This is a genomic window from Pedobacter hiemivivus (assembly GCF_005144565.1).
Lineage (GTDB): Bacteria > Bacteroidota > Bacteroidia > Sphingobacteriales > Sphingobacteriaceae > Pedobacter > Pedobacter hiemivivus.
The window spans coordinates 288,358-346,028 of sequence record NZ_SWDX01000006.1 but is presented as its reverse complement, the minus strand read 5'-3'; the positions used below and the strand labels follow the sequence as shown (position 1 = coordinate 346,028).

Below are 57,671 nucleotides of genomic sequence, written 5' to 3'. Positions count from 1 at the left end.
GAAAGCTCTATGTATGTAAGTCAGCTGTTTGAATACAATCCTGCACCTGGACAATTTATCAATAAAGCACCTGGAAATTTGGTAAGTGCTGAAGGTATCCTTGGAAAAAAAGGGATGGTTACATTAGGTTCATGGGGCGGTTATATCGTATTGGGATTTGATCATACTGTGTTGAATGTCGATAAGGATGATATTATTGTTTATGGTAACCCAATGGCAAACTTTGCTGAACCAGGAATTGTATGGGTAATGCAGGATGAAAATAATAATGGAAAACCTGATGATACCTGGTACGAAGTATCAGGAAGTGAGTTTGGTAAAGCCGGATATAAAAGGAATTACTCAGTTACCTATACTCGACCTACACCAGATACCGCTCCAATTCCATGGAAAGATAGCGATGGTAATACAGGTTTTGTAGCTACAAATACTTTTCATAAGCAGAGTTATTTCCCTCTTTGGGTAACTGGAAATGAATATACTTTAACAGGCTCAATATTACCATCTGCTAATATCAATATGACAAACCCTAGTTATATCACAAGCGCTCCGTTTGAATGGGGATATGCTGATAATATTGCTGGTGGAGATAAGATTGATATCAGCAATGCGGTGGATAAAGATGGTAAAAAAGTATCATTGGCAGGTGTCGATTTTATTAAAATTCAGACAGGTATACAGGCTAATATGGGTTGGTTAGGCGAATTATCTACAGAAGTACTTGGTGTTGCAGATCTGAGTTTAGTAAAGTAGAAAATAATTCTTTTTTACCAAAATAAAGCGCTCTTAAATACAAGTTCAAGATTATTTAACAAACAAATGAAGATTAGAAATTTAAAAATTGCAGGACTTGCCTTAGTAATGGCAAGTGCTTTAGTTGCGTGTAAAAAAGACAATAATGCTATAGCCGAATTGCCTGCTCCAGGTAAATATGAAAATGGTTTTTTTGTAATTAATGAAGGTTGGATGGGGCATGGTACAGGTTCTGTAAGTTTTTTCGATTATGAATCGGGAAGTTTAAAGGACAGTGTATTTCAAAAGGAGAACCCAAATAGTCTAGGGTTTACGCCAGCGAGCTCCACTGTGCAGTTTGCTGCGGAGTTTAACGATAATTTATATGTAGTAAGTAAGGTTAGGGGGCCAGTCGTTATAGCAGATGCTAAAACGTTAAAGGAGGTTGGTCGCATTCCCGGATCAAGTGATTACGATTGGCGTGCTTTTGTTGGTTTAGACGAAAATAGAGGATTATTAAGTGCTAGTGATGGTGTTTATATGATTAATCTTAAAACTTATAAGCCTTCATTTAAACTATTGGGCGCTACAGGGCAGACTGGGGATATGCTAAAAGCTGGTAAATATATTTATGTACTTAATCAGTCGGCTGGTGCCATTATTTACAATGCGGATGACCTTAGTGTTGTAAAGAAAATTAAGGGTGTTACTTTAGGTTTTGCTCAAACACCTAATCAAAAGGTATGGTATACTGCTGGAAAGTATTTGTATAATTCTAATCCGCAAACGTTGGAAACGGATAGTGTTGAACTACCGTTTACGCCTGCAACAACATGGTTTACCTGGTTCTCTTCGCCAATTGTAGCATCTACTAAGGATAATACGGTGTTTTTATTAAAATCGCCAAGTTTTGGTGGGGGTAAAGAGCTGTATAAATATACGGAAGGTAACAAAGCGACCTTGGATAAGCCATTTATTACTACACCTGATAGACAATCCTTTTATAAAAAGAACTTAGGTTATAATCCGCAAACTAATCAAATCGTTACGACTACGGTGCAGGATGGTTATACTGTAAATTACGCGGTCAATAATATCTATTTTCATGATGCTGGGACAGGACAACTGGTTAAACAGATTCCTTATAGCGGTTATTATTTCCCTGCAATGTTTGTATTCCATTAAAATTCCATATAAATAATATAACTTTGTGTTATAAATTAAATGAACATGTCTGGATCTAAATTTAATCCAAGTGCAGTAATTCTATTGTCAATAGTTGTACTTGTTAGCATTTTCCGCGTAGCGGCACCTTACTCTGACAATTTTAAAGATATTGCTAATTTTTCGGCAGTAGGAGCTATCGCCTTGTTTGGCGGTGCATACTTTAATAGTTCTGCCAAGGCATTTGGTTTCCCTTTATTGGTACTATTGATCAGCGATATTTTTATTGCCCAAACATCTGGATTTGGTTTCTTTTACCCAGGATGGTATTGGACATATATTGCTTTTATCGCAATGGTTTTTGCTAGTAAGCTATTGCTTAACAAAGTAAATGTTCAGAATTTAGTATTGTCAACAATTGTGATAGTGCTGATTCACTGGATTGTTTCTGATATTAGTGCAATGTATGTACCTGGATTGTATCCACCTACATTGGCTGGTTTTGGTGCGTGTTTAATAGCTGCAATTCCTTTCGAATTGAAGTTTTTATATGGTACAGTGATTTATGGAACGGTGATGTTCGGTGTAATGGCTACGTATCCTAGCTTGAGTTTTAAAAAGAGTGTAAAAGCTTAAATTGATATAACAAATTTTAGTTTAAAGAAGGCAGCCCAAAAGGCTGCCTTTTTTCTTTTAGAGGCCTTATCTTGCCTTTTAGATAGTTGAGATTTCATTTGGAACGCCAATAGATCCCTACTCCAATTATTTCCAATTGTTTCTAGTATATAAAAATAAGCTTCCTCTATGCTATTTGATTTGCTGAAGATTAATATATTATGCCCCCATTGTATTTGGACAACAGGATGTTGAATAGTTTCATCATTTTGAATTATAGACGGTTGCAATTGTCCAACAGCTTGTTGGACAATTGAAGATTGGTAAAATTCATAGAACTGTCTCACATAGAAGAGACTATGTTTCTGTAGATAATGTTAAAGATTTTCCTTGCCTAATAATATTTTGTAAGCGATTGCATAATCTGTGCGTTGCGATATATTATATTGCTTAGTGTCGATTTTTTGGATGATTCCGCGGAATTTGAGATAAGCAAGGTTTTTTATTTGTAAGCTTATTACGTTTGTATTCAATTAATTATATAAAACAGCAATGGGAGAATTTTTACAAACTAGGCTTATTACAACTTTAAGTGTTTCTAAGGACAATTTGGAAAAAATAGAATCTTTTGTTTAAATCAGGTAATTAAGCCAGTTGGTCATGTAAACTTTTTCCAGAAGTGTATGCGGAAAGTATATGGTCATAACCCTTTGGGAGGTGCTTTGTGCATTGATATAAATTAAGACCTTTTTCTTGTCTTAAGGAGAGACCTGGAAAAGATTGCTTTCGCTTTCTGATCTAGGATTCTCCTAATTAATATTCTGATACTTTATCTATCAAAACCTGATATTATGGAAACTCAAAGTCTTGAACTAAAAAAAGAGTAACTACAAAGATTCAATTTGCTCAATAGTGAGTCCAGTAGTCTCAGAGATTAAATTAAAGGCAGCATTTACGGCTTTTAATTTAAGAGCCATTTCTTTACGTTCCTCTTCTCTCACGTTCTCCATCGCGCTAAAGTAATCACGCTCTATTTTTAATCCTTGATTGTATTCGCACATTTCTTCTCGCGTTAAATTGCCCATTTCAGCAAGCTCAAATACTTTTTCGTATTCTGTATTGCCTACCAAAGATAGCGGTATTTCAGATAATTTTTTCAGGTTATTTAAGATGCAAAGCCACTCATCCAGTTTACTTTCCAACTCTGTTTCCAGTTTTTTAAATTTAGGCATTTCTATAAAAGTATACGACAACTTTGAATAAAATTCCTGGTGCGTATTGTTGTCCATTAGCCTAATATCATGGATAAAATGATCTGGATGGCTATCATCGAAATTAAAATTCATGATTCCTATAAAGAATATTTCAGGCATCTTATAATCCCAATTTGCAGCTACGCCGATGCCCTGCTCCTGAATCAGATTTGCTGTATAAAAAATACTTCGGTCTTTAAAATTTATAGCTTTTGCTTTCTGCATTTCGACCATAAATTTCTCCCCCTTGTCGCCAGTACAGTGTAAGTCCAATACAGTCTTCCTATAATCGACACCGGAACCTTTAAACTCGATATTGTTATACTGAATATCAACAATTACTTTCCTTCCTTTTAGCACCTGATTGATGAAGCTGATTAGCAGATTCTTATTGGGCGTTTTACCAAAAATATGTTTAAATCCAAAGTCAGAATAAGGATCAATAAAGCGTGCAACTTCTTTTTTGTTTACTGGATCGGTGTTGTGGCCTGTTTCTTCGCTCATTTCCCCTGGTTATTTAAGCAAACCTCCCGAGATAATTCATGATAAATCTTATCGAGCTGGAATTTGATTGAAAACGCAGTCTGATCGTGCTTTGTCAAAATAAAATCGCGAAAAGCGGCAGAGAAATGAGTCTAGGCCAAATTAAATAATCCCGTTGTGTTTCGCTCTGGTTTATATCCACGTTCGTCGATTTAAATCAACGAGCCTAGGTATAACAACTAAACCTGTCTTGTACTGAATTAGAAAAACCTTTGCTAGTTTATTTTGTTATTTCAATGTTAGTGTTGCTCAGCATCTCTTTATAGCTCCGTATGATTAAAACTTTCCCTATTAATCTTAAAGTAAAAAAACGAGGTAATCTTTTGGCTTACTTATTATTTTGCTGCTTACCCTTCTTTTGTTTGAATTTGAATGCGCAATCAACAAGTTTGCAGGATTGTTTCAATTTGGCTGTTCAGCATAACATGACCATCAGGCAAGCCCGCTCTGCTTTGTTATCTGGTCAGTATAATTTGCAGGCTGAGAAAAAGAGCTACTTACCTAAAGTTGATTTACTATCCAGTTACACCTATTTGAGTAGTCCACTTACGATCAATCTGCAGACCGTTAAAGATGGTGTTGTTAATGGATCATCGGCACAAAGTGTAAATGCGGCAAATGAGGTGTTTAAGGAGATTACAGGCAACAACCTTTCTCAGGCTGCTCAGGATAGAATTTTGAATACTTCAAAGAATATTATTGGCGCTATCTATCCTGATTATAATCCTGAATTGAGTAAGCAATCCTATTTTGTTGCGGGCTTAGGGGTAAGGCAGCCCATTTTTTTAGGCAATAAGCTTGATGCGGCTACTAATCTGGCCCAGTCTTTAGTAAACACGGCAAGTATCAATGTAAATCTGGTAAGCAAGGAAGTTGATTTTTTAATTTCTCTGCAATACATGCGTATTTTATATCTGAATGCGGTTTTAAACAACCAGCAGCTTATCGTTAGTGCCTTAGAAAAGAATAAGAACTATGCAGAAGAGCTGGTTAAGAATCAAATATTACCTCCTTATCAAAAGAGTTGGACCAGTGTAGTGCTGATGCAAGCAAACGCAAGGTTTAATAGTATCAAATTAGATAAACAAAATGCCCATGTTGAGCTGAATAAGCTGCTTGGAGTTGGTTTGGACTCTAATGTGGTGATTACAGATACTTTAAAATATGTAACGGTTGATCCGGTTTTGCCCCAGGGAGATTTTTGGACTGATAACCCAATTTATCAGCTTGCCGGAAGTAAAATTTCTTATGCTAAAACTGCAGAAAAGATCAGTAAATCATTTGCGCTCCCTAATGTTTTTGCTATCGGTAATTACAATTTATATCAGCGAGATCTGCCGGTAACGATACCCGATTGGTTTGTTGGTGTGGAGTTACAGTGGAGCTTGTTTAACGGGCAAACCCGCAAGCGTACATTGGCTGCAAGGCAATTGGTAGATGAGGCGAAATTGGGTGAAGAGAATGCTGGACAGACACTGCAGGTGTTATCGAAGGTTTCGAGGAATAAAATGATTTCTCTTCAGAATGAGGTCATGGTACTGGACAATGCCAGGAAAGAGGCACATACGACCACGAGCTTAATCACTAAACGGATGGAGAATCAGCTTTCATCTCCAAAGGATGTAAATGATGCGGTGTTGATAGAGGAAGAAATAGATAAGGCCTATCAGGCAGCAGTTTTGGGCTATTACCTGGCACTCGCAGAATATTTTAACAGTCTGGGAAATCCTAAACAAATCTCTCAATTTATTAAGTAAAAGGGGGTGAAGATGCGGGGCAAAAAGAATATAAAAGATACAAAAATGAAGAAAATTATACAAAATTACTGGGCACTACTTATACCAATTTTGGTGGTTATAATTGCTTTGTTTTTCTTTCTCGCAGGTAATAAAGACGAAGAAAACATGATAGGGATGGTTGACGCTTCGAGCGTGGATGTGGCGGCAGAGTTTCCGGGAAGATTGGACTCTTTATTAGTTGAGCAGGGGGATACTGTTAAAGCAGGGCAGCTGTTGGCTATTTTGCGATCTAATGAGATTGATGCGATTAAATCACAAGCGTTAGCGGCGATAGATGCGGCTAAAGGTCAACAAGAGTTGCTAACCCAGGGAGCCAGACCAGAACTGATTGAAGCGACATCAAAGCTGTACCAGATCTCTGAGGAGCAGTATAAACTGTTTAACACGACTTACCAGCGTATGGAGCGCTTATACAATGCTGATGTAATTTCGGGACAGGAGAAGGATGTGTTTTATTTCAGATATCAGGCTGCAAAGAAAGAGATGGAGACTGCTCAATTGAATTTGCAGATGCTTAAAAATGGTACGCGACCAGAGATTCTTAAAACAGCGAATGCAATTGTGAAACAAGCTGAGCAGGCTTATGAGCTCACTAAAGCATTAGGCGATAATACTAAGGTGCATGCACCCGCCGAAGGCGTTATATCCAGTCTGGTTACGCATCAAGGGGAGATTGTATCTATTGGCTACCCTATGATGACCATAGAAAAGAAAAACTCCTCGTTTTTAAAATTCAATATCCGTCAGGATAAAGCAAAGGATTTGAAAGTAGGATCGCTAGCAAAGGTTACTGTGCCTGGTTGTGAGCCAGAGACTTTTGCCGTAAAGGTATCATCTATTTCGCCTACATTGGAGTTTGCCAATTGGGTGCCTGCTAAGGATAAGGGGCAATTTGAATTAAGAACATTCACAATAGAGTTTAAACCAGAGCATCTTTCGGCTATTAAGGGATTACGTTCGGGCATGACAGCGTCATTAATTCTGCCCTAATGCAGGTAATCGGTCATATCATTTTAAGGGAGTGGAAGCGGATACTAAGATTACCCGTTTTTTACCTGGTTATGCTGGTTATTCCCGGCTTGCTGTTTTCGTTTTATGCCTTGATTTATGAGAAAAAAGATGCAAAGCATTTGGCTTTTGCCATTTGGGATGACGATAAATCGGCTATAAGCAGGCAGCTTATTTTCTTGCTGGAGCAACGCGAAACCCTTCAGATTACTCGGAGCGTAAGCAGCGAGGCAGAAGTGAAAGACTTGATTCAAAAAGGAGAAATATTGGGTGCGGTGCACTTTCCTGTAAATATGCAGAAGGATATTTACAGCAGGCATAAGACTAATGTAACACTTTATACAAATGCTGCATCATTAGTACCAGCCAAGCTTGTATATAAAGCTGTTGCGGAAGTGATTATAACAGGAAGTTCGGGGGCAGTATTGAAAAAATTGGTAAAAACAGGGATGAAGCCTGATCGGGCAATGGCATTGGCTAATCCAATTAAGCTTAATTCTTATCAGTTGTACAATTCGAACTACAATTACCAGGAGTATCTTGTTCCGGGCTTAATTACTGTAGGTATGCAGATGATTCTCATCATCAGTAGTATGTTGGCGCTCAATTACGAGTGGAAAACGAATACCATGCAGGAATTGTTCGAGCTCAGCAATGGGTCGGCGTTGTTGGTTATTACAGGCAAAACGATTGCTCATCTTGTGGTGAGTTGGTTTAATTTCTTTTTAATAGCTTTTGTCATTTTTCCCTTCTTTGGGATTGGTGTGTGGGAGGCTACAGCTAAATTCTTTTTGATGTATACCTTATTGTCTCTGGCTTGTTTGGGTATAGGGATGTTTATTTCCGCTTTGTTTAAGGATGTGATGTTATCGGGGGATGTGGCTTTGTTTTATACTTCTCCTGCATTCGTTTTTAGCGGCTTTACCTTCCCTAGATGGGCGATGCCATGGTATGATCAGTATTATGCTACGATAATGCCTTACACACCTTTTCTGGATGCCTTTTTTAAGGTTTACTATATGAATTTACCCATGCGCTATGCACAGGCGGATATTTATAAGCTGCTTTTGTTTTGTATAGTTATGTTTCCAACAGCTTTAATATTATTTCAGCGTCAATTTAATACGAGTAAAAATGAGCAAGAAGTCCAGGCCGTCGCTAATTAAGCTTTTTTTAAGGGAAGCATTGCTGGTAGCAAAGGACCATAGTTTGTTGCTTACGTTGCTTATTGCTCCATTGCTGTATGCTTTTTTTTATGGGAGTATTTACATCAATAAAGAAGAGGAGAATGTAAAGCTAGCGGTAGTGGATGATGACCAGTCGCGATTGTCACGTTTGTTACAGCAAAATATTGATAATTCGCCGATGGTTGAACTGATTCATTTTCCTAATTTGGAAGCGGCAAAGGAGTATATGTATCAGGGCGATTGTCAGGGTTATTTCTATATCCCCAAGGGCACCCAAACTAATTTACTCAGTCTTAAACAAAGTAATGTACTACTTGCAGTAAATGCAGCAAGGTTTCTGCCTTCTAGTGATTTATTAGCTAGTGTTCAGCAAATATGTCTCACTATTGGGGCGGGAGTAAGGCTACAGTATTTTGAAAAAACTGAGGGTTTAAGCACAGCTATGGCTATGCAAAATGTGATGCCCATTAATTTAGATTACAGATCATTGTTTAATGAAAGATCGAGTTATGGTGCTTTTTTACTGCCGGCATTGTTGGCGCTAATTTTACAGCAAACTTTGTTGATTGGTTTGTCTGAAAGTGTGGCCGGCGAGCGGCAACATGGTACCTTTAAGGAATGGCTAGGTGGGGGCGTTTCGACTGCAATATGGGGTAAGGGCTTGTTTTATCTTTTTGTTTTTGGCGCTTATGGTTTCTTTTTTCTGAACGTAAATTTTAAACTGCTCGATTTGCCGATGCGGGGTAGCGGTTTTCAATTAGGGGTATTGTTGTTTGTGTTGCTGCTTACGCTTATTCCAATGGCACAATTTATTGGCTCATTGTTTAAAAGCCAGCTCCTGTGTTTGCAGATCATGGCTTTTTCGACTTATCCTATTTTCTTAATTACAGGCTATACCTGGCCATTTGAATCGTTACCCTTAGTTGTGCAGTGGGTGTCGATGTTATTGCCTACAACGCCGTTTATTAAAGTGTACACGGCTATTGTACAATCGGGAGCTAGTTTGACTAGTATGATGGGGCCTATGTTGCATTTATTACTGTTGTGGTTGTTTTATAGTAGTATCTGCTATATGAGGTTTAGAAAATTAAGATTCTCTTAATACGGCTGTGATCTCTTCTCCGATATGGAACACAGTATCTTCACATAAAACGATGTCTAGCCGATCGGCTTCTAAATCAGGTTGATATAGTGGTAAGTCGCCGGGAATGATGTCTTCGTCAGGTACTTGCTCCCAAAGTTCACCATCAGGATCCATTCTAACAGCGCCAATGATTCCACCAAAGTAAATTACTAAATAATATTTTTGGATGGTGGGCAATATGGCTAACGTTACTTCCTGTTCACCAAAACCAATTCTTATATTGAACATTTTCATAATTAGACAACATCCATTCTAAGGTTTTGTTTTTCTGGAGGTTACATTATGGTGATGCCAGCATTGAAGCCCAGCCATCCTTTTGTGGAGCCGCCTAAATTGGTATGGTGGCTAGGGACTATATTTTGTTTATAGCCTGGGGCGCTGGGATTTAGGTGCTGATTGCCGGTGTAAATGGCATAAGTAGGTCCGCCGAATACCGTTAAGCCCTTAAACAACTGAAATTGGATGTTACTTTGAAAGCGATTAAGTAAGTTGTCTGCGTTCCAATCGCCCAGGTATAGGTATTGTCCGGTCATTTCCAGTCCAATAGCTATGCGTTTGTTAAGGATGAAATCATGACCAACACCAATACCTGCGGTATATATTTTTTCCTGATTTGAAAGGTTTAAGCCTGCAAACAATATGGTATATAGCTTGGCATTACCGGTTTTTAAGGAAACATTGACATTGGTGATTTCGTTTGTGTATAGGCTGATTTTGTGATATCCATTTTTTATAAAGTTGATTAAACCTAAGCTGTAGCCGGATGAGGTATCGGCAACATTGATTAAGCCAAATTGAAAACCGTCCATTTTTTTAGCATAATTAAAGATGCCAGCAATTTGTACACCTTTTACGTGCTTTGCACCTATATTGCCTATGCCTGCGAGTTGGAAGCCATCAAAATCTTTACTAACCAGGTTAAGGATGCCAGCTGATTGCGTCCCCTTCATGTTTTTAGCGGCTAGATTAAGTATGCCTGCCAGCTGGAAACCAGCTGCGTCGGCTTTTACATTGTTGACCAGCCCGGCTGCCTGCAATCCTTTTGTTTTTCCCCGTACGTCATTTACCAAGCCTGCCATCTGAATTCCGGTAACTGAGCCGCCAACTTGATTGAAAAGTCCTGCGAACTGTAATTTCTTTACATCGCCCTTGGTAATGTTGAATAATCCCGCCATTTCGAAACCATTTGTACCCGCGGTGTAACCGCCTAAAACATTTATCGATAGTTTATTAATCACTTGTGAACTCATGATGCCATGAGAACTTAATCCGGGTGTTAGGGAGGCTTGAAAAGGGGTGTTTGCAAAGAAATTGGGGATGTTTAGACTCTGGATCTTTTGACGTGAAGTAATGAAGAACCTACCCAATCCGGAGTTTTCAATATCACCGAATCGGCCATTTGCTTTGTTTGCGTCAGGATCATTGTATCCTTCGGGCTTTATTTTGATATCAGATAGAAAAATGAGGGTAGTATCGCGGTAGCTTTCCTTACTGGCGGTTAGTATCACCTCTTGGTGTTCGCCTTTGAATTTTAACCTAAAATACCCCTCATTGTCTGTGAGAGTTGATTGTAATAGCCGTTTTTCGTAAACACTGGCTTGTTTAACCTTGTGGCCTGTTTCTATGTCTATCACATAGCCGCTGATCAGGTATAGTTTCTCTGCTGTGGTAATATTTTCGGGTTCGATAGTGAGGTGGTTGGCAGCATAGCGTAAAATAATGTATTCCCCATTTTCTGTGTAATCCACTTTGTGGTTAAACAGCTTGTCTAATACTTCTCTTACTGCTGCGTTTTTGACGCTTAGGTTAACTAGGCTGTCTCGCTTAAATAATGAGCCACTGTAGGAGAAATAGAAGTTCCCTGCCTTGCTGATCTTATTGAGCACTTCGGATAGCTGTTGGTCTTTGGCTTCGATGCTTACTCTTTTTTCTAAATTGTATTTAGATGGGGGAATGGGCATTTGCGCTTTTACATATCCTACAAGCAGCAATAGGGCAAGGGTGATTTTAAGTTTCATTATTGATGGTTGGACAATAGAATTTGGTTTTGCTTACGCTGCATGGTTATCCCTAAGGTTTCACAAATCACATCTAAATTACGATCTAAGCTTGCAGCGGTTTTTAATGTGGTGTTGAGCGGTAGGTTTTTTATAGCCGGATCATTAATGATAATGTTTGCGCTGTATTGTTCATTCAGCACTTCTACCATTCGCCATAGTGGGGTATTGTTGGCTATAAACTCTTGGCTGCGGTAATAGTTATACAATTGATCTGTATTTTGTTCTTTTATCAATTTGTCTGTGCTGTTGTTGATCACTATTTTTTCTCCTTTTTGGAGATTTATTTGATCTCTACCTAGGGTTACTTTTACGATTCCTGTCTCAACAATTACTTCAGTTTGGTTGGCTAAATGCTTTATGTTAAATGAGGTTCCGACAACCAGAACTGATACTTTGTCTATGTCAATTACAAAGGGCTTAGCTTTATCATGTGCAACATTAAAAAACACATCACCTTGTTGCAGGTGGATGCTTCTGTTTTTTTTAAAGTTGTTGGCATAACTAATCCGGGCATTTTTGTTCAGCGTAAGTTTAGATCCATCGGGAAGGATTTTTGTAATTACGGTATTGCCTGCTCTGAGGTTGATATAGGAAACAGGTTTTACGATATTGTATAATGACCATCCGGCAGCAATAAGGACAAATACAGCAGCAATTTTAAGCCAATTGTACCTAGGCTTTAATTGACGTGTTATGGTGCTGTTGGTTGTTTTTTGTTTAAACCTTAGCCAGGCATCATTTTCATTTATTTTGCTTTGGCTGGAAAGTGTTTTGCTACTGTTCCATATCTTTTCGAATTGTAAAAAATAGGTCGTATTATTTGGACTGGCATCTAGCCAGTTTTGCACTGTGATGCTTTCGGCTTCGGTTGTTTCTTTTAAAAGAAACTTTATCAATAATTCATCAGTCATGCTGTTTCTTAATTAAAAAAATCCTTGTAATACATTAAGCCTATTAAAATGAGGGAGAGGTAGTCCGCCAGTTCTAAACGCATAATTCTAAGCGCTTTTCCCATTTGGTTTTCAATTGTTTTTACAGATAAGCCCAGTCGATCTGCAATTTCTTTATATTTTAATTCTTCAAATCTGCTCATCTGAAATATGGTACGGCATTGCTCCGGTAACTTGTTTAATGCCAGTCCTATATTGAATGTTAGTTCTGTCATTTCTACTTTTGAAGATGCAGGTTCATTTTTTGTGTTCATGGTATAACTTGCAAAGTCCTGGTACTTGGTCTTGATCTTTTGGTGTTTTAAAAAGTTAAGACTGTCGTGGTATATGCATTTATAGAGGTATGCTTTTAAAGAAGTTTGCACATTTAATAAATCCCTTTTTTCCCAAAATTTTAAGAACATGTTTTGAACAATTTCTTCGGCATCATCTTCATCCTTTAAAATAGCATTGGCATAAGCATGTAATGCTTTAAAATGAGCCTTGAACAGTTGTTCAAAAGCCTGGTCATCATATTGCTGATGCTTGTTCTCGGGAGTGCTGTAAGTCAGTTTCAATGTATGGGTCTTATTCAAGAGTAATCAAATCTATGTACTGTAATTTTGGAAACCAAAAAGTGCCGCGGTTAAGCTTTATAAATACTCTTTTTAGCAATACATTTTTGTCTTCATCTTTAATGAATAAACGATAATTGTTGTCGACTGCCGACCTTTTAAGATACAAAGGCATTTTTTTATATGCTTGCAGTCTGATTTCATATTCATCATTTCCTATTGCTTTGCTTTGGATACCGTATTCATGTTTTTTTTCTCTGGCACTAAGTGGTTTAAGTTTTTGACTTTCGTTGTTTTTGAACCAGAAGCCTTTAATTGGGTCGTTAGGGTATAAAGTCCCATTGCTATTATAGTTGAGTTCATAAATGATAGTTTTTGTCTCCGGTGAATGTTGTATATAGAACAGGCTGCTTTTTGGTATTTGAAATGCAACCTGTTCTTGTGCATTGGAAAATTGACTTAACAAAAGGATTATGGTAATGAGGATTAGTACCGTTCTCATTAATCGTTTAGTTATGTTTTTAGGTGAATCAGCTAGTTGTAAAGCTTTGCCTGGCTTATGTTTATAGGTTTTTGATGGACTGGCACATATAAAGAACAAGAGTTCTTTTAGTCCGTCATTGTGCTTTACGTCCTGCAGCATGTTCCTATAATCATTAAAGCTCAACATTACATTGGTTTTGTTATGTGTTTGAATGGATAGTATTTAAGATTTAGAATATAAATTGGATTCCGCCACCGTAACCAATGTAAAGTGCTTGAATGTTATTATTCTTTTTGTTCTCCCAGGTGGTGATATAGTCTTTGTGCAATTTTAAGCCTTCGCTACTATTTGTATTCAGATAGTTTAATGAAGGGCCACCGAAGATTTCAAGATTACGTGTGATTTTAATTGCAGGAAGTAGTTTTAATGATGTTTTGAAATAATCTCCTTTTTTAAAGCTTTCTAATCCAATCCCGACAATTTCTGTGTTTAACCTAAATGATTTGGATTGGAAAAGGTGTGCACCTAAGCCAGCTTCAAATGCGTAGACTTCATCAGAATTTTTGAAATTGTAGCCGAGGCCGATGATTCCATAAAGAACTTTTCCACCAGATCTAAAGGAAAGCATAGTAGTAAGCGTCTCGTCGGTGGTTAAGCTGATGCTTTTCTCTCCGTTTTTAACGAGGTTTATGATTCCAATAGGGTAGTCGCTACTGTCGGCCACATTGATGAATCCAGCGACCTGAGCGCCTTTAACCTTTCCTGCAATATTGATGAAGCCTGCTATTTGTGATCCTTTGACATCCTTGGCTTTATTGATGAAGCCACCAACCTGGGTACCGTTGATATGAGCCGCCTTATTGATAAACCCTGCTACCTGCAAACCTTTTACATCCTTTGTTAGATTAGCAAAGCCTGCAATTGCAGCTACATCTCCGCCACCATAGGTATTTAAAAAGCCAGCAAATAGAGCTCCATTGGATTGTTTGGCGACATGGTTGGAAACGCCGGCAATTTGAAAGCCTTTGGTATCGTTGCGGACGATATTGGAAATGCCCGCGAAAGAGGCGCCTCGCTCTGCAGCCGAAACGCCAGCCAGCAAGTGGATAGATAAAGTGTTTGTATCTAGCGGTGCATGTGTACCATTGGTACTAAGCGGATAAATGATACCAAAATGCATTTTAGGCTTATGCTGAGCAAATGATTTTGTTGCTGCCATGCATAGAATCGCACATAGGATAGTCTTGAACGCGGGTACTTGAATGTTTGTTCTGTAAAGTGTAAAGTTCATTTTCGTCTTATTTTAAAATAGGACAACCAAATGAATGTTTACCCCTACGTGGGTTGCAAATATTTTTTCGAGTTTAGGATTGGTTGCTCATCTTCTTCTTTCCTAAATACAAAACAGTAAGGGCTAGTACTGAGCTTAGCACCATAACGCTTACGGTAGGCACTGCTGATTTGACAGCAAAAAGGCTAACGCCAACTGAAGCTAAGGCACCTACTCCCATTTGAATAGCTCCCATTAGGGCTGATGCACTACCTGCATTTTTTGTAAAAGGCAATAAGGATAGCGCTGAGGTGTTTGGACTTACGAAGCCCAGGCAACATAAAAATACAAAGAGCAATGCAGTTGTTTCGGTAAGTCCGAACCAACCGTAGATGCTTCCGATAAGAAAAACTATTGCGGTAATGGACTGTGTAATTAATGCTCCAGAGATCAATTGTTCGCTGGTGTAGCGTCTGAGCATTAATGTATTGACTTGGCTTGATCCGATAAAACCTAATGCAAGGAGAGCGAAAATCCATCCGTAGGTTTCTTCGCTAACCTGAAATATCTCCATAAACAAAAGTGGAGATCCTGATATGTAAGCAAATAACCCAGAAAAGGCCAGTGCACCGGTTAAGGCATAGGTGTAAAACTGTGGGGTTTTAAATACGATCCAAAAATTATTAATGATAGGTTTTGGTTTTAGGGAAAGATTGGTGTCGGGTTTATAACTTTCCGGCAACCAAAGCCAACTGGCTATTAGGTTAAAAGTACCTAAACCGAGTAAGATTAAGAATATGGTATGCCAACCGAAAGCTACGGTTACATACCCACCTAATGTTGGGGCAACCATTGGTGAAACACCTAAAACAAGCATCAGCAGTGCGAATACTTTGGCGTTATCCTTAACTGGGAATAAATCACGCACCATTGCAACGGAGGCTACTGTGGCGGCGCAGCTTCCTAGTGCTTGAATGAATCTTAAGCCGATTAGCGTGTCAATTGTGGTTACAAAGGCGCATCCTGCTGATGCAAGGATGTAGACTAATAGGCCAAGGTATAGCGGTCTTTTTCTCCCAAATCTGTCTAACAATGGACCATAGAGTAATTGTCCGGCTGAGATGCCGATAAAAAAGCTAGATAGGGATAAAGATACTCTTGATGTATTGGTTTGAAGATCTGCTGCAATTGCAGGAAATCCGGGAAGGTACATATCAATCGAAAAAGGGCCAAGAGCCGTAAGTGAGCCTAGTATTAAAATTAGGCTATAATATCTTTTTTGAGTCATTGCTTTTTATTGGGTTAACACAATCTTATGCTGTGAGCGGGGAGCAAGATTTTGTGAAGGTTTGCAAATATAATAAATGTGGAGTTAGGGAGTTTGTTTTGCTTAGGTTAGATTAGTGTAACGATAACGTGAAAGGCCTAAATAGATTAATTATTGCTTTATATTTGTGAATGGGGCTATTTGCTCTTTAAAATAGTAATTGATTGCCTATGTTGTTGTATGTTAAGAATATGGTTTGCGACCGTTGTATCATGATTGTGAAACAGCAGTTAGAGAATTTTGGTTTAAAGGTGAATGATATCTCTTTAGGCAAGATTGACGTTGAGCCAGCTCCCGATGCGAATAAGTTACAAGATATAGCTTCTGCAATGCAGGTTTTAGGATTTGAATTGATCGATAAAGAAAAGGATCAATTGGTTGAACAGATTAAAAATCAGGTTATTGAATTGATTCATTATTCGGATTTGAGTACTATAGATCAAAGTTTAACTCAGGTTATTGCTGAAAGATTGAATAAGGACTATGCTTATTTGAGCAGGCAGTTTTCGGAAGTAGAGGGTTTGACGATTGAAAAATACATTATTCAACAGAAAATCGAGAAAGTGAAAGAGCTGATGGAGTATGGGGAGCTGAATTTAAACGAAATTGCTTATAAAATGGGATATAGTAGTAGCGCTCATTTGTCTACTCAATTTAAAACGGTTACAGGGCTTACTCCGAGTAAATATAAATCAACGGAATTGAACAATAGAAAGCCCCTGGATAAGATAATTTAATAAAGATTTAATTGTGGACTCTAGGTCTTAATTTGTAACATTAGGGTTTGAACTGAGTCGAACCCTGTAAAATATACTTTGAAGATGCCTTTTTATAAACATTATTCCTTTGACCTTTGGTTGACTTTGATTAAATCCAATCCGGCTTTTAAGTTGGAGCGGACAAGATATTTTTATGATAATTTTAATGCTGCTAAAAAGACGATAGAAGAGGTTGCTTATATATTTAGACAAGTAGACCTGATGGTGAATGCCATCAATGAAAAAACCGGTAAAAATATTGATGCAGAAGAGATGTATCTTATGGTGATTAGCATCATTAATGATTTTTCTACTGAATTTCAGGATATTGATGTAGATAAACTGTATGATGACATGGAGGTGTTATTATTTAATAACATGCCTTTGCTATACGGTTCTGAATCTATCGACGTTTTGTATAAACTGAAAGAGGCTAATCAAAGTACGATTAGTATTTTAAGTAACACAGGATTTATAAAGGGAAAAACTTTAAGAAAGGTGTTGAAACATTTGGAATTGGATAGTTTTATTGATTTTCAACTGTATTCGGACGAAGTACGAATGTCTAAACCCAATTTAAGCTTTTTCCAGCTTATGCTGGACACTATTGACAGAAACAAGCACGCTGATATCAGTTTAAGCGAGATTATACATGTAGGCGATAATCCTGTGGCGGATATCCGTGGTGCCGAAGCTGTAGGAATAAATAGCTTATTGATCAATTCAAATCATTTATCCATTTCAAATTTACTCTCATGATCCCATATACTTATTCTCTACACAAAATTCACAATGCCAGTAATTTTGATTTTCATCCTGATAATTACAGCAAGTTTAAATTTGGTGATGATCTTGTCGCTAAAGCATTTGGGGAAGCGCTTGCTGATGGATTTATAAAGGATATTTTGGTTGATAATCCCATTACAGATCAAATTGTGGTAATTTCGAGTCCATATTGCTTTATTCCTACTGCAACTTTTGCGATGAAAAACTATTTCGTTTATCAGTTGAATCATTGGTTGGCAGAAAATGGGATGTTAGTAGCTCAGGAAGCAAAAGTACACCGCACAATTACTTATAAGGAGGATTATGGGGAATTGAGTGCGGAGGATAGAATGAAGTTAATAGGGAATGATTCGTTTCATATTGACAAGGATTTTTTAGCTGGTAAGATTTTAGTTTTTTTAGATGATATTAAAATAACCGGGAGTCATGAAAGGATGATTTTGAAAATGGTTAAAGATTATTCCTTGAAAAACGAAATACATATGTTGTATTTTGCTGAGCTGGTAAATCATGATATTCATCCGAATATAGAAAACCATTTAAATTACCACAGTGTAAAGTCAATCTTTGATTTGGAAGAAATTATTAAAAGCGGTAATTTTTGTTTTAACACCAGGATTGTTAAATATATCTTAAATTGCGATTTTAATAGCTTCTCTATTTTCCTGGAACGGCAGAGTAATGATTTCATTAGAAATCTTTATAACCTTGCATTAGGGAATAGCTACCATACTATAGAAAGCTATTCTAGAAATTTAAACTTTATAAAGAACTACTTAAATAATAAAAAATATAAATTGATTTAACTATGGCCATTAATCTTCAAAAAGGACAAAGAGAAAATATTGATGCTCCTAAATTCACTATTGGTTTAGGATGGGATACGAATAGTTCTACAACTGGAACTGCTTTTGACTTAGACGCTTCTGTTTTTATGCTGGATGCAAACAAAAAGTTAGTTTCGGATGAACACTTGGTATTTTATAATAATTTAAAGTCGCCAGATGGTGCTGTTGAGCATACTGGTGATAATTTAACTGGTGATGGCGATGGCGATGATGAGCAAATTAAAGTTGATTTGACCAAAGCAGGTGCGAATGTATCTGAGATATGCGTTGTAGTTACAATTCATGATGCGGAGAATAGAAGACAGAATTTTGGTCAAGTGAGAAATTCATTTGTACGTATTTTTGATGCTGTTACTAATGAGGTGTTACTTAAGTATGAGTTGGAGGAAGATTTTTCTATTGAAACTGCTGTTGAATTCGGTAGAATTTACAAGCGTGATGATAAATGGAAATTTGAAGCGGTTGGAATGGGAATGAAAGGTGGTTTACAGGATTATTTAAATAAATATCAATAAGAAATTATGGCAATTAATCTGCAAAAAGGACAAAGAATTAGTCTTGAGAAAAGCAATGGCAGCAAACTTCAAAGTGTTTGTGTGGGTATTAACTGGGGCGCGATAGAGAAAAAAGGAATGTTTGGCTTTGGTAAAACCAAAGAAGCAGTTGATTTGGATGCTAGTTGTGCTTTGTATAATGAAAATAAAGAGCTTGTTGATGTAGTTTATTTCGGTAGCCTGGCCTCAAAGGATGGATCTGTAAAGCATAGCGGAGATGATTTGACTGGCGATATGGGGGGTGATGATGGCTTGGATAATGAGGTGATTACACTTGATTTTTCTAGGTTAAATGCCAATGTGAATTATGTTGCTTTTGTATTGAACAGCTTTAGAGGGCATGATTTTGGTACTATTCCTTTTGCATCGATTCGTATTTATGAAGGAACACCTAAACGTGTGAATGAAGTATTTGCAAATTATGATATCGCAAATGGTTCTAATTTTGCCGGTCATGTTTCTATGGTAATGGGCGTGTTTTACAAGAAAAACGGTGAATGGAAATTCAATGCAATAGGCGAACCTACTAAAGATAAGAAACTGGAAGAAACAGTTAAAACGGTAACTCAAAGTTATTTATAAGGGTTAACCTTGATTATATAAAACTATGGAAACAAACCAAAATACTACTCAGTCGCTTACTCCGACAAAGATTGATAAGGAAGGTAATGTTGATCTGACTGTCCTTTCTGTTGAGGATGAGCAAAAGTACAGAGAGATGAGCAAGTCTTTGGAGCCATCTGATGTTAATTCTATTTTGAATTATGGGGTAGAGGCACAAAACTCTATGGAGAAGTACAGTAATGATTTTTTATCATCTGTGCGGACTTATAATAGTGGCGAAGTTGGTGGTTTAATCAATGAATTGCTTACGGAACTCAATTATATTGATGTTGCTGAGTTAGAGCAAAGCGGTTTTAAATCTTTTATTTCTAAAATTCCGTTTTTAAAGAATTTGGTGGTTGATGTTAAAAAGCTATTTCAGAAATATGATGTAGTGGTAAATAACATTGATAAGATTACCAATAAGGTTAAGGCAGGGCGTTTAAACTCTATTAAAGACAACAGTTCTCTGCAAACCATGTTTGATAGTAATGTAGGTTACATTCATGATATGGAGGAATTGATCATTTCGGGTCAGTTTAAGTACAATGAATTAAGTGCTAAACTAGCTGAAATGGAGGGTAGGCCTGCTGATTATCAGGATTACGAAATTGCCGATCTTAGGGATTTTATCAGCAGACTTGACAAAAGGCTGGCGGATATGAAGATAGTAAGGTTTATTATGTTGCAGTCTCTTGCTCAAATAAGGGTGGTACAGAACAACAATACTTCTATCGCTGAAAAAGCGCAGTCTATTGTGTCTACGACCATTCCTGTTTGGAAAAACCAGCTGACTATTGCTGTCGCTTTACAAAGGCAAAAGGCTAATGTAGAGATGCAGAAAAAGATTTCGGATACGACGAATACTATTTTGCAGAAAAATGCAGAGATGCTGAAACAAAATAGTATTGATGTGGCTAAAGAAAACGAAAAAACAGTAGTTTCATTAGATACATTAAAAAGAACGACACAATCATTAATTGAAACCTTGAATGAGGTTAAGAAAATTCATGAGGATGGCGCTCAAAGCAGAAGGGTATTGGATGGGGAATTGAAAACTTTAGAAACTGAACTGAAGAAGAATGTTACCCGCGTTAATTAGTTTTAACAAATGGATGAACGCCATGTAAATATTTTAAGAGAATCACGTACAGAGATCAGCCGTTTACAGCTGCTCTCTGTATTTTTCGAGGAGGAAGCTGTATATAAAATTTATTTACGGAGCCAGGTAATTCATCAATTGTTTGAAAATAATGATGAACTCGATATTGATAAACTTGAATTGTTTCATGTTCAGTTTACTAGTAGTTTGATCGAACTTTTAAGGAAGATCAAAAAGAGTAACGAAAAGAATGTTACCCTTATTTATGATGAAATTCAGCTGAATAAGGAGATGATCGCTAATATGGGCGATTCGGTCTTTACTGAAAAGAATTTTAACCTGGACAAGCAAAAACAGGCACTCAAGATCAATTTATCTTTAAGAAAGCTGTTTCAGTCGCTGTCTGACTTTACTGAAGAATTTCCGTTTGCCAAGCACATTAATACTTTTAGCTCCAGATACTCAAAGGATTTTTACTATGATATTTCTGCCGAGCAACTGGGGGTATTGATTGATTATGATGCGAAGGATGTGTATGCGGATACACATGCAACTATCCATAAAAAACTAATGGGGTTATTGTGTAAGCATGATTTCAGGACTGAGTTTTTTAGTGGGTTGAAAGCTGGACAATTGATCATTGAACTCTATAAGTTTATTGATGTTGATCGGTATTTTATTTTTTTTCCAAGCAGGAATTTGTTTTTGTTTTGTGATCTGGCAAAACTGAAAGGGATTGATTGGACGAACAACTTATCTGAAAAGGGGAGGATTATTCAGGAGTTGTCTTATAAGAATGATAAGCTGGAGGGGGAGGCGGTTGCACTGAAGACCTATATTCCAAAGGAGATTATAACACTGCTTGAAGAAAATTATGTGAAGATTTCGGATATTAACTTCCTTGATCATTTGAATAATTATGATGTTCAGGCCAATATTTTAAAATCAATGCTGAAAACAGATCTTTTTTAGCATTTTTATTACTAGTGTCACACAAAAAAGAAATATAAATAAAAGATGGATAGTATGATTAATCACCCCGGCGTTATTATCGGGTTTGCAGTTGTAGTAGTAGTAATGCTGCTCTTAGATTTAGGTGTTTTTAATAAGAAGGTGCATGCCGTAACCAGTAAGGAGGCTGCGATATGGTCTGTTGTTTGGATTTCGTTATCAATGCTGTTTAGTGGTGTAATTTATTTGACCTCTGGTTTTGAGAAATTCACACAGTTTCAATCGGCATATTGGATAGAAAAAGCCTTGTCAGTTGATAACCTATTTGTTTTTATATTGGTTTTTGGCTTTTTTAATGTACCTAAAGAATTACATCATAAAGTGTTGTTTTGGGGTATTATTGGCGCATTGCTATTCCGAGCCATTTTTATTTTTGCAGGTGTTGGGTTAATTAACCTTACTTATTTGCCTGAAATGACTTTATTTGGTCACATAGTTAAGATCAATGCGGTACTGCTGCTTTTTGGTTTGTTTCTTATTTATGCGGGTATTAAATCCTGGGTTTCGACTGATGACGATGATGAGGAAAAGGATTTTAGTAAAAGTCCGGGCGCTAGAGTGATTTATAAGCTTTTTAAAGTGAGTAAGGAATTTGATGGTGCTAAGTTTTTCACTGTTGAAAATGGAATTAAAATGGCTACGCCTTTATTGGTTGTGGTAGCGGTAATTGAGTTTACAGATTTATTGTTTGCGGTAGATTCTATCCCTGCAATTTTTGCTATTGCCCCAGATGATCCTTTGATTTTATATACTTCTAATATATTTGCCATATTGGGTTTGAGAGCTCTTTATTTCCTTTTGGCTAACTTTATTCACATGTTCAGTTTATTGAAATATGGTTTGGCAATTATTCTAGCATTTATTGGTGTTAAAATGGTGATAGCTCCATTTTATCACATTTCATCTCCATCGTCATTGTTGATTGTAGGGGGGGTATTGGTTCTTTCTGTTATTGCATCGCTTATTTTTGTGCCTAAGGAAGCTGAGGGGGTTAAAAAGATTGATTAAGTATTTCTTAATATAAAAAAGGGCGGCTGTATCATACGATACAGCCGCCCTTTTCAATTTGATGAATTTATAGATTAATACAATGTAAACTCAACACGACGGTTTTTCTGACGACCTTCGGCTGTTTTGTTTGATGCTATTGGTTGGTTTGGACCGTAACCAGTTGCTTCTACACGTGATGCATTTGCTCCTTGTGATACTAAGTAAGCTTTGATTGCTTCTGCTCTTTCTTTAGATAAACGTAAGTTTAATGCCATTGAACCAGTGTTATCTGTATGGCCAGCTAATTTTAAGCTAAAGTTTTTGGCAACTAATAGTTCTGCTACTTTATTTAATGTTGCATATGAGGTAGGACGGATGGTTGCTTTACCTAAATCAAACTCTAAGTTTTTGATGGCTTCATCTACAACTCTACGATCTGCTTCTGTCACTACAACTTTGGTTTCTTTAATAATTTCACGTTGAACTTTGATTGGGCAACCTGAACCATCTACAACTGTACCAGATTTTGTACCTGGACATTTATCGAATTTATTTGCAACACCATCGTTGTCTTCATCGCCCATGTCTTTAGCATATTGTGCTCTGTCTCTTTCTGCATTTTGCTCAGCAGTAGATAATGCTCTTCTTAGTTCAGCACTTTCTGCAGCAGTTTCGTTGCGTAAGTTAGCCAATGAACTGTAGTTTTGTAATTGTGGTTTTTCTTTGCTACCCAATGCAAACTCTAAACCAGCATGTCCGTATGAGAACTTATCGAATTTACCAGTGTTATAGCCATCGAAATCACCTCTTTTAACGAAGTTAACGTCATAACCAAAGTCTAAATTGATGCCTTTAGCAATACCTAATTTAAAACCAGCTCCTACAGGAATGAAATACCCGTCTTTGTATGGTTGTGCATTAACAGTACTTCCGGTTGTAACATCAGCACTTGCTGACAAATAACCTGCTCCTGCTTTTAAGTAAGGAGTAAGTATTGCATTTTCTTTGTTGATGCTAATGTTGGCAAGATTGTAAACTGCTGTTAAAGCTGCAGACCATTCTAGCTTTGTTTCAAAGCTTGTATTGTTAGCATAAGTAGGGTTTCCACCTACCAAACCGCTGAAAGCTCTTAAGCCTTCTACTTTACCAGCTAAAAAATCAGCTTGTATGCCTAAAGCAGGGAAGATTTGTTTTTTGATGTAACCGCCATATCCTAATGTTTCTTTGGAAGCTTGAAAATCGCGACTGTTGCCGTTGAAGATCGTATTTGAACTTAGTACGCCTGCATGTGCACCAACTGACCAAGTGCGGAACGTTTTTTCTGAGAATCTATTTGCCGGTTGGTCCTGTGCAAATAGCTGTGATGATAGCCCTATTAGGGACAGTACCAAGGCTGTTTTTGTAATTTTCGTATTCATATCCTTCTATTTAGATGTTAATTGTTCAGTTTTAATACAACCGATCAATTATGTTCTTGTAATAACCTTGCCAAAGCTATTTTTCTTAATTATTAATTTTGAATGACCTAATAATCAGTGCTTTATTTGGGATGTGAGATTATGTGGAAGAAATGTTTTTATTGTTTAAGCAACGGGAAATATGTATAGTATTTACTACATTTTTAGCTTTTGGTATAAAATTTATAATTCATAGGTATCACCTTTTCTGGGAATATCCACTTGGTAGTCTTGTTCGAGTGCCGCCGATAAATTATGAAGACATTCGATATCACCATGAACTAAAAACACTCTTTTTAAGGTTTTTGGGTCTTGCTGTTTAACTGTATTTACAAGATCGTTATGATCTCCATGGCCACTCAAGAGGTCGGTTTGCTTTATGGTTGCGTATACCATAAGATCCCGGTTGCGTAATCGTATGATCGGATCACCTCTTAATAGTCTGTTTCCAAGCGTGCCTTTGGCGCAGTAGCCAATAAATAGTATGGTGCAGTAGTAATTTTGAATATTATAATATAAATGGTCTTGTATTCTACCACCTTCTAGCATTCCGGCCGAAGATATAATAATGCAGGGTTCGTGATAGTTACTTATGGATGTACTTTCTCGCTTATCGTGCACATAAGAAAGTTCTTTAAATTCAGATTGACCATGCTGACTTTTATAGAAGTCCTGAGCTTCTTTATTAAGGTAATGGGCGTATTGATGATGAATTTCAGTTGCTGAACTGGCCAGCGGGCTATCTATGAATACTTTTACAGGGGGGAGTAACTTTTTACTAAATATTTTATTTAGTGCATAGGCTAGTGCCTGTGTTCTACCTATACTAAATGCTGGGATGATTAACCTTCCTGGAAATTTAATACAAGATTCATTAATGGTCTCTATTAATTTTTGTTCAAGTGTGGTATCGTTATTATGGAATCTACCGCCGTAAGTTGATTCGGAGACAAGGTAATCTACTTGAGGAATTGGTTGTGGGTCTACAAGGAGGGGGTAGTTCTTTCTACCTATATCTCCAGTAAACGCAATTTTTTTTGTTAAGCCATTTTCATTTACGGTTAAAACTACAGCTGCGGCCCCTAACAAGTGTCCGATTGGTATAAAGGTTAGAGACAGTTGGTCATTTATACGGAATTCTTTATTAAAATCTATGGTGATAAAGCGTTCGGCTGTTTCTCGAACATGTTTTTGTAGGTATAATGGTTCTGGACCTGATCTGTACTTTCTAGATCTTGGCTGTTGGTTTTGTTTACTTAAGAAGATGTTTACAGAATCTAATAAAAGTAAATTAGTTAGATCTGCGGTTGGTGGAGTGCATAGGATTTGCCCATTGAAGCCCATTCTGACTAAGGTGGGAAGATTGCCTGAGTGATCAATATGGGCATGAGTTAATATCACTACATCTATGCTTGCCGGATCGAATGGAAAGTATAGATTTTCTCTTTGAAAGGTATCCTTCTCATAATCAAGTCCACAATCAATTAGTATGTTGTAGTTCTTTAATTGTACAAGATGCATACTTCCGGTTACCTGTTCGGCTGCGCCTAAGATTGTCAATTTCATAATTACGCTATCCTTAATCGGGGCAATTTATAATTTTAAATACGTATATAACTTGATGAGGTTAATTTTCTTTGCTGAGCCATCTCATCCAGTTGGATACAAGGTAATTGTAGTTTATTATTGGAGGTTGAATGCTTGAGACTAATTTCCAGGTTAACAACTCATTTTTAAAAGTAGGTAGGTGTAACTGGGCTTTTACGGCTGCGGTGGTGTAAAACTCTTGTTTGCTGGGATGATCGGGAGCGCAGGCATTTAATGTGTACCCAAAGGCGCTATTTTTAAGCAGACTTAAGCTTATGCCAATGCAATCATCTAAATGAATAAGATTAATAGGTGCCTGACCATTTGCTACTTCCTTTTTTCCTGCAAAAAATCTTGCTGGGTCTCTTTTTGGACCCACTAAGCCAGCAAACCTAAGAATGGTGGTGGTGAAGGCCGTTTGGTTTTTAAGCAGATTTTCGACATCAAGAATTGCTTTTCCAGATTCGGTTTCAGGCTTTGGTATATCCAATTCTGTTACTGTAGTATTTGTATCACCGTATACAGCTGTTGAACTGATGAAAATCAAGTTGGAGGTATTATTGAGCTTCGCTGCATTAATGATCCGCTCTATTTTGTATTTGTAATCTGCTTGTTCTCCGGTGCTTCTTTTAGGCGGTATGCAAACAAATAGTATATCAGTTTGGAAAAAAATTGGGTCGTAGTATTCTTCTCCTTTTTGGAAGTTAACTAAGAACGGTTGAATTTGGTGGTTGGCTAATACTTCAAGTTTTTCATTTGTTGTGCTTGAACCTTTAACCTGATAGCCTTGTGCAACTAATGCTTTTGCTAATTCTAAACCATACCAACCACAACCTAAGATGCTTATTGTTTTTGCAGCTAATGTTGCTGTTGAATTACTCATTTAATAGTATTTTAAATCAAAAAGGGGAAATGTTTTGGACATTCCCCCTTTTTAAATAATTTAGTTAGCTGTTATAGCACTGTTACGTTAGATGCTTCAGGACCTTTTTTGCCATCATTTAATTCAAATTCAACACTGTCTCCTTCATTCAATTCTCTGAATGAATCTCCTGCGATTGCAGAAAAGTGTACGAAGATATCTTTTCCTCCATTTTCTGGAGTTATAAATCCAAACCCTTTTGCAGAATTAAACCATTTAACTTTTCCTGTTGTACGCATATTATTTTGATATATATTTCGATGTGAAAATAATCAATTGAATTTTAATATCAAAATTATAGGTTTTCGCTGTTGGCGGGCTGTTAATGGGCGAAAAAAAAAGATCAGTTCATAGCTTTTTGAAGTATAAATAGCTTTTGGCATCATATTTCGTACAATACAACGTTAATCTAAATATAATTTAGTTATGAAAAAGATACTTTTAGTTATGATAACAGGAATATTGTTGTCAGCTTGCACAAATAATGCTAAGGAAGAGGCCCTTATTAAACAAAAGGCAATAGTGGCAATTAAAGATAGCTTAAGGCTGGACAGCTTTAACAAGGCTGAGGCTAAAGTTAAAGAAGAGGAGCAGCAAAAATTGGAGCAAGCTAAAGAAGAGAAAGCTGCTGCTTTGGCTGTAAAGCAAGATAGAGCCGTATCTGCAAGAAATGTAAGTACATCGAACAGTGGTGGAACGGCTGCACCAGCTAAAAAGAAAGGTTGGAGTCAGGCTGCTAAAGGTGCTGTTATTGGTGCAGGAGCAGGTGCTTTAGGTGGTGTTCTTATTGATAAGAAAGATGGTAGAGGGGCAATAATTGGTGGCGTAGTAGGAGCGGGCACGGGTTATTTAATTGGACGTGGCCAGGACCGGAAATCGGGAAGAGTGCAGCCCAAAAATTAATTAGTAATAAGGATCTCGTTTTATAAATGCGGGATCCTTATTATATGTATAGTTTACTTAACTATTAAGCTTATTGCTGTTTTTATCTCTTGTCGAGTTGAAACCAATAGGTTATTAATCTCGGTTTCATTGTAGATGCTGATCGATCCTATTTTCTTAGCGATAACCGCTAATGCTGTTAGGCCTGAAACGATAGCAGTATCGTACATTTTATGGCCTAACTCCTTGATTTTATTTAAATCTTTGTTGATTGTATGTTCTTTAAACTCCTTGGAGAAGTTCATCAGCTCGGTTCTTAGTAAGGAAAGAACTTTTGTTAATACGCCTGCATCATCTCCAACATATTCTTTTAACAGCTCAATATTAAAGTGATAATCGGTTTCTTCAGATGGCGATAAAGAGACGTCACTATGAGGATCTTCTTTTGGATTTTTCAGCCATTTTTTTAGGGAGAGCGCAATGGTATGTGCAACGACTGGTTTTGATATAAAATCATCCATGCCGGCTGCAAAGCATTTTTCTTTCTCTCCTTTCACATTCCCTGCAGTAAGCGCAATTATGGGAGTATGTGCTTTGTGTTTAACAGATCTTATCTTCTTTGTAGCTTCATAACCGTTCATTTCTGGCATTTGAATATCCATTAGAACAATATCAATCTTCGTTTTTTTATAATGTTCGAGCGCTTCAAGACCATTCTTAGCTTCGAATATGGTTGCATTTGGCGCAATTCTTCTTACTATAGTTTTTGCTAAAAGCATATTAACAGCGTTATCTTCTGCTATTAGGACTTGAATAGGGTCTTCCATTCTCTCTGACTCCTGGATTGATGCACTATGTTTTTCAGGTTTTTTAGAAATGACCTGAAAAAGAGAAGTGTACATATCTTTAAGTTTGATTGGCTTTAATAGGCGATGATTGACATTTAGATTTTCACAAGCTTTGATGATTTTTTCATCAGATGAACTATGTAATAAGATGATTGGTTGGTCTTTAACCGTATCTTTTAGGATTTCTCTTATCCTTTTTATGGTCTCTAGGCCATCGATATCAGGCATATGGTAATCCATCAATATGACATCAAACCGCTCCCCGTTCGTGATTAATTCTATCGCTTCTGTACCACTATTTGCTTCTACTGATTTAATTTGCTTCAGTGAAAGCATTTTATTGATGATTAGTCTGTTATTTTTGTTGTCATCAACAATGAGAACTTTTTTAATCGTGTCCAGATTCTGAATTTCAATGGATTCACCTGGTTCAGATTGTAGCCGTATTTCAAAGTAAAATGTACTTCCCTTGCCAGGAGTACTTTCTACCTGCAGCTTGCTATTCATGAGTCCCAATAGTTTGTTTGAAATGGTTAATCCTAATCCAGTGCCACCATACCTTTTTGTTGTTGACGCGTCTTCTTGTGAAAAGGCGTCAAATATTTTAAGTTTTTTATCTGGATTAATGCCGATACCTGTATCCCGTACAGCAAAGCGATAATTGATTTCTCTCAATCCGGGATCAGTGAGGGCTTCGACTTTTAATTCAATCTCTCCTTTTTCTGTGAATTTTACGGCGTTGCCGAGTAAGTTGATGAGGATTTGTTTCAGTCGGAGCTCATCAGCCCAGATGTATTTGGGTAAATCTGATGAAATGTTTAGTAGCATTTCCAGCCCCTTGCTTTGTACCTGGTATTTTATTACATCGGCAGACTCTTCTGCCATCTCGTAAAGATTGAATTTTGACCGGTTCATTTCTAACTTTCCGGCTTCAATTTTAGAGAAATCCAAAATATCATTAATGGTGTTCAGTAAGGCATTTCCTGACTGAGTAACTATGGATAAGTATTGTTGTTGGGTTTCATTTAGTTGAGTTTTAATCAATAGATCCGTGAAGCCTATAATTCCGTTTAAGGGGGTTCGGATTTCGTGGCTCATGTTTGCTAAAAACTCTGATTTGGCTTTGTTGGCTAGCTCAGCATCTTCTTTTGCAGAAATTAAGCTTGCTTCCATTTTTTTGATTTTTGTGATGTCTTGAACGGTGCCCCTTATTTTATAGCACCGACCTTCGTAATAATATGGAACACCTATTGATCTTATCCAAATATTGTTACCCTTAGCCGTTAATAACTCTAACTCGAGATCCCATTTGTTTCCTTGAAGTACTGCTGCGTTGAGTGCATTGAAACGGTTGTCCCTGCTTTCTCCAGCTTTGTAAAACAACAATTCATTATCAGGGTTCGGTTCAAAATCAGCTTCAACTTCAAATATATTCCTCGTAACATCTGACCAGACTAGTTTTTGCTCCGTTAAATCTAATTCCCAACTACCCAATTTTGCTATAGTATTGGATTCTTCGAGCTTTTTACTTTTGTCTTTTAATTCCTTTACTAAATTGTGCCTTTCAGTAATGTCAATAGAGTTACATATAATATAAGGCTTATTGGATACTGTACTTTCTATAACGCAGTTAAAAATCCAAATAATAGGATTGCCATTTTTGTGCTTGGTGGTCATTAGGCCCTCAGCCTTTCCTTTGATCTTAATTTCCTGCAGATAATCAGTGACTGAAGTATGATGTTCCTTTGGGGTCAAGTCGAATAAGGTCATACTTTGCATTTCTGTTTTTGTAAACCCTAAATGTTGCGCCCCGTTATTATTGATGAACAATAAATTGCCTGATAAGTCGTGGGTGAACATAAAACCTTGAGTATGCTCAATAAATGATTTTAATTTATTTTCGCTTATTAAGATTTTTTGTTGAACACTTTTTTCTTTGGTCACATCTCTTGCAATAGCCAGCACCTTATGTGAATCTGTTTCTGATGTGGCACTCCACTGCAAAGTTTTGTATTCGCCTTTTTTTGTTTTAAAACGATTTGTGAAATTTACAGCGTTTTTGCCGGTACTTAATTTCTTGAACTCGTCGCTGGTAGACTGTAAGTCATACGGATGAATGAAATTATAAAATGGGGTATTCAATAGGTCTTGTTCGGACCATCCTAAAGTAGTGCTAAATGCAGGGTTTATTCTCTTTAAGGTGCCTGTGGTATCAGCTTCACAAATTAAATCCTGCGACAATTTATAAAGCTTTAGAAAGTGGTTTAGTTCTTTTTTACTTTTTACTTCGGTTACTAATGAAATAATTTCGTGTGACAGCAGCTCTATTAATCTCTTTTGCTTAGTTGTGAGTTCATTTCTTGGCTTAGTATCGAATACGGATAGGGTACCTATATTTTCTCCATTGGTATCAATTAAAGGGATGCCTGCGTAATATGCGATCTTAATATATTGATGACTTGGAGTTGTCTTGAATTTTACATCCGTTGCTGCATTCAAGACTTCCAGTAGACCTAAACCTTTTATTGTTTGGTTGTAAAAATCGTTTTCGATAGCAATTTCTTCGGCCGTGAAAATCTTGTTAGATCTATACCATTGTTTATTTTTATCTATTAATGTGATAAAAGCAATGTGAGTATCACATACTGAGGATGTTAATTCTGTGATGCGTTCGAAATGGGCTTCGTAAGCGGTATCAAATGTTTGAGAATTATGCAGCACTTTTAATCGTTCTTTTTCATTTTCGGGAAGAGGAGTGTATTTCATATGAAAGGTTACCGATAAACCGTTTTAACAACAGAGTAAAAATAGTTATTTATACATAAAATATATAGGTAAAAGCTATAAAAAAAGAACTTGCCGTCCTGCGGTTGTGGGGTTTTTTGTTTTAATGCACTGATTGTCAGTTATTTGGTTTTATTTTGTTTGCGTTTTTGAAGGTGTTTTTGAAGATTTTTTTCGTCATAATAGGAATAGAGGTATTGTATAATAAGGAGATGGGGTGCAGATTTGTACTTATGTTGATGGATATAATCCCCGTATTGGGTATTTTTGGGGAATTCTGATTGAGCCGTGAATGCGCGAAAGATTATTATTGATCAAATTGAATTGTTGTCTTCTATTAATTAAGGGTAGATTAAGCTGTTTATTTGTTTAATTTTACTTGATAATTGATGAAATTAATATAGTGGCCTGATTTTTTCAATTGTCTTGGTGAAAAAGTAATAAAAATGAAAATCTCAACCCTATTGATTCTTCTCATTTTATCCTTTAGCAGTTGCAAAAAGGAATCATTAACAAACGACTTGTCAAATGTTGTCCTTAATAATAAGGGAATTCTGAGAGTTGAATGTAATGATTGTCAAATAAGCTACTCTGTTCAGAGTAAGGATTATAATGTTAACATAAAAAATGGCAGTGAAGACATTTCGTTTTTTTATGTGACAGATTTCAACTTGAAAACTCAGGTTAAATCGCTGGAAAATCAGGGTATAAGATTAATGATCATTGATTCCTTTGGTCGGGTTGTATCCAATGAACTTAATTCTTGCTTGCAGGGCGAGGTAAGGGAAGGGTCTTTCCGGATAAATGCAAAGTAGTTTTTGATTCATTTTGATCAGCAATACAGATTGTATTGTGTGCTTTATTGTGTCGAAATTTATTTGTACAATATTTATTAATTTTTCGAAATAATAACTAAATTCAATCATTAAATTTTTAATGAAAAGATTGAATTAATATATAATCGTCAATGGTTTGACGATGAGTTTGTTGTTGATTTAAAATCGGTGCTTGATTTAGTTTTTTTTTATAATGAATAGCATCATTTAGATGGATTGAAGTTAAATGATTTTTATTCTGCATAAAAGTCGTTTTAATAAAGAAGTAGTTGGAATTATTTGTTTAAGTTTGAATTAATTTCACTAAGCAGACAAATTAAATCGCTTAATACACATGGAGAGTAAGGACGGCAGTAAAAAAATAATATTAGTTGTTGACGATGAACCAAGCATACTTAAATTGTTGAATTTTATTTTATCCTCTGAATATACATTGATTATAAAAACAAGCGGTATAGAGGCTATTGCTTGGTTGGAGGAAGGAAATGACCCTGATTTAATCATCTCTGATTTGATGATGCCTTATTTTGATGGAAGTACATTGATTAAGAACCTTAAGATTAGTGGGTTTTATAGAAATACTCCGGTTATATTATTGTCCGGTGCTGATGATTTGGAAGAAAAAGTAAAAGAGATGTCTTTTAAAATAGACCGTTTTATGGAGAAGCCATTTAATCCTACAATTTTAAAATCTCACATAACAGAACTTCTCGCATGATGATAACCACTACTATTAATCGGCCTGAGATCAATGCAAAAATTGTGTATTTCGGTAAATTACTTAAAAGTGTAGTTTTCGAGGACTTTGATTCGAATTTTAATATCGAGCACCTAGAGGATCCAGATGATTTTAAAAGTTACCTTGATCGGCAGTCGTTATTGACTTTGCCTGATATTATTTTAATAGAGGTAGATGATAATAAGGATTGTTTTAGCCAAGTAAGCTATATTAAGAGTAATCCCCTTCTTCATGGATTAGTTATAGTTTTATTGGGGGTTAAAGAGGATAAGGAATGGAGAAGTAAGGCCTTGAAATTAAAGGTAAATGACTATTACACTTATCCATTTCCCATTGAAGATTTCTATGAAAGACTTAATTTTTTAATAAAATTTAAGCTGATTAAGCCTAAACTTTTGGAGCTTTCTAAGCAGATGGATGTTGAGTATCAAATCCCGATGACAAAAAGGGTTTTTGATGTAATTGCATCAGGTTGTGCTTTATTCTTTTTGAGTCCTTTGTTTGTTCTCGTTGCTATTTTGATTAGACTGGAATCGAAAGGCGATGTAATTTATAAAAGTAAAAGAGTGGGGGCTGGATATAGGATTTTCGATTTCTATAAATTCAGGTCGATGAGGTGTGATGCAGATCAAATGATTGCTTCAATAGCAGGGCTGAACCAGTATTCTAATGAGTCCAATAAAAAAAATGGAAAAGCTGCATTTGTTAAATTTAAAGATGATCCGAGGATAACCAAATTGGGGTCATTTTTAAGAAGAACTAGTATTGATGAACTTCCTCAGTTGATTAATGTGTTTATTGGCGATATGTCATTAGTGGGCAATAGACCACTTCCATTATATGAGGCTGAACAGTTAACTACTAATGAATGGTCGACTAGGTTTTTGGGTCCAGCTGGGTTGACCGGTTTGTGGCAGATCAGTAAAAGAGGGAAGAAGGATATGTCTGAAACTGAAAGAAAAGAGTTGGATAATTATTATGCAGCTAATTATTCGATATGGCTAGATCTTAAAATCATAATGAAAACAATACCTGCTTTAATACAGAAGGAGAGTGTATAAATAATCTAAAATATAAAATTAACCTACCAAAAAAATAGAATTCATGAAAAAGTTGTTAAATATTATTCTTGTATCACTGATGTTTTTAAGTGCGGATGTACTGGCCCAGGAATCCATCATCCCAGAGATTAATTATTCTGATTTAGAGAAGTACATATCTTTAGCTAAACAAAATTATCCTCGAAGGAAAATGTTTGAAGAGCGCGCTATTGGTGCAAAAACTCAGATTCCAATTGCTCAGTTATCTTATTTAGATGTTTTTAACGGGTCTTATTTTTATAGACCTAAAGATAGGACTGTTATAGATCCGCTTAATCCATATAATGTAAATGGTTTTCAATTTGGAATTAATGTGAATTTGGGGAACTTTCTTCAAAAACCATTTACGGTAAAAAAGGCGAAAGCTGATTATAAAATAGCAAGGTTAGAGCAAGAAGAATATGATACTCAGCTTGAGATGGAAGTTAAAAGAAGGTATTATGATTATATTCAGCAGCTTAGTCAACTTAAAATATATACCCAAAGTGCACAAGATAATAAGGGGGTTTCGGATGGTTTAAAAAATAGGTTTGAAAGAGGCGAAATTACTTTGGATGCATATAACCAATCAAGAGTTGCTCAGTCTGGGTCGAGCATCGCAAAAATACAATCCGAAGTTACCTTTTTGAAAGCTAAAGATTTATTAGAGGAGATTATAGGAAAGAAAATTTCAGACGTTAAATAGCTTTTATTAAAATAGTATTAGATGGATATTAAATCATTTCTAAAGTTAGTACGTAAATATTTATGGATCGTAATCTTAGTCCCAGTGATAGCGGTCACTATTACTTATTTTTTAGTTCAAAATTTACCTAAACAGTATAAGTCTGAAGCCCAAATCTCGACTGGGTTATTAGATCCATCAAAACGAGTGATTTCTGATCAAACTGTTGATTTTTTTAAAATTAGCCAGGAATTTAATAATATAATGGAGAAGTTCAAGATGAAAAAGGTCATGAATTTGCTTTCATATAATTTAATACTCCATGATCTTGAACTTCCAAAAAAGGCATTTAGAAAGTATAGTGAAAAAATTGATTCTCTAAGTCAGCAAAATAAGAATGAGGTCATAGCACAAATAAGGCAAAAGCTTTTAAACAAAGAGCTTTTAACTTTAGAAGATAATAAAGGAAAATATAAAATATTCGATATTATTGGCTCAATGGGGTATGGCGAAGAGACTCTAAAGAAAACCATAGAAATTACCCATTTAGACAACAGTGATTTTATCAATATTGAATATGTATCAGAGAATCCTGAATTGTCTGCATATGTTGTGAATACTCTGGCCTCAGAGTTTATAAATAACTACAGTGCTGATGTAAATAATAATCAAAATGTTTCAATTATTCTGTTAGACTCTTTATTGAAGAAGAAGGAGGCGACGATGAATGAAAAGAATAATGCATTATCTCAGTTTAAAAGAACTAAAGGCGTATTAAATTTAGGTGAACAATCAGCTACTGTATATTCTCAGATTACGGCGTATGAAGCCCAAAAGGTCGAAGCATTAAAACAAATTCAGTCGAGTATGGGAGCTATTGCTACTATCGAAAGTAAACTTAGAGGAAGTGATCCTTATGTTACTGGTAGTAGTGTTTCGGATAACACAGATATAGTAACTTTAAAGCGGCAATTGGAGACTGCAAATGCCAACTGGGTTGATGGTGGATTTAAATCGTCTGATCAAAAAAAGGTAGATTCTTTAAGCCGACTTATAAGCGCGAAGAGTATTAGGAATTCTAATGAGAATTTACTTGATCCACGGACTTCAAAGCAAGCGCTTGTTCAACAGAAGTTAAACCTTGAGATTGCAATGCAACAGGCTAAGAGCAGCTTAAAATCTTTGGATGCTGAACTTGCTGTTTTGAGAGGTCGATATAGTAGTATGGTTCCTTATGATGCTGATATTCAGAACTATGAACGTGAAGCTGATTTGGCAACAAAGGATTACATGGCAGCTCTTGATAGATATAACAACTCAAGAACAGAGCAAAAAATGGGCTTAAAGTTGCAGATTGAACAATATGGATTGCCAGGTTTGCCGGAACCTTCAAAAAAAGTGATTTATTTGGCGCTATCTGGATTAATAAGTTTCCTGTTGGTATTGGGTGCATTAGCTTTCATTTGTATGAATGACAAGTCAATTAATAGCTCATCCCAACTTTCATCAGCAACAAAATCAAGAGTTCTGGGTAATTTAAATTATTTAAGTGGTTCGGATAGAAATGTGAGGAATATCTGGAATGACAATGATAAAAATAAGGATTTTAGTCTGTATAGGAATATGCTAAGGTCTTTGAGGTTTGAAATCAGTAATGAGATGATTAAAGACGCTAGCAATATATTGGGCGTTACAAGCATAGCTTCTAAGGCTGGTAAAACCTATATAGCCTATAATTTGGCCTATGCTTTTGCTATGATCGGTAAAAAGGTCTTGTTAATTGGAGAAGAGCCTGTAACAACAAGTAATGAAGGTATTAAGAGTATTTCTACTAGCCAGAATTTTGAAGCTTTTATTGTCAAGAAAGAAATCGTAACAGAGGATTTAATTACGATCTTGAACAAAAATGCTACTAATAATTCGATACTTGAATTACAAAATGAAAGAAGTTTGAAGGTAGGTTTTGACGTTCTAAAAGGTCAGTTTGATATCATCATAATTGATGTAAATAGTTTAAGAGATACCAATATAGCTAAAGAATGGCTTTCATTTACTGAAAAGAGTATTGCTGTTTTTGAAGCCGGGAATTCAATCGGCGATCAAGACAAAGAATACATTGAGTACTTAAAAAGTAATCCAGGATTTATGGGCTGGGTGCTAAATAAAATCAAATTAACAGAAGCTAAAGCCAATCAAGTGCCTGCTTAACTTAATCGTAACTGTTATAGATAGCATAAATTTTTTCCATGAATCCAAAGAAAATAGTATTTACTTTATTGATTTATTGCTTTGTCTATTGGTTAATAGCCAGAGAGTTGAATTTGAATTTTCCAGCTGGGACTTTAATTGAAGGTTTTTTGTTAATAGCCTTCCTTACTGCTGCGTTTATGTCTACTTCGAACGAGTGGAAGAACATTAATACAGATTTATTCTATTTGTTATTATTTTGGTTTATAATTAGTGTTTTAGAAGTTGTAAATCCAGCAGGAGCTAGTGTGATTGGCTGGTTAAAGGAAATACGAAGTGCAGCATTATATCCTCTTTTAATTACTACTATTGCTTTAGTTATTTTTAATAAAGTCAAAGATTTAAATACTTTTATTGCTATTGTTTTGATTTTTTCAACTTTAGCAGCTTTAGATGGATTTAAGCAAAAACATATAGGTTTATCAAAAGGTGACTTGAGTTTTTTAGCAGGTGGTGGGGAAGCAACTCATATACTATGGGGAAGGTTAAGGGTGTTTTCATTCTATTCTGAAGCAGCTCAATTTGGTGCTTCCCAAGCACACATTGGTCTTATGGCATTGATATTAGCTCTAGGTCCGGTTAAAAGGAAAATGAAGATCATCTTATTTGTAGCTGCAGGATTTATGCTTTATGGTATGCTATTGTCTGGTACCAGGGGGGCTTTATTTGCCTTAGTGCCTGGTGCATTTGTAGCTATTGTTTTAAGTAAAAAGTTTAAGGTACTGATTTTGGGAGGTATTCTGGCGATTGGTTTTATTTGTTTTTTGAAATTTACAACTATAGGTAATGGGAATTACGATATATACAGATTACGCACAGCTTTGAATCCAGAGGATCCCTCACTAAATGTTAGACTTGCGAGTCAAAGAGTTTTAACTGAATACATGAGTACTAGGCCGTTTGGTGGGGGACTTGGGGTATTAGGGACTAACAGTATTTATAACCAGGATAAATTTTTATCAAAAATTCAGCCTGATAGCTTCTGGGTAAAGGTTTGGGCCATGTATGGTATAGTGGGGTTTACAATATGGATTGGAATAATGATGTATATTCTAGGGAAATGTTGCGGAATAACCTGGCGAATAGAGGATGAAGGTCTTAAGATTAAGGCGATTGCTTTGACCTCCGGATTTGCAGGAATACTTATCTGTAGTTATGGTAATGAAGTAATTAATACAATGCCTACTTCTATTATTGTATATATGTCATGGGCCTTCATATATAAAATGCCTAAATTTGATGAAGAGATTAGAAATACAAAGCTTTTAGAACCTATAGTTTAAACCTATGCCTTACGAAATATTCGCACTTCCTGCCATATTATGTTTTATATATGGTTTTGCTAGGGGACTAAGTTACCTTCAGAAGGAAGAATAGTCATGAAATACTAATTTAACTTGTTAATGTCTATTATTTCAAAAATAAAATCTAATCCGAAGCTTAAGAAATTGGCTTTAACCATGCTTATCCCTAAAAATGAGAGTAGACCTCGATTATGGGTAAGGTGGTTTTTGAACCCGTTTAAGCATAAAAGAGGTACGAAATCTGTAATCAGGAGCCGAACCCGATTGGATGTATTTCCTTTTAACCAGTTTGTATTGGGAAATGAGTCTGTCATTGAAGATTTTGCTACGATCAATAATGGGGTTGGAGATGTTATTATCGGGCATAAGACATTTATTGGACTTGGGGACGTGATTATTGGGCCGGTTCGTATTGGCAATCATGTGATGCTTGCACAGAATATTGTTGTTTCGGGATTAAATCATGGTTATGAGGATGTTGAGGTACCGCCATCCCTTCAAAAAGTATCTTGTAAGGAAATAGTAATTTCTGATAATGTATGGATAGGGGCTAATAGTGTCATAACCGCGGGCGTAACATTAGGCAAACATTGCGTTATAGGCGCTGGAAGTGTAGTTACGAAAGACGTACCAGCGTATACTGTGGCTGTAGGAAATCCGGCAAGGTTAATAAAGAAATATAACCCGGAATCTGGGCTTTGGGAAAAGATAGGTTCTTCATAAAATCAAAAATGACTAATAAAGTTGAATATTTTGATGACGTCACATTGATGATCACGCATTATAATCGTAGCAAATCTTTAGAGCAATTACTTTCTAAAATCAAGGAAGCGAATTGTTCGTTTAAAGATATTGTAGTGTCAGATGATTGTAGTAAGCCGGAGCATTTGGATTACATCAAGGACTTAAATAAGGATTATAATTTCAGACTTATTACTAGTGAAAAGAATGGAGGTTTAGGGAATAATTTAAATAAAGGCCAAGATGCAGTTAGGACTCCCTTTATACTTTACATTCAAGAAGATTTTATACCATTGGATTGCTTTAGCGAACATTTAAGAAATGGCGTTTCTTTGTTAAAGGAGAATGAGGATTTTGATATGGTGAGATTCTACGCTTATAACAAATATCCTTATCTCAAAGCTAATAAATATGGATTTTCGGAGATGATTTTCAAATGGTGGTATCCAGGGTTGGATAAATTTGCATATTATAGCGATCATCCTCATTTAAAGAGAAACAATTTCTCTCAAAAGTTCGGGCGATATCTTGAAGGAACTTCTGGTGATAAGACGGAATTTTCAATGATGATGTCATTTTTGAAGAAGAAGGGAAAGGCATTTTTTTATGAGGACCATAAATCGGTATTAGAACAAGTAAATTCTAGCGATGAGCCAAGTACGATGACCAGGGATATGTGGAGAAACAGTAATAATTTCTTTGTCACTATTTTAAGAACTGTTTATCGTTATTGTAATTATTATTCTGCTTTATTTTTAAGAAAATTTTAATGCTTTATGGGGATGAGTGGAATTATTGAAGGAAGGGATATTATAATTGTTGGACAACAGCCTTGGGATACAGAAATAGGTAGCAATTGCAAAAATATAGCGCTCGAATTAAGTAAGTATAATCGGGTTTTGTACATTAACTCACCCCTAGATAGAATTACCCTGTTTAGAAATAAAAAGGATCTGAAAATACAAAAAAGATTGGATGTTATTAAAGGCCGATCGAATGGGCTTGTTAAAGTAAAAGACCAGCTTTGGAATTATTATCCTGACTGTATGGTTGAGTCTATAAATTGGATTAACAGTACATTTATCTTTAGTTATTTAAATAAATTCAATAATAAAAAATTAGCCCGGTCAATCGGGAAAGCCATTGCGTCACTTAATTTTAATGACATTATTCTTTTTAATGATAATGAGATTTTCAAAGGGTTTTACTTGAATGATCTATTAAAACCTGCTATTAGTATTTACTATTCAAGAGACTATATGGTTGCAGTAGATTATTGGAAGAAGCATGGTGAGAAATTGGAACCTCAGTTGATTGCAAACAATGATTTGTGTTTCGCAAACTCAACTTATCTTGCTGATTATTGTAAAAAATATAATCCTAAATCTTATTACGTTGGTCAAGGATGTGATATAGATGATTTTCAAAATCCAGATAATTTAAAGCGACCAGATGATTTAGTTGAAATAAAGGATAAAATTATTGGGTACGTTGGGTCTTTGAATAGTTTGCGTCTGGATATTGAAGTTATAGAGCACATAGCAATAAAGTTTCCTGATTATCATGTTGTCTTAGTGGGGCCTGAAGATGACACCTTTAAAGCAAGTAATTTACATAATTTAGGGAATGTTTATTTTTTTGGGCAGAAGGGAGTGAATGAGCTTCCCGGCTACGTAAATGCTTTTGATGTTTGTATCAACCCTCAAGTTATTAATGAAGTAACTATTGGTAATTATCCCAGGAAGATTGACGAATATCTCTCATTAGGTAAACCAACAGTTGCTACTCAAACCAAAACGATGGAGGTTTTTAAAGAACATGTTTACCTTGCAAATAACAAAACTGATTATATTGATTTGATAAAAATGGCGATAAAGGAGAATAATGAATCTTTAGCAAAGGCTAGGATCGATTTTGTATCAGGTCACACTTGGGGAAATAGCGTTAAATTAATGAGTGAGCAAATTTTAATTTTTTTAAATAGTAATAAATGAGCTTTCTTCAAATATCTTGGATAATCGTTCAGATTTTAATTGGATATCATTTGGTTCTCCCTTTTATATTGTATCTAATTTATAAAATTAAAGGGAAATCAAAAAGATTTAGCGAGAGGGGCTTTCAAGGATCAAGGGAAAATGACTATGCAATTATTGTAACGGCATATGAGCAAACTACATTATTACCTGCAGTTGTAGATTCAATTTTGAAATTAAATTATGCTAATTATTTAATTTACATAGTAGCTGATAAGTGTGATATTTCCAATCTTCATTTTGAAAATGAAAAAGTAATCTTGTTAAAACCCGAAACCGTTTTGGCCAGTAATACTCGCTCTCATTTTTTTGCAATAGCTAATTTTAAACGTAAACATGATGTATTGACAATTATCGACAGTGATAATATTGTAGATCCAAACTATTTAAAAGAAATTAATGTTTTTTTTGATTTAGGGTTTGAAGCTGTACAAGGAACAAGGGCTGCCAAAAATTTAAATTCTACATATGCGTGCCTAGATGCAGCCAGGGATATATATTATCATTTTTATGATGGCGAAATTTTGTTTGAACTGGGTTCATCTGCTACTTTGGCTGGTTCGGGTATGGCTTTTAAAGTTGATTTATACAAAGAGTGTCTAGGAGAACTTGATATAAGTGGGGCGGGGTTTGATAAGGTTTTGCAAGCGCAAATTCTTAAGAAAGATAAGCGCATTGCATTTGCTAAAGAAGCAATTGTCTATGATGAAAAGACTGTGCAATCAGAACAATTAATCAATCAGCGCTCTAGATGGATTAATACTTGGTTTAAGTATTTTGGTTATGGTTTTGATATAATCTATAAGGCACTGAAAAATTTTAGTGTAAATCAGTTTTTGTTCGGACTAATTTTACTAAGACCACCATTGTTTATGTTTATTCTTTCGGCCGTACTTTTTGGGTTTGCTAATTTATTCATTAGCCAGGAATACTCAATAGTTTGGCTGATCGCATTGGTGGTTTTTGTGATTAGTTTTTACATTTCTTTAAAGAACTATCCAACTGATAAAAGGATATATCGCTCATTGATTAATATTCCAAAATTTATTTATTTCCAGTTGGTGTCGCTTATGTATGCCAGAAGTGCAAACAATAGGTCTGTTGCCACAAAACATAATGGAAACAGCGGAGTCTAATTAAGATAATACATTTTATAGACCTATATACTTTTTTATACGTCCGAACGTAGCTTTTTTAATTCCACCATCAATTAGGATTTTTCTATCGGTTGTCCACACAATACTTCTTTTTTTCGTAACCCAATGCAGTTTTCCGTATCCTTTTTCTCTCAATTTGATAGCCAGCCAGCCGTCTTCATTGGTTCCAGCTGGGTGATTAAATCCATCTACGCTTAAGCATTGCTCCCTTCTGCAAGCTGAATTAAAACCGTACACATTTAATGCTTCTTCCTTAAAAGAACGATTTACAACTCGATTAGTATCTGCTAAATACTCAAAAAGAAAATATAAAAATCTTGAAGTTTTTTCTAGTGGGATGAATGAAAAACGACCATATGTAAGCGCTATTTTATTATCCTGCATTAAAGGATTAACCATATCATCAATCCAGGAAGAAGGGTAGATTGTATCTGCGTCTGCATTTATTAAATATTTTCCAGTTGCAACCGCTAATCCTGAGTTTCTCGCAATTGTAATTCCCTGTCTGACCTCATGCACATAAATAACTCCAGTGGCTTTAATTAACTCCTCAGTTCTATCTTTCGAATTGTTATTTACAACTATGACTTCAACACTATATTTTGTATTGGTATTCGATAGTGAGTATAGCGTTTTTAGAATATTATCTTCCTCGTTGTATGCAGGGATTACAATCGAAATATCTGGGGTTTCTTTGAATAATTTTTTAAAATTCTCAACAATAATGGGGATCTTGTATTTCAATGAATCAGAGTTTTTGTTGTATTCTAAAACGCTTGCTGGAATGGAAATGGGCCTCATTAATATAATAGTTAGAAGTATTTTTAATAAATATAAATCAAATACTTCTATAATTAGGTATTAAAAATAAATACGTTTAAAACCTAATTTTTTAGGTGGTTAATAATTATATTTACTCCTTAATACCGAAATTTTAGTGAACAGAAGAACTTCCATAAAAAGTATATTAGGATTAAGTTTTATTGGTGCATCATCTTTTTCTGTTTATAAATGGATAAACTGCCATCATACTATAGATCCTGATTCTTTTTTGTCTCGCAAAGAATTAATAGCTGAATTAGCTGAAACTATTATTCCATCAACTGATACACCGGGTGCCAAAGAAGCCAAAGTTGAAAATTATATCATTAACATTTTGTTAAATTGTACTGCAAGTGTGGAGCAAAATTTATTTTTAAATGGCTTAACTGAGCTCGAAAGTTATACTGAAAGACAATTTCAAAGGACTTTTTTTAATTGCAGTGTAAATGATAGAAATAAAATTTTAGAGTACTTTGAGCAAAGGGGAGTATATAAATATACTTTGTTTAATAAAGTAAGTAATAGACTTTTGGGTAAATCTTTTTTTTCTCAACTTAAAAGTTTAACTATAGATGGCTATTGCTTATCGCAGTTGGGAGCTACGCGTGGTTTGGCCTATGATTATATACCTGGGAACTATGCAGCCTGTATCTCTTTAATACCTAATCAAAAATCATGGGCAACAAAATAAATTATGCATATCTCGGATAAAAGTAGTGAGAAAAATACTTATGATGCAATTGTTATAGGGTCTGGCATAAGCGGAGGCTGGGCCGCAATGGAGCTATGTAAAAAGGGATTAAAAACTTTACTTCTTGAAAGGGGGCGTGATGTTGAGCATATAAAGGATTATCCAACCGCAAACCTTAATCCATGGGATTTTAAGAATGGGTTTAATAATACCATTAAAGATAAACAGATTGATCCTGTACAGAGTAATGTTTACAATCCTGAGAATAAACATTTTTATGTCAGCGATAAGGAGCACCCATATATTCAAGATAAACCTTTTAATTGGTTTAGAGGATATCAGGTTGGTGGTAGATCGCTAACATGGGGAAGACAATGCTATCGTTGGAGTGATTTAGATTTTGAAGCAAATAAGAATGACGGTATTGGTGTAGATTGGCCAATTCGGTATAAAGATTTAGAATACTGGTATGATTATGTTGAATCATTTATTGGAGTAAGTGGGAAAAGCGAAAAACTAGCTCAATTACCAGATGGTGTTTTTTTGCCACCTATGGAGTTAAATTGTGTTGAGAAACATTTGGCGGATTCATTACGAAAAGACAAGGAGGGGCATGTATTAACGATTGCAAGGGTGGCAAATCTGACGAGAGGATGGGACAATCGAGGTCCTTGTCAAAATCGTAATTTGTGTACCCGAGGTTGTCCTTTCGGTGGGTATTTTAGTAGTAATAGCTCCACGATTCCTGCTGCACGAGCAACCGGGAATTTAACTTTAAGACCTTTCTCTGTCGCTGCTGAAATTCTATACGATGATTTGCAAAAGAAAGCCGTTGGTGTTAAAGTAATAGACGCTAATTCTAATGAAATTTTGGAATATTATGCAAAAATAATTTTTGTTAATGCGTCTACAATAGCAAGTACTGCTCTACTTTTAAATTCAAAATCCGAACGATTTCCAAATGGATTGGGCAATGACAGCGGGCAGCTAGGACATAATTTAATGGATCACCATTCGTCAGCCGGAGCTTATGGTACGTTCGAAGGGTATAAGGATCAGTATTATAAAGGGAGAAGACCTTGTGGTTTTTTAATTCCAAGATTTCGTAATTTAAAAAATGACAAAGGTTTAGATTTTAAAAGAGGATATAATATACAAGGAGATGGTGAAAGAGAAGGATGGGAGGATATACAGGGGGAGAGTGGATTTGGAAAAGATTTTAAAGAAAAGTTAACTGCCCCCGGAAAGTGGACCATCTGGATGGCTGGATGGGGTGAGTGCTTACCGTATTATGAGAATAAAATATCTTTGGACGAATACGAAAAGGATAAATGGGGTTTACCATTAATTAGGATCAACTTTTCATTTAAGGAGAATGAATACAAAATGATGAAAGATATTGAAGAGACATCTGCTAAAATGTTGAGAAATGCTGGTTTTGTTGATGTTGGTTCTTTTAATTATCACAAGCCAGGGGGGACGACTATTCACGAAATGGGTACGGCGCGTATGGGGAGAGATCCCAATACATCTGTGTTAAATGGCTTTAATCAAGTGCATGCTGTGAAAAACGTATTTCTAACTGATGGAAGTTGCATGACGTCTTCGGCGTGTCAAAACCCATCGTTAACTTACATGGCCTTAACAGCGAGAGCTTGTAATTATGCTGTAGATCAATTGAATAAAGGAGAGTTGTAGACTAGAAAACCATCTAAATTATGAGTTTTAGTAAATTAGCAATAAATAGTGGTAAGTGGGTAACTCTTTCTACAATCATTCAAACAGGGATTCAGTTTGCTCAAATTGCAATATTAGCAAGGTTTTTAGATTCAAGTGATTTTGGAATTGTTGCTATGAGCAATGTATTTATCGCATTTTTCTTGACATTTGCTGATCTTGGATTTTCAAATTCTATTATTCATAAGCAAGAAACTGATCAAAGGATTTTGTCAACGGTTTATTATGTAAATATACTCTTGGGAGTCAGTATGTTTATAATTGTGTATTTTGCTTCCCCACTCGTGGTCGCATTTTATAATGAACCGCGTTTGAGCAAAGTAATAAATGTTACTGCATTTATATTTCTTTTCATTTATTTGGGATCAATTCCTGCTATTTTATTGAAAAAGGAACTTCGCTTTAAGTCAATTGCTATAATAGATATAACTGGAAATGCAGTTGGCTTCCTCCTAATGATTTTTTTAGCTTATAAAGGATATAAAGAACTTTCGATAGTATATGGAGGATTAGTTACTCATGCTATTAGAACTATTTTAGAGATATATTATGGACGACATCTGTTCACTCCAAAACTGCATTTTAAAATAAAGGAAATAAAAGCCCATTTGAAATTTGGGATGTTTAATTTGGGCGAGACATTTGTTGGATTCGTGCAGAGTAATTGGGATAATATTATTATTGGTAAAATATTAGGCCCTAAATATTTAGGAATATATACTTTAGCAATGCAACTGGGCTATTATCCGATATCAAAGCTTAATCCGCTAATCCTGCAAGTCGCTTACCCACTTATTGCAAAAATAAAGGATGATGAGGCTATTTTGAAAAGGACCTACTTGAAGATATTAGATATATTAAGTTATTTTAATTATCCATTATTAGCTGGTTTGTATATTACAGTAGAAAGCGTAGTCCCATTAGTCTATGGTCCTGGCTGGTCTGAAACATTTCCATTAGTAAGAATTTTTATTTTTGTGAGTGCCTTTAGTTGTTTGGCACATCCTTTATTTACTATCGCGTATTCAAAAGGAAAGCCGAATTATCTGTTTTATTTAAGTATTGTTACTTTGGTTATAAAAATACCTTTAGTATTTGTACTTGGTAAATACTGGCATATAACAGGAGTGGCTATTGGTATTTTGATAACTAATATAATTAGCCTGATTTTGAATTTTAAAATGGTTAATTATTTAATTGGGGATTTTATAGAAGAATTTTTGAAGAATATCATAAAACCAATATTCTTTTGCCTAATTATGGTATTTGTAATTTATATCTATAAATCTTTAATTGGATATGAAGGTATTTATCACACCGTCACTCAGGTTCTTATTGGGGGAGTGATCTACATAAGCCTCACACTCAAATATAAATATTCTTTAAAAGATATTCTTGAAGTAAGAAAGTCTTTATAGGTAATAATCTAACAATGGTTATTACCTAATAAATTTATATTTCTTATAAAATAATTTTGAAAATGTTTTTAGGAGAATCAAGTCTGCTATTGATTTTGAAGGTTGTGTAATCGTAATTTTTAGAAGAGTAGTTAAACTTAATGCTTTCTTTATTTTCAGCAATACTGCTTTCGACTTTTCAAAGTCTACAGAGTAATATATGGTATGACAAATTATTACATGATAGGTGAGATACGTGTATCTTTTAAATTGGGTAAGTAATTTACTGCTCAAAATTTCACTAAAATGATGATCCATTAATAAAAGTTGATCAATAACTTCTTCAAGTTTTGGATTATAACTTTTAGTTATTGACCCTGAGCGTTGATAATAATTGTAAAGTATATCATCTATAAAAGTAACATTATTCGTTTTATACAATAAATATGGTAATGTTAGTACATCTTCATAAATTTTTCCCTCTGGGAATTTAATATCACTAAACAATTTTTTATCGATTAGTATCTTGCATATATGAGCAGGATATTTTCCCTTAAAAAGTAATGAAAGGGCTTTTTTACCATGTATTGTAGCCGGTTCAATGCTTTTTAGTATGTCGACTCTATCACTATCGCCATAAACCTGTCGTACTCGAAAAAAAAACATTTCTGAGTCTTTTGTAGATGTAGCCTCCACCAGTTTTTGTACCGTGTTAATCTCTATCCAGTCATCACTATCGACGAACAATAGAAATTTTCCATTGGATTTACTTATTCCTAAGTTCCTTGCTGCAGAAAGTCCACCATTTTTTTCGCTGGTTATTATTTGATAAGCAATAGCATTTTGAGTTGACAGTAATTTACTAGCCAAATTAATAGATTGATCTGGGGATTGATCATCGACTATTATAATCTCGAAATTTTTATTGGTCTGTTGTAAAAGTGACGAAATACACTTTTCAATATATTCTTCAACGTTATAAACGGGGACAATTATGCTAATTAAACACATGGAATTTAGAGTTTTCGAATTCGTATGGCATTGTTTGGTTCAACAAATATATATTTTATAGTTTATTTAAAACATACTTCCAGAGGATACGCCGGTAAATAGTAATGTGTTATTTTGATGATTGAACCTTAACAGTTAAAAATAAGAGCTATATGTCATTCTTCGGATATATTTATTCACAATAATCCACGCAAAATTTATACTTTCGTTATTATTATTTTAATGAAATTTCTTATTTATTACAGATGCAGGAAAAAAGAATAAGTATTGTACTAGTATGTGATGACTATTATGCTGTTTTGTTAGCGGCTTTCTTAAAATCGATTGAGTTAAATCATAAAGAAGAAGAGATAATAGATGTTTATATAGTTGATGATAGTATCTCAAAAAAAAGTCGTGTAAAAATTATTGATTCCTTGAACCATGATAAGATCCAACTGCATTGGATTGAGATGGAGAATGCAATCCCTAAGGATGTAAATCTTCCCTTCATCAATAATGCTTATCCGCTAAATATTCTTGTGCGATTGTTAATACCTTATTTTATTCCAGCTCAGGTTGAAAAAATTATTTACTTTGATGTAGATATGATTATGCTTGATGATATTAGTAATTTATGGAATATAGATATCGGTGAATCTATCATTGGAGCTATTAGTGATACAATTGGTCCTAAAATGAAGACGATAGGAAATGGAATAGAAAATTACAAAGAGCTAGGATTGGATGGAAATCAAAAGTATTTTAACTCTGGATTGCAGGTGATTAATATTAAAAAATGGCTTGATGCCGATATTACGAGAAAAGCTATTGATGCTATTGCTAATAATAAAAAATATGCTTCATTAAGTGATCAGTATGGTTTAAATGTTGCATTGATTGGGCAGTGGCATGAAATAGATCCAACGTGGAGTTGTTTTTCTGTTAATACCATCCTTAAACCGAGTTTGATACATTACTTTCATAGAAAACCAATTTATAAAGAGTATTCTTATAATTATAAAGAAGAATTCTTTTTTTATCTGAAACAAACTCAATGGAGAAATTTTAAGCCGATTGGGAAATCTAGTCGTTACTTAAAAAAGATAAAAAATATGTTTCAGAAAGTTCAGTTCGTAATTAAATAACATATAATCTCCTTTTTACTGTAAACTTATAAATTATTACATTATTTTTATTTGGTCTTGTAGTTCACGATATAGCATGAAATTTGTATCTCTCCAATAGCTTGGTTTATATGGGATGTGTTCTCTTTATTTGAATGGCGGATAAGCAAAAAAAATACTCTTTATAAAATATGAAAAAGAATAACATATCCATTGTCGTAGCAAGTGATAATCATTATGCAATTTTGATTGGTGCATTATTGAAATCGATTGAATTAAATCATAAAACTGAAGAGCATATAGATTTTCATATTATAGATGATGGCATATCGAGTAAAACGCGTGCGAAATTAGAAACAATTGTAGATCCAAAAAGAATAACACTTAAATGGTTTAAAAGCAGGGAGATAATTCCTGATAGCATTGTAGTGCCTATAGATAATTCGGCTTATCCTTGGACAGTTTATTTGAGGGTTTTTTCTCCCTACATTGTTGATGCTGATGTTGAAAAGTTGATCTACTTGGATGTAGATACTATAGTTCAGGATGATATATCGAAACTATGGCATTTGCCTTTAGGCAATCATACAATAGCCGCTGTTCAAGATGTTGGTTTAAACGTAGCTTGTGAATGGGGGGGGATATCTAATTATAAAGAACTTGGCCTTTCTGCTGATACAAAGTATTTTAATTCTGGAATTTTAGTTATTAATACGAAAAAGTGGCTTCAAGAAGATGTTTCTAGTGAAGTTATATCCGTATTAACAAAGTATAAAGAGCATGTTCGTTTACCTGATCAATACGGATTAAATGTTGTAATGGCTAATAAGTGGTTGGAACTGGATCCTAAATGGAATTGGTTTGCATTTAAAGAAAACGATAATCCATTTATTGTACATTTCCTTGATATCAAGCCTATATTTACTTCCTATAATTCTAAGCAAGTATATAAAGATGAGTTTTTTAGGTATTTATCAATGACACCATGGAAAAATTTTAAACCAATAAGCGGTAATCGTCGTGTTATCAGAAAAGTATATAATAAGATTTCAAATATACTTAAGCGCTCCTTTTTGAGACAGTAGTATTATTCTGAGTTTAAAAAAACAAGGCCGAGATTATGTTATAATCTCGGCCTTGTTTTTTGTATTACTTTTCCGTTGTTAAATTCCAGAGGCTCCTACACCAGGGAATTTTGACGTAAAGTTATTAGTATCATTCACGGCATTTGATTGTTGAGGAACGTACTTATTATTCGAATTAACAATAATCTTAGTGTCACTCATATTGTTGATCATATTTTCAATGGTTTTTCCACTAATTAAATCAAACCCTAGGTTGTTATAGTATTCTAATGAACCACCTGTATTGTAAAGGTCTAAAATTTGACCTTCCCAATCCTTAGATATGTTCATTTTTCCTACTGTATTGTTATAGACTTTAGCATTAACATAGGTTGTTTTTCCAGGATTTATATTTCTGTCAAATGCTTGCAATTCAAAACCGCTATATTTTCTAGTGTTGTAGCAAATATTCTCGTAAATTTCAACTGTCGAAGGGGTGGTGCCTCTTGAGTAAACCCACATTCTGATTGAATTTCCTTGATAGTTAGTTAGCTTGTTGTGGTGGAATTTTCCATTACCCTGCATGAAGAATACACCATTATGCTGATTGGCTGTCGGATTTACGTTATTAACTACATTGTGATGTATATTATAATCCTGTGTATTGGTGAAGCTGCACATACTTCCCCAGTCGCTATTTTGAAATGTATTGTAAGCAATTTCAACATCTTTGAAAAGCCCTGTATCTTCACCACTGTCTTTATAGTAGTTTCCACCCATTGATATTGTTCCTGCATTATCAAACATGCAATACAATATTTTAAAGCCATCGGTTCTTGTATCCGCACTGCCGGTATATTGTACTCCGCTACTTTGTGCTGACATTACATAATCGCCTACGTTTTTAAAGCGCATATTCTTTAAGGTAACATTGTTCATCTTTCCATCAAAACGAATGGCTCTGTATGAAATGTTCTCAAAGTTAATCCCATATGTAATGCCTGATGTATTATCTCCTGCGATCACAACGTTGCTAATGTTATTTGTCTGCATGGAACCAGATATGTTAACTTGCCCGTCATTTTTAACGTACACAGGCTTATCTACGGTGGCTGTGATGTTTCTTATTGTAATTGTATTATAATTTCCAGACTTAATTTTTACGAGCGTATTTGGGAGGATATTAAGCGTGGCTCCGTCTATTGTTAACGAGCCTGAGCCTGTTCCAACTTCCATATTAATTAAAGCTGGATTAGGTGTTGGGTCTGGATCTGGTTTTGGATTTGAGGGTACTGGTGGTGTTGTGGCCGGTATATCTACCGCAGGTTCTTCAGTTATGATTGGATTTTTTTTGCAAGCAGCACATAATAGTACTAATACACATATTATTAAATGCATCTTTGAGTTGTTTACCATAAATGTAAGTTTATTTCTAAATTTATCCCTTATCGCCACAATTGTAATGAAATTTATACACAAAAAATAAAACCTTGTTTTTGTGTTCTGACATTAAGGAACAGATAAATGAAAGGAAATGTGCTTATCCTTTGTGTGGGGAATGATTTTCCCATGTTTAGCTTTTTATTTCCAACTTTAATATATTTTTTTTATGACATTTATATTACATAAAGCAGTTCTGTCGGTCTCTAATACTTGTTGGTGAGCTTCCTGTAGAATTTGATTCTGTAAGTTGGGGAATTGTTAGTGTAATCCTCTATTTGTTTCTGAAAAATAAGTGGGAATTTTTTTACCCGAATATAGTTGCTAAAACAATTGTGATCATGCCAGACATTCATTATCAATCTTATCCAGTACAAGGGGGTCAATTTCCTGATCAAATTTCCTTGCAAATATCATGTTTGATGATTTAATAGATTCAAAATCTTCCGCTAAGAGTAATTTGGGGTGAGCATTTCCTTCAGACCAATCAATATATCTCAAATTGTTATTAACTGTTCTGTCTTTGAACGGTGAGTTCATAAGGAGAGTTGTAAGAACAAATTCATCTGTCCCCCAAGAATACTTTAAGAACCTATTTAGTTTTAAATTGTCCGTTAGGATTTCGGTTAGATATATCGCACTTTCTTTACTAATAGTCCACCAGGAAGATTTACTTCCCCCATACAGTTTCATGGGAAGCGGAAACTTTCGCGAAGGTGTGATTTGATTCAAAACTTTTTGAGCAAAATATTTCCATTTAAAGCTAAAATCGGTAAAGTGATACTTTTCATAACGAAAAATGGCTTGCTCCAACCACACCGAATCGTGGGAATCTTCATATGAAATGAAGTTCATCCCTATTTTATCGGCAAAGTACTGATAGATGTTTTCAGCCGAGGTTAAAGGATAGTCCTGAGCACTTAGTAAGTTGATAAAATCATAGTCCTTATTAAGCGAAAGAACTTCTTTTACGGAGCCGACGATTGCTTGTAAAAAACTATTTCCTCCCCAATTGCAAGTTATTCTATTTTTAATAAATGATACCTGTTCAATATCTAAAACTGATTTAAAATCACCTATGGGTATTTTGTTGTCAACATGGATATAAAAGTCGAATTGGGGGTGATGTAATCGCTTGATCAATCTTGCTAATTGATTAGGATTTTTATGTGTCATTATGATATGTGCAATACGCATATTGAGGGCTTAAATGAAGATGTTTAAACTAAAGGTTGATTTTGCGTATTATACTTGGACATAATCAGTGAATTTATAAAAATATGTATAAAAAACTACATTTATTTTTTTTTATTGTTATCAATCAAATAGACCGTTATATCTTTAGTCTTATATTTTTTAAGGGTGGGGCCGAATCTTAGGAGTTCCTTAACTAAATCATCTGTCGAATTATGATTCTTTTGGTAATACCAGCTTGGGTCATCTATTTTGTCACCTATGTTCGATGTATACATCGTATTATATATCAACCATATTCTTTTTCCACCGGATAGTTGATTAAAATCAGGTTCTAAATTCTTGTAATAATCCTTAAGGTCTTTAGATTGTTGACGTACATCCGTTCCTTCTACTGCATTGAAATTTAGATGATATATATCCTTATATAATTTATATCCAGGTAAATCATTCCAGTAAATATAAACTATATCATTTTTTCTATAATTGTTATTGAGATAAATTAGCGCTTCTCTTTGAAATGATTTTTTATGGACGTAAAAGGTTTCCGGTTTGAATGTGAATATTAGAGATTGGTAGAATGGCCCGAAAAGGACAATGATTAAAAGAAGAACAATAGTTCTTTTTGACTTAAAACCCTTAATCAAATAATCAAAGCCAAAGGCAATGATCAAAATAAGTATAGGGCTGAGGAATACCCAAAACCTTTCAGTTAATGGATACAATTCTAATGAGGAAGCTATTAAAGTAATAATTATAGGGGGGATGAGTATAGAGAAATGTGCTTTATTTCTTCTGCATAGGTTATAAACACCTATAAAAAGTAGACCAATACCAATAAACGGCATTTTTAATACTTGATTTAGTGGCGGGTTATTTGTCAGACTATTAAAATTCCATAAAAGGCCTAAAGGATAGTCTATCATCCTGTATAAGTTTAATGGAAACCAAGTTAAGTCTGTTAAGGACTTTGGAGGAAAAGGCATAAAGTTAGCGTACGATCTAAACCAATAAACAATCCATTTTGATTCTACATGCTTATGAGTGAAGAGGGTATAATTAATGAGAAAGCTAATTAACCATATGGTAAATGGGATTAAACTTAAAAAGAGACTTTTCCATTTTTTCTCTAAGAGGTATTTAAGGCCCAAGCCAATTGCTATCCCTGACAAGATAAATATAGCGGAATGAGAAAACCATAGGATAGTTGCCCCAATAACACCCCATTGAAACATCCCTTTTAATTCTGTACTTTGATTATATTTAATAAACATATACAGCGAAAGAAGAGTGCAAAATAACTCGGTCGAGTATTGTTTGATTTCTACACTGTGATAAATCAATGCAGGTGAAAAACTAATTATACCTATAGCGATCAGCCTTCCCCAATTGTTAAGAAAGTACTTCGATATAGGAACAAATAATAGCATTGAGGCTACACCAGATATAAGAGGAATTAACCTGAGAAATATTTCAGTATTACCAAATAAGTTGATCACCAATTTATTTAACCATAAAAAGCCTATTGGGGCTTTTTGCTGATAGTATAGCGGTTTAGTTGCTAATTCTAGAAAGTCCATTTTTACTAAACTTGTAGATAAATAGACTTCGTCTATCCATAGGGACCTGTTATAAATAAAATGAAAGATGCGGAATGCAAATCCAATGATTAAAAGGAGACATACTGACAAGTTCCAATAGTTTTTGTTGGAAAAATATACTGTATTTAAAATATTCATTAATAATCTTTTAAAGCTATGCAATATCTAATTTTTTAATAATTTTATCCTTAAATAAATGTATGAGTGTAAAAAATATTTCCTGGGATACATTAGAGCTTGTAATTTTTGATGTTGATGGTACACTCTATGATCAAAAGAGGTTAAGAAGAAAAATGTTAGTAGCTCTTATCAAGCATTATCTGGTTAGACCATGGCGGTATAGAGATCTTTTAATTCTTTATCATTTTAGAAATGAAAGAGAAAAAAGAGGTGGCGCTCAATTTGAAGATCTTTATCTTCAGCAATTTGTATGGTGTGCGGAGAAAATGAACGTGCCAGTTACCAAAGTTGCGAAAGTGATAGAGAAATGGATGTTTAACTTTCCAAACAGATATCTAGGACAATTTACATACCCTGGCATAATCCTTTTTTTTAATGTTTTAAAACAGAATAAGATATTGACAGCAATTTATTCTGATTATGAATCTGCTGACAAGTTGAACAGCATGGGTTTAAGGGCTGATATCGTTGTAAGTTCAACAGATGAGCAAGTGAATACTTTAAAACCATTGCCAAATGGGCTAAATTATATTATGTCTGAATTAGATATCAAAGATAAAAACAATTGTCTTTTCATTGGAGATAGAGATGATTTAGATGGAGCTTGTTCAAGACAGGCCGGAATTCCTTTTCTGTTGGTTGATAAATTGGCAGCGAATAATAATTTTTACGAAGAACTTTCCAATCAATTAATAATCAGTGCTAAAAAATGAGTTGTTATGAATAATATACCTTTACCTGAAGATGGAATTATCGATCAGGATATTAAGGAAAAACGTGCTAAACTAAGAGATTATATTGCCATTGCTAGACCTGATAATTGGGTGAAAAACCTTTTTATGGTGCCTGGGATGCTGTTCGCATTGTCTATATTCCATACACCTATGGATTTATTCTTAGTTTCGAAAATTATTTTAGGTATAGTAAGTATCTGTCTTATAGCGTCTGCCAATTATGTTATAAATGAATATTTGGATGCACGTTTTGATAGGTATCATCCATTAAAAAAGAAAAGATCTGCAGTTGTCCGAGTTGTAAATCCAATATTTGTTTATACAGAGTATGTAATTTTAGCGATTGTTGGGATAGTTTTGGCACATGCAGTTTCGCTTAAATTTCTATCTATGGCGGGGCTATTACTTATTATGGGTGTTGTATATAATGTAAAGCCGTTTAGAAGTAAGGATAGAGTTTTTTTAGATGTCCTTAGTGAATCTGTTAATAATCCGATAAGGTTTGCAGCTGGATGGTTTATTTTTACTCCAGCCTTAGGTATGCCTAATACTAAATGGGATTTGGATTGGATTAATACTTTTCCACCAGTGAGTATTATTATAGCGTATTGGATGGGAGGAGCATTTTTGATGGCTACCAAGCGTTTTGCTGAGTATAGGTTAATCGGCGATGCTGAAATTGCAGGACGATACAGAAAGTCTTTTAAATATTATTCTGAAAATAGTTTATTGGTTTCTATGTTTTTTTATGGAATTACCTGCGCTTTTTTTATGGGTATTTTTCTGATAAAAGATCGAATTGAACTTTTGGTAAGCTTTCCCTTCTTTGCATTGTTATTTTCGTGGTACCTAAGAATAGGATTGCTGAATGATTCGCCTGTACAAGGATCAGAAAAATTATATACAAGGAAATGGTTTATGATTTACCTCATCTTATTTACTACTTTGCTATGCGTTCTAATGTTTGTAGAGATTCCATGGTTACATTGGTTCTTGCAGAATGCAAACAATTATACCTATTAGTAAATGGGACTTTCTAATTTTTTAACATATATATGCTGATGCAGAACAATGAATATGATTTAATAGTTGTTGGTACGGGCTTCGCTTCAAGCTTTTTTTTAAAGAAATATTTGTCTAAAGTTGGCCAAAGTAAACGGGTTCTTGTACTCGAAAGGGGGAATTTATATCCGCATGAGGAAAGACTTAAAGTTAAAAGAGGGGAGTATTCTGCCTATCAAAAATTTGAGGAGCCATGGGAGAATGCGATAAATAATATAAACACTGAAAAAAGATGGCCATTTACGACTGGTTATGGTGGCTGTTCTAATTGTTGGTGGGGATGTACGCCTCGATTTATGCCATCGGATTTCAAAATGAAGACGCTTTATGGCATTGAACAAGATTGGCCCGTAGATTACAATGATTTAGATGCTTATTATTACGAAGCTGAAGAGCTGATGTCAGTCTCAGGTCCTGAGGGGACACCTTTCCCTAGAAAAGGAAAATATCCTCTGCCTCCACATACATTTAGTCTCGTTGATAAAATATTACATAAAACGTATGGAAATCAGTATATAAGCCAACCAACAGCAAGAGCAAGTCGCAGTACATCGAGTAGAAATTCATGTATGGCTTCTAGTACATGCGATACTTGCCCGGTCAATGCCAAATTTACAATTGAAAATTCTAATATAGGCGTATACGAGGACCATAGAATAGAATTGGTGTATGGTGCTCAGGTATATAGTTTAGAAACAGCAAATGACGTTGTTCGTAAGATTTATTACATCAAGGACGGTAAGGAATATAAGGCCTCTGCTGAAGTTGTGGCGTTAGGAGCAAATCCGTTTTTTAATACAAATATTTTACTGAATGCTGGTGATAAGAATCCATTGACAGGTAGAGGTTTTGGGGAGCAACTGGGAATGCAAGTGCTTATATATCTAGATAACATGAGCAATGTTGGCGGAAGTACCTGGGTAAATGCAAACGGTTATATGTTGTATGACGGGGCGCATAGAAAGGATTTTGCCGCTTGTTTAATGGAAGTTAGTAATGCACCATATAACATTCGGTTAGAGCGCGGAAAATGGCTTAATATAGCAAGTTTTCGTTTACTGTTCGAAGATTTACCTCAAGATAAGAACTATATAACTACGACCTCAAATAAATTGATTCCAGAAGTTAATTTTAATGGTAGGTCTGAATATGTATTAAAAGGGATTGAAAATATGAAAGAAAAATTACCCGGAATACTTTCATGTTTACCAGTAGAAAAACTGAAATATCTAGATCCGTTCCCTAATGAAGGACATATAATTGGGGGAACAAGGATGAGTAGCGACCCTAAGCTTGGCGTTGTAGATAAGTATATGATTCATCATCAATATCGAAATCTATTTGTTCTTGGGGCAGGAGCTTTTACTACATATAGTGCTTCAAATCCAACATTAACATTATCAGCTTTATCTTTATTTGCTGCCGACAAAACATTTTAGCTATGAAAAGAAGAAGATTTTTATTGCTTATTGGTGTAGGTGCCGGGGGAATCGCGATTCCCGCTTCCGCTTATTTTTTATCTTCTACAGTTAAGGAATATGCGGTTTTGCTAATTAAACGAGAGTTTCATTATTTAAAAATGGAGGAGG

At 35.1% G+C, this 57,671-nt stretch carries 52 protein-coding genes and 1 pseudogene (2 of these 53 only partly in view); 34 read left to right on the top strand and 19 right to left on the bottom strand.

The features are described from left to right. The 3 genes from FBD94_RS17410 to FBD94_RS17400 form a co-directional block, all read left to right on the top strand. A protein-coding gene (locus FBD94_RS17410) for a cell surface protein (RefSeq protein WP_136881144.1) crosses the window boundary here: on the top strand, window positions 1-753 show its 3' portion. The gene continues 351 nt to the left of window position 1, outside the view; only the last 753 of its 1,104 coding nucleotides appear in the window; its start codon lies off the left edge, out of view; it ends in the stop codon at window positions 751-753. Window positions 754-819: 66 nt separating this feature from the next. After that, a complete protein-coding gene (locus FBD94_RS17405) occupies window positions 820-1,917 on the top strand; it encodes a DUF5074 domain-containing protein (protein WP_136881143.1) in 1,098 nt (365 codons plus the stop codon). Between the two features lie 45 nt (window positions 1,918-1,962). Beyond that, the gene (locus FBD94_RS17400; protein ID WP_225874852.1) at window positions 1,963-2,532 is read left to right on the top strand and encodes a DUF6580 family putative transport protein; all 570 of its coding nucleotides are present in this window, start codon (window positions 1,963-1,965) and stop codon (window positions 2,530-2,532) included. Here FBD94_RS17400 and FBD94_RS26600 read toward each other — a convergent pair. Together FBD94_RS26600 and FBD94_RS17390 are read right to left on the bottom strand one after the other, a co-directional pair. After that, window positions 2,529-2,867: pseudogene (locus FBD94_RS26600) on the bottom strand (DUF1016 N-terminal domain-containing protein); the annotation flags it as partial. The gene FBD94_RS17400 and the pseudogene FBD94_RS26600 sit on opposite strands and share 4 nt — an antisense overlap. 531 nt (window positions 2,868-3,398) lie before the next feature. Then, window positions 3,399-4,268, bottom strand: coding sequence for an Rpn family recombination-promoting nuclease/putative transposase (locus FBD94_RS17390; RefSeq protein ID WP_136881141.1), 870 nt, complete (start codon window positions 4,266-4,268; stop codon window positions 3,399-3,401). Window positions 4,269-4,579: 311 nt separating this feature from the next. Here FBD94_RS17390 and FBD94_RS17385 point away from each other — a divergent pair, with 311 nt between their 5' ends. Genes FBD94_RS17385 through FBD94_RS17370 form a run of 4 tightly spaced genes read left to right on the top strand, consistent with a single transcriptional unit; the run spans window position 4,580 to window position 9,403 of the window. Further along, window positions 4,580-6,064 (top strand): TolC family protein, encoded by a 1,485-nt coding sequence (locus FBD94_RS17385; RefSeq protein ID WP_136881140.1) that lies wholly within the window; start codon window positions 4,580-4,582, stop codon window positions 6,062-6,064. Window positions 6,065-6,109: 45 nt separating this feature from the next. Continuing rightward, entirely contained in the window at window positions 6,110-7,096 is a 987-nt protein-coding gene (locus FBD94_RS17380; protein WP_136881139.1) for an HlyD family secretion protein, read from the top strand. Then, the gene (locus FBD94_RS17375) at window positions 7,096-8,280 is read left to right on the top strand and encodes an ABC transporter permease (RefSeq protein WP_136881138.1); all 1,185 of its coding nucleotides are present in this window, start codon (window positions 7,096-7,098) and stop codon (window positions 8,278-8,280) included. Before FBD94_RS17380 ends, FBD94_RS17375 begins: the two co-directional genes overlap by 1 nt. Next, window positions 8,249-9,403, top strand: coding sequence for an ABC transporter permease (locus FBD94_RS17370; RefSeq protein WP_136881137.1), 1,155 nt, complete (start codon window positions 8,249-8,251; stop codon window positions 9,401-9,403). Before FBD94_RS17375 ends, FBD94_RS17370 begins: the two co-directional genes overlap by 32 nt. On the opposite strand, the gene FBD94_RS17365 is transcribed toward FBD94_RS17370, so the two are convergent. The 7 genes from FBD94_RS17365 to FBD94_RS17335 form a co-directional block, all read right to left on the bottom strand. Beyond that, complete coding sequence (locus FBD94_RS17365; RefSeq protein ID WP_136881136.1) at window positions 9,389-9,673, bottom strand: hypothetical protein; 285 nt, start codon at window positions 9,671-9,673, stop codon at window positions 9,389-9,391. The two genes, FBD94_RS17370 and FBD94_RS17365, sit on opposite strands and share 15 nt — an antisense overlap. 47 nt (window positions 9,674-9,720) lie before the next feature. Next, complete coding sequence (locus tag FBD94_RS17360) at window positions 9,721-11,463, bottom strand: peptidase associated/transthyretin-like domain-containing protein (RefSeq protein WP_136881135.1); 1,743 nt, start codon at window positions 11,461-11,463, stop codon at window positions 9,721-9,723. Next, window positions 11,463-12,416, bottom strand: coding sequence for a FecR family protein (locus FBD94_RS17355; RefSeq protein ID WP_131612745.1), 954 nt, complete (start codon window positions 12,414-12,416; stop codon window positions 11,463-11,465). Before FBD94_RS17355 ends, FBD94_RS17360 begins: the two co-directional genes overlap by 1 nt. A gap of 8 nt (window positions 12,417-12,424) precedes the next feature. Further along, window positions 12,425-13,030, bottom strand: a complete 606-nt coding sequence (locus tag FBD94_RS17350) for an RNA polymerase sigma-70 factor (protein WP_235884536.1) — start codon at window positions 13,028-13,030, stop codon at window positions 12,425-12,427. Next, entirely contained in the window at window positions 13,023-13,679 is a 657-nt protein-coding gene (locus FBD94_RS17345; RefSeq protein ID WP_136881134.1) for a DUF4833 domain-containing protein, read from the bottom strand. Before FBD94_RS17345 ends, FBD94_RS17350 begins: the two co-directional genes overlap by 8 nt. Before the next feature lie 43 nt (window positions 13,680-13,722). Further along, window positions 13,723-14,784 (bottom strand): hypothetical protein, encoded by a 1,062-nt coding sequence (locus tag FBD94_RS17340; protein ID WP_136881133.1) that lies wholly within the window; start codon window positions 14,782-14,784, stop codon window positions 13,723-13,725. A 73-nt stretch (window positions 14,785-14,857) separates the two neighbouring features. Then, a complete protein-coding gene (locus FBD94_RS17335) occupies window positions 14,858-16,051 on the bottom strand; it encodes a multidrug effflux MFS transporter (RefSeq protein ID WP_136881132.1) in 1,194 nt (397 codons plus the stop codon). A 251-nt stretch (window positions 16,052-16,302) separates the two neighbouring features. Between FBD94_RS17335 and FBD94_RS17330 the strand changes: the two genes are divergently transcribed. From FBD94_RS17330 to FBD94_RS17295, 8 genes are all read left to right on the top strand, one after another. After that, a complete protein-coding gene (locus tag FBD94_RS17330; RefSeq protein ID WP_235884534.1) occupies window positions 16,303-16,827 on the top strand; it encodes a helix-turn-helix domain-containing protein in 525 nt (174 codons plus the stop codon). Window positions 16,828-16,911: 84 nt separating this feature from the next. Next, the gene (locus tag FBD94_RS17325; protein ID WP_136881131.1) at window positions 16,912-17,607 is read left to right on the top strand and encodes an HAD family hydrolase; all 696 of its coding nucleotides are present in this window, start codon (window positions 16,912-16,914) and stop codon (window positions 17,605-17,607) included. Further along, entirely contained in the window at window positions 17,604-18,440 is an 837-nt protein-coding gene (locus tag FBD94_RS17320) for a phosphoribosyltransferase family protein (RefSeq protein WP_131612759.1), read from the top strand. The genes FBD94_RS17325 and FBD94_RS17320 overlap by 4 nt, the downstream gene beginning before the upstream one ends. A gap of 2 nt (window positions 18,441-18,442) precedes the next feature. Further along, window positions 18,443-18,997: a TerD family protein gene (locus FBD94_RS17315; protein ID WP_131612761.1), complete on the top strand. Its 555-nt coding sequence runs from the start codon at window positions 18,443-18,445 to the stop codon at window positions 18,995-18,997. 6 nt (window positions 18,998-19,003) lie between these two features. Next, window positions 19,004-19,618: a TerD family protein gene (locus FBD94_RS17310; protein WP_131612763.1), complete on the top strand. Its 615-nt coding sequence runs from the start codon at window positions 19,004-19,006 to the stop codon at window positions 19,616-19,618. Between the two features lie 25 nt (window positions 19,619-19,643). Continuing rightward, a complete protein-coding gene (locus FBD94_RS17305) occupies window positions 19,644-20,741 on the top strand; it encodes a toxic anion resistance protein (protein WP_131612765.1) in 1,098 nt (365 codons plus the stop codon). A gap of 9 nt (window positions 20,742-20,750) precedes the next feature. Further along, a complete protein-coding gene (locus tag FBD94_RS17300) occupies window positions 20,751-21,713 on the top strand; it encodes a hypothetical protein (RefSeq protein ID WP_136881130.1) in 963 nt (320 codons plus the stop codon). Window positions 21,714-21,767: 54 nt separating this feature from the next. Further along, complete coding sequence (locus FBD94_RS17295) at window positions 21,768-22,760, top strand: TerC/Alx family metal homeostasis membrane protein (protein WP_225874854.1); 993 nt, start codon at window positions 21,768-21,770, stop codon at window positions 22,758-22,760. Between the two features lie 74 nt (window positions 22,761-22,834). Here the strand turns inward: FBD94_RS17295 and FBD94_RS17290 are convergent, their stop codons facing one another. From FBD94_RS17290 to FBD94_RS17275, 4 genes are all read right to left on the bottom strand, one after another. Then, window positions 22,835-24,160 carry an OmpA family protein gene (locus FBD94_RS17290; RefSeq protein WP_136881129.1) on the bottom strand — a complete coding sequence of 442 codons (1,326 nt, stop codon included), beginning with the start codon at window positions 24,158-24,160 and terminating at the stop codon, window positions 22,835-22,837. 222 nt (window positions 24,161-24,382) lie between these two features. After that, window positions 24,383-25,765 (bottom strand): MBL fold metallo-hydrolase, encoded by a 1,383-nt coding sequence (locus FBD94_RS17285; protein ID WP_136881128.1) that lies wholly within the window; start codon window positions 25,763-25,765, stop codon window positions 24,383-24,385. 61 nt (window positions 25,766-25,826) lie between these two features. Further along, entirely contained in the window at window positions 25,827-26,669 is an 843-nt protein-coding gene (locus tag FBD94_RS17280; RefSeq protein WP_136881127.1) for an NAD(P)H-binding protein, read from the bottom strand. Between the two features lie 71 nt (window positions 26,670-26,740). Then, window positions 26,741-26,947: a cold-shock protein gene (locus FBD94_RS17275; RefSeq protein ID WP_131608707.1), complete on the bottom strand. Its 207-nt coding sequence runs from the start codon at window positions 26,945-26,947 to the stop codon at window positions 26,741-26,743. A gap of 187 nt (window positions 26,948-27,134) precedes the next feature. On the opposite strand from FBD94_RS17275, the gene FBD94_RS17270 reads away from it, so the two are divergent. Beyond that, a complete protein-coding gene (locus tag FBD94_RS17270) occupies window positions 27,135-27,611 on the top strand; it encodes a YMGG-like glycine zipper-containing protein (RefSeq protein WP_131608706.1) in 477 nt (158 codons plus the stop codon). 53 nt (window positions 27,612-27,664) lie between these two features. Here the strand turns inward: FBD94_RS17270 and FBD94_RS17265 are convergent, their stop codons facing one another. Continuing rightward, a complete protein-coding gene (locus tag FBD94_RS17265) occupies window positions 27,665-31,204 on the bottom strand; it encodes a PAS domain-containing hybrid sensor histidine kinase/response regulator (protein WP_136881126.1) in 3,540 nt (1,179 codons plus the stop codon). 1,188 nt (window positions 31,205-32,392) lie between these two features. On the opposite strand from FBD94_RS17265, the gene FBD94_RS17255 reads away from it, so the two are divergent. The 9 genes from FBD94_RS17255 to FBD94_RS17215 all read left to right on the top strand — a co-directional run bounded on the left by FBD94_RS17255 (window position 32,393) and on the right by FBD94_RS17215 (window position 42,022). Continuing rightward, window positions 32,393-32,776, top strand: coding sequence for a response regulator (locus FBD94_RS17255; protein WP_131608703.1), 384 nt, complete (start codon window positions 32,393-32,395; stop codon window positions 32,774-32,776). Further along, complete coding sequence (locus FBD94_RS17250; RefSeq protein WP_131608702.1) at window positions 32,773-33,858, top strand: sugar transferase; 1,086 nt, start codon at window positions 32,773-32,775, stop codon at window positions 33,856-33,858. Before FBD94_RS17255 ends, FBD94_RS17250 begins: the two co-directional genes overlap by 4 nt. Before the next feature lie 43 nt (window positions 33,859-33,901). Then, on the top strand, window positions 33,902-34,582 hold the full coding sequence (locus FBD94_RS17245; protein ID WP_131608701.1) for a TolC family protein: 681 nt from the start codon (window positions 33,902-33,904) through the stop codon (window positions 34,580-34,582). A 21-nt stretch (window positions 34,583-34,603) separates the two neighbouring features. Then, window positions 34,604-36,769, top strand: coding sequence for an exopolysaccharide transport family protein (locus FBD94_RS17240; RefSeq protein ID WP_136881125.1), 2,166 nt, complete (start codon window positions 34,604-34,606; stop codon window positions 36,767-36,769). Window positions 36,770-36,807: 38 nt separating this feature from the next. Further along, window positions 36,808-38,091, top strand: a complete 1,284-nt coding sequence (locus FBD94_RS17235; RefSeq protein WP_131608699.1) for an O-antigen ligase family protein — start codon at window positions 36,808-36,810, stop codon at window positions 38,089-38,091. 120 nt (window positions 38,092-38,211) lie between these two features. Continuing rightward, complete coding sequence (locus FBD94_RS17230) at window positions 38,212-38,835, top strand: acyltransferase (RefSeq protein WP_131608698.1); 624 nt, start codon at window positions 38,212-38,214, stop codon at window positions 38,833-38,835. 8 nt (window positions 38,836-38,843) lie between these two features. Next, window positions 38,844-39,623: a glycosyltransferase family 2 protein gene (locus FBD94_RS17225; RefSeq protein ID WP_136881124.1), complete on the top strand. Its 780-nt coding sequence runs from the start codon at window positions 38,844-38,846 to the stop codon at window positions 39,621-39,623. 12 nt (window positions 39,624-39,635) lie between these two features. Further along, window positions 39,636-40,847, top strand: a complete 1,212-nt coding sequence (locus tag FBD94_RS17220; protein ID WP_136881123.1) for a glycosyltransferase — start codon at window positions 39,636-39,638, stop codon at window positions 40,845-40,847. Then, on the top strand, window positions 40,844-42,022 hold the full coding sequence (locus FBD94_RS17215; RefSeq protein WP_136881122.1) for a glycosyltransferase: 1,179 nt from the start codon (window positions 40,844-40,846) through the stop codon (window positions 42,020-42,022). Before FBD94_RS17220 ends, FBD94_RS17215 begins: the two co-directional genes overlap by 4 nt. A gap of 15 nt (window positions 42,023-42,037) precedes the next feature. Here the strand turns inward: FBD94_RS17215 and FBD94_RS17210 are convergent, their stop codons facing one another. Continuing rightward, complete coding sequence (locus FBD94_RS17210) at window positions 42,038-42,844, bottom strand: glycosyltransferase family 2 protein (RefSeq protein WP_131608694.1); 807 nt, start codon at window positions 42,842-42,844, stop codon at window positions 42,038-42,040. Between the two features lie 136 nt (window positions 42,845-42,980). On the opposite strand from FBD94_RS17210, the gene FBD94_RS17205 reads away from it, so the two are divergent. The 3 genes from FBD94_RS17205 to FBD94_RS17195 are packed head-to-tail and all read left to right on the top strand — an operon-like array spanning window position 42,981 to window position 46,711. Further along, on the top strand, window positions 42,981-43,556 hold the full coding sequence (locus FBD94_RS17205; RefSeq protein ID WP_169472340.1) for a gluconate 2-dehydrogenase subunit 3 family protein: 576 nt from the start codon (window positions 42,981-42,983) through the stop codon (window positions 43,554-43,556). Window positions 43,557-43,559: 3 nt separating this feature from the next. Next, the gene (locus tag FBD94_RS17200) at window positions 43,560-45,254 is read left to right on the top strand and encodes a GMC oxidoreductase (protein ID WP_131608692.1); all 1,695 of its coding nucleotides are present in this window, start codon (window positions 43,560-43,562) and stop codon (window positions 45,252-45,254) included. 20 nt (window positions 45,255-45,274) lie between these two features. After that, the gene (locus FBD94_RS17195; protein WP_136881120.1) at window positions 45,275-46,711 is read left to right on the top strand and encodes an MOP flippase family protein; all 1,437 of its coding nucleotides are present in this window, start codon (window positions 45,275-45,277) and stop codon (window positions 46,709-46,711) included. A 21-nt stretch (window positions 46,712-46,732) separates the two neighbouring features. On the opposite strand, the gene FBD94_RS17190 is transcribed toward FBD94_RS17195, so the two are convergent. Then, complete coding sequence (locus tag FBD94_RS17190; protein WP_136881119.1) at window positions 46,733-47,701, bottom strand: glycosyltransferase family 2 protein; 969 nt, start codon at window positions 47,699-47,701, stop codon at window positions 46,733-46,735. Between the two features lie 245 nt (window positions 47,702-47,946). On the opposite strand from FBD94_RS17190, the gene FBD94_RS17185 reads away from it, so the two are divergent. Both FBD94_RS17185 and FBD94_RS17180 read left to right on the top strand, forming a co-directional pair. Further along, window positions 47,947-48,828 carry a glycosyltransferase family 8 protein gene (locus FBD94_RS17185; protein ID WP_131608689.1) on the top strand — a complete coding sequence of 294 codons (882 nt, stop codon included), beginning with the start codon at window positions 47,947-47,949 and terminating at the stop codon, window positions 48,826-48,828. A gap of 170 nt (window positions 48,829-48,998) precedes the next feature. Beyond that, the gene (locus tag FBD94_RS17180) at window positions 48,999-49,892 is read left to right on the top strand and encodes a glycosyltransferase family 8 protein (protein ID WP_136881118.1); all 894 of its coding nucleotides are present in this window, start codon (window positions 48,999-49,001) and stop codon (window positions 49,890-49,892) included. Window positions 49,893-49,970: 78 nt separating this feature from the next. Here FBD94_RS17180 and FBD94_RS17175 read toward each other — a convergent pair whose 3' ends face one another. The 3 genes from FBD94_RS17175 to FBD94_RS17165 form a co-directional block, all read right to left on the bottom strand. Next, the gene (locus tag FBD94_RS17175) at window positions 49,971-51,269 is read right to left on the bottom strand and encodes a hypothetical protein (RefSeq protein ID WP_136881117.1); all 1,299 of its coding nucleotides are present in this window, start codon (window positions 51,267-51,269) and stop codon (window positions 49,971-49,973) included. A 381-nt stretch (window positions 51,270-51,650) separates the two neighbouring features. Beyond that, window positions 51,651-52,508, bottom strand: a complete 858-nt coding sequence (locus FBD94_RS17170; RefSeq protein WP_131608686.1) for a beta-1,6-N-acetylglucosaminyltransferase — start codon at window positions 52,506-52,508, stop codon at window positions 51,651-51,653. A 101-nt stretch (window positions 52,509-52,609) separates the two neighbouring features. Continuing rightward, window positions 52,610-54,085, bottom strand: a complete 1,476-nt coding sequence (locus tag FBD94_RS17165) for a glycosyltransferase family 39 protein (RefSeq protein WP_169472339.1) — start codon at window positions 54,083-54,085, stop codon at window positions 52,610-52,612. A gap of 221 nt (window positions 54,086-54,306) precedes the next feature. Between FBD94_RS17165 and FBD94_RS17160 the strand changes: the two genes are divergently transcribed. The 4 genes in view from FBD94_RS17160 to FBD94_RS17145 are tightly spaced (at most 38 nt apart) and all read left to right on the top strand, a layout consistent with a single transcriptional unit that may run on beyond the window. Beyond that, entirely contained in the window at window positions 54,307-54,999 is a 693-nt protein-coding gene (locus FBD94_RS17160) for an HAD family hydrolase (protein ID WP_136881115.1), read from the top strand. Between the two features lie 6 nt (window positions 55,000-55,005). Continuing rightward, window positions 55,006-56,043: a UbiA prenyltransferase family protein gene (locus tag FBD94_RS17155; RefSeq protein WP_136881114.1), complete on the top strand. Its 1,038-nt coding sequence runs from the start codon at window positions 55,006-55,008 to the stop codon at window positions 56,041-56,043. 38 nt (window positions 56,044-56,081) lie between these two features. Then, the gene (locus tag FBD94_RS17150; protein ID WP_136881113.1) at window positions 56,082-57,521 is read left to right on the top strand and encodes a GMC oxidoreductase; all 1,440 of its coding nucleotides are present in this window, start codon (window positions 56,082-56,084) and stop codon (window positions 57,519-57,521) included. Between the two features lie 2 nt (window positions 57,522-57,523). After that, window positions 57,524-57,671, top strand: partial view of a hypothetical protein gene (locus FBD94_RS17145; protein WP_136881112.1) — the 5' end (the start) only. 284 nt of this gene lie beyond the right edge of the window; only the first 148 of its 432 coding nucleotides appear in the window; it begins with the start codon at window positions 57,524-57,526; its stop codon lies off the right edge, out of view.

What these genes read in the sequence shown, in the direction of transcription:
- FBD94_RS17280 (WP_136881127.1), bottom strand. Translation starts at nt 26,669, where the DNA reads ATGAGTAATTCAACAGCAACATTAGCTGCAAAAACAATAAGCATCTTA.
- FBD94_RS17320 (WP_131612759.1), top strand. Translation starts at nt 17,604, where the DNA reads ATGATCCCATATACTTATTCTCTACACAAAATTCACAATGCCAGTAAT.
- FBD94_RS17170 (WP_131608686.1), bottom strand. Translation starts at nt 52,508, where the DNA reads ATGCGTATTGCACATATCATAATGACACATAAAAATCCTAATCAATTA.
- FBD94_RS17330 (WP_235884534.1), top strand. Translation starts at nt 16,303, where the DNA reads ATGATTGTGAAACAGCAGTTAGAGAATTTTGGTTTAAAGGTGAATGAT.
- FBD94_RS17300 (WP_136881130.1), top strand. Translation starts at nt 20,751, where the DNA reads ATGGATGAACGCCATGTAAATATTTTAAGAGAATCACGTACAGAGATC.
- FBD94_RS17235 (WP_131608699.1), top strand. Translation starts at nt 36,808, where the DNA reads ATGAATCCAAAGAAAATAGTATTTACTTTATTGATTTATTGCTTTGTC.
- FBD94_RS17250 (WP_131608702.1), top strand. Translation starts at nt 32,773, where the DNA reads ATGATGATAACCACTACTATTAATCGGCCTGAGATCAATGCAAAAATT.
- FBD94_RS17270 (WP_131608706.1), top strand. Translation starts at nt 27,135, where the DNA reads ATGAAAAAGATACTTTTAGTTATGATAACAGGAATATTGTTGTCAGCT.
- FBD94_RS17225 (WP_136881124.1), top strand. Translation starts at nt 38,844, where the DNA reads ATGACTAATAAAGTTGAATATTTTGATGACGTCACATTGATGATCACG.
- FBD94_RS17390 (WP_136881141.1), bottom strand. Translation starts at nt 4,268, where the DNA reads ATGAGCGAAGAAACAGGCCACAACACCGATCCAGTAAACAAAAAAGAA.
- FBD94_RS17150 (WP_136881113.1), top strand. Translation starts at nt 56,082, where the DNA reads ATGCAGAACAATGAATATGATTTAATAGTTGTTGGTACGGGCTTCGCT.
- FBD94_RS17215 (WP_136881122.1), top strand. Translation starts at nt 40,844, where the DNA reads ATGAGCTTTCTTCAAATATCTTGGATAATCGTTCAGATTTTAATTGGA.
- FBD94_RS17375 (WP_136881138.1), top strand. Translation starts at nt 7,096, where the DNA reads ATGCAGGTAATCGGTCATATCATTTTAAGGGAGTGGAAGCGGATACTA.
- FBD94_RS17290 (WP_136881129.1), bottom strand. Translation starts at nt 24,160, where the DNA reads ATGAATACGAAAATTACAAAAACAGCCTTGGTACTGTCCCTAATAGGG.
- FBD94_RS17175 (WP_136881117.1), bottom strand. Translation starts at nt 51,269, where the DNA reads ATGCATTTAATAATATGTGTATTAGTACTATTATGTGCTGCTTGCAAA.
- FBD94_RS17240 (WP_136881125.1), top strand. Translation starts at nt 34,604, where the DNA reads ATGGATATTAAATCATTTCTAAAGTTAGTACGTAAATATTTATGGATC.
- FBD94_RS17180 (WP_136881118.1), top strand. Translation starts at nt 48,999, where the DNA reads ATGAAAAAGAATAACATATCCATTGTCGTAGCAAGTGATAATCATTAT.
- FBD94_RS17325 (WP_136881131.1), top strand. Translation starts at nt 16,912, where the DNA reads ATGCCTTTTTATAAACATTATTCCTTTGACCTTTGGTTGACTTTGATT.
- FBD94_RS17185 (WP_131608689.1), top strand. Translation starts at nt 47,947, where the DNA reads ATGCAGGAAAAAAGAATAAGTATTGTACTAGTATGTGATGACTATTAT.
- FBD94_RS17335 (WP_136881132.1), bottom strand. Translation starts at nt 16,051, where the DNA reads ATGACTCAAAAAAGATATTATAGCCTAATTTTAATACTAGGCTCACTT.
- FBD94_RS17315 (WP_131612761.1), top strand. Translation starts at nt 18,443, where the DNA reads ATGGCCATTAATCTTCAAAAAGGACAAAGAGAAAATATTGATGCTCCT.
- FBD94_RS17165 (WP_169472339.1), bottom strand. Translation starts at nt 54,085, where the DNA reads ATGGACTTTCTAGAATTAGCAACTAAACCGCTATACTATCAGCAAAAA.
- FBD94_RS17295 (WP_225874854.1), top strand. Translation starts at nt 21,768, where the DNA reads ATGATTAATCACCCCGGCGTTATTATCGGGTTTGCAGTTGTAGTAGTA.
- FBD94_RS17275 (WP_131608707.1), bottom strand. Translation starts at nt 26,947, where the DNA reads ATGCGTACAACAGGAAAAGTTAAATGGTTTAATTCTGCAAAAGGGTTT.
- FBD94_RS17230 (WP_131608698.1), top strand. Translation starts at nt 38,212, where the DNA reads ATGTCTATTATTTCAAAAATAAAATCTAATCCGAAGCTTAAGAAATTG.
- FBD94_RS17200 (WP_131608692.1), top strand. Translation starts at nt 43,560, where the DNA reads ATGCATATCTCGGATAAAAGTAGTGAGAAAAATACTTATGATGCAATT.
- FBD94_RS17155 (WP_136881114.1), top strand. Translation starts at nt 55,006, where the DNA reads ATGAATAATATACCTTTACCTGAAGATGGAATTATCGATCAGGATATT.
- FBD94_RS17160 (WP_136881115.1), top strand. Translation starts at nt 54,307, where the DNA reads ATGAGTGTAAAAAATATTTCCTGGGATACATTAGAGCTTGTAATTTTT.
- FBD94_RS17400 (WP_225874852.1), top strand. Translation starts at nt 1,963, where the DNA reads ATGTCTGGATCTAAATTTAATCCAAGTGCAGTAATTCTATTGTCAATA.
- FBD94_RS17210 (WP_131608694.1), bottom strand. Translation starts at nt 42,844, where the DNA reads ATGAGGCCCATTTCCATTCCAGCAAGCGTTTTAGAATACAACAAAAAC.
- FBD94_RS17380 (WP_136881139.1), top strand. Translation starts at nt 6,110, where the DNA reads ATGAAGAAAATTATACAAAATTACTGGGCACTACTTATACCAATTTTG.
- FBD94_RS17245 (WP_131608701.1), top strand. Translation starts at nt 33,902, where the DNA reads ATGAAAAAGTTGTTAAATATTATTCTTGTATCACTGATGTTTTTAAGT.
- FBD94_RS17355 (WP_131612745.1), bottom strand. Translation starts at nt 12,416, where the DNA reads ATGACTGATGAATTATTGATAAAGTTTCTTTTAAAAGAAACAACCGAA.
- FBD94_RS17305 (WP_131612765.1), top strand. Translation starts at nt 19,644, where the DNA reads ATGGAAACAAACCAAAATACTACTCAGTCGCTTACTCCGACAAAGATT.
- FBD94_RS17190 (WP_136881119.1), bottom strand. Translation starts at nt 47,701, where the DNA reads ATGTGTTTAATTAGCATAATTGTCCCCGTTTATAACGTTGAAGAATAT.
- FBD94_RS17220 (WP_136881123.1), top strand. Translation starts at nt 39,636, where the DNA reads ATGAGTGGAATTATTGAAGGAAGGGATATTATAATTGTTGGACAACAG.
- FBD94_RS17265 (WP_136881126.1), bottom strand. Translation starts at nt 31,204, where the DNA reads ATGAAATACACTCCTCTTCCCGAAAATGAAAAAGAACGATTAAAAGTG.
- FBD94_RS17285 (WP_136881128.1), bottom strand. Translation starts at nt 25,765, where the DNA reads ATGAAATTGACAATCTTAGGCGCAGCCGAACAGGTAACCGGAAGTATG.
- FBD94_RS17345 (WP_136881134.1), bottom strand. Translation starts at nt 13,679, where the DNA reads ATGTTGAGCTTTAATGATTATAGGAACATGCTGCAGGACGTAAAGCAC.
- FBD94_RS17195 (WP_136881120.1), top strand. Translation starts at nt 45,275, where the DNA reads ATGAGTTTTAGTAAATTAGCAATAAATAGTGGTAAGTGGGTAACTCTT.
- FBD94_RS17405 (WP_136881143.1), top strand. Translation starts at nt 820, where the DNA reads ATGAAGATTAGAAATTTAAAAATTGCAGGACTTGCCTTAGTAATGGCA.
- FBD94_RS17360 (WP_136881135.1), bottom strand. Translation starts at nt 11,463, where the DNA reads ATGAAACTTAAAATCACCCTTGCCCTATTGCTGCTTGTAGGATATGTA.
- FBD94_RS17370 (WP_136881137.1), top strand. Translation starts at nt 8,249, where the DNA reads ATGAGCAAGAAGTCCAGGCCGTCGCTAATTAAGCTTTTTTTAAGGGAA.
- FBD94_RS17385 (WP_136881140.1), top strand. Translation starts at nt 4,580, where the DNA reads ATGATTAAAACTTTCCCTATTAATCTTAAAGTAAAAAAACGAGGTAAT.
- FBD94_RS17255 (WP_131608703.1), top strand. Translation starts at nt 32,393, where the DNA reads ATGGAGAGTAAGGACGGCAGTAAAAAAATAATATTAGTTGTTGACGAT.
- FBD94_RS17310 (WP_131612763.1), top strand. Translation starts at nt 19,004, where the DNA reads ATGGCAATTAATCTGCAAAAAGGACAAAGAATTAGTCTTGAGAAAAGC.
- FBD94_RS17340 (WP_136881133.1), bottom strand. Translation starts at nt 14,784, where the DNA reads ATGAACTTTACACTTTACAGAACAAACATTCAAGTACCCGCGTTCAAG.
- FBD94_RS17365 (WP_136881136.1), bottom strand. Translation starts at nt 9,673, where the DNA reads ATGTTCAATATAAGAATTGGTTTTGGTGAACAGGAAGTAACGTTAGCC.